The sequence below is a fragment of the Shewanella sp. UCD-KL12 genome (assembly GCF_001957125.1).
In the GTDB taxonomy this organism is placed as follows: Bacteria; Pseudomonadota; Gammaproteobacteria; order Enterobacterales; family Shewanellaceae; genus Shewanella.
Genome location: NZ_MPHJ01000021.1, coordinates 1 through 57,671 on the forward strand (window position 1 = coordinate 1; position 57,671 = coordinate 57,671).

Here is a 57,671-nt window from a genome sequence, read left to right on the forward strand (position 1 = left end):
ACAAACCTCTTTGATGGACTGGTTACGTATTAACCCCATCCAAAGCACGAGCCAGACTGCCTGCTGTGCAGGCAAACGGCGATTACGGATACTTGCCTTGTTGGCTGTGAGTAATGACTGCTCTATCCACTCTGAATCAATAGCCTCCATTACAGAACCATAAGACCCACTTTCTTCAACAGACTCATGAACTAGCTCAAGCTCTTGCGCAAACATAAAAAAATCCCCACCAGAATACTGGTAGGGATTATCTTTCATCTGCAGGATCGTTCAAGTCCTCTTAAACGATCGGCATTAACCTTAATAGGTGGTTTTTTGTTTAACGCTTATGAGCCGTAACTCGTTACTTATTTGAGAAGTCATTCTCGACGAGCTGCTGCTTGTTCTCTGCTTGTGGTGCATGGCATTGAGTACAAGAGTAGTATTGGCCGTTAAGGGTACCTTTATCATCTTTCACGTGAGAGATATCAATGGGAGTCGCCTTACGCTTTTTAGCTTTATCCCAGCTATGGCAAGACATACAACCATTTCTTTTCATGGTGATACTGTAGTCAGCCTTGTGTGGGATCATAGGAGGCTGGTGGACAAAGTCACGCTCGATTGATTTACCACGCTTAGGGTAAGTAGGCATAGCATCAGCGGCTCTAATATCGCTGATCTCTGACTTTCCTAGTGAACTGATATTGACCGGCTCAGCACTTGTGTTTGCTTGCTGGCCAGAGCAAGCACTAAGCGCCATAACGAGCGCGGCTAAAGTGAGTACATTTTTCATTGGGTGTTCTCCGCCTTTAGGGCAATTCGATTTTTATACTGGAAAACGCGTTGGGCGCAAACATCGATACAGCGGCCACATTGAGTGCAATCACTGCTGGTTATCATAGGTTGCTTACCTTTAAGTGCAGGCTTTAACACCTGTCTCTCAGGGCAAACAACGAAACAGTCCATGCAGTTATCGCAGGCCTTAGCGTTGACGGCCGATACTTTTATAGGGCTTAATTTACCAAGTAAGGCAAATAGTGCACCTGTTGGGCAAAGGTGCCCACACCATCCTCGCTCGCTGATAAAAAGATCGAGCAGGAAGATAGCGACAAGAAGCCACAGTCCGCTTCCAGCGCTAAACAGCGCGGCGCGGTACAAAACGGGAACAGGGTTAACCCACTCCCAAACCGTGAGTCCTGTCAATATCGGTAGTAACAAAACAAGGGCAAGTAGGTAGTAACGTAAGCTCCTTGGCATCTCGCTAATGCGAGGCAGGTTTAACTTACGTCTTAACCAACTTGCACTGTCTGTGACCATATTGACTGGACAGACCCAGCTGCAAAATACGCGGCCACCAGCTAAAGCATAAAAAATTGCAATAATTAGTGCGCCAAGTATTAAGGTGAACTCAGGCATATGGCCAGTCAGTACTACCTGCAGTGTTGCAAGTGGATCTGACAATGGCACAGTGCCTAAAAGTTCGCTGCTTGAAAGGTTTCCTTTTAGGAGCCATAGGCCAAAGATAGGGCCGATAGCAAACAGGAGAAATACGCTAATCTGGCTGACACGTCTTAGAAATAGGAACTTGTGAGCTTGCCACCATCCCAGTTCATCGATTGCAGCCTGTGCAAATCTATCCTCTTTCTTCGATAGTTTGCTCATAGCGGAAGACCTCTGTTTAACATCTCAAGTGTGGTCTCTTCAGTATTTATATAAGTATCGTGTGCAGCTGTTTTTCCAAGAGCAATATGAGTAGGCAGTACTTTTATCGCAGCTTCTTCAAGCACGCAGACATGTTCACATTTACCACAGCCAGTACAGCTATCGCTGTTGACTTTAGGTAGGAACATAGCATGGTGCCCGCTGCGTATGTTTTGCTGCATTTCAAGGGTGATAGCATCGTCGATTAACGGGCAGACCCGATAACAAACATCACACCTTAAGCCTTTAAAGTTTAGACAGTTCTTTTCATCTATTAATACCGCAATGCCCATTTTTGACTTATCAATTTCAGTCAAATCATGATCCAGCGAGCCCGATGGACAAGCCTTAACACAAGGAATATCTTCGCACATCTCACAGGGGATAGTGCGAGCGGTAAAATAGGGTGTCCCCGTTGCGGCGTCATCAAACCAGCGCGCGAGTTTTAGTGTGTCATAAGGGCAAGCCTCAACACATAAACCGCAGCGGACACAAGCCGAAAGAAAATCATCTTCACTCAAGGCCCCAGGAGGTCGAACAGCTAATGGGTCTAGCTGTGATGACTGTTTAGCCACCGCAGCTATCCCCATGCCAAGCAGTCCCATAGCACAGCCAGCTTTAGCCGAATGGGCTAAAAACTGACGGCGATTTACGCCTGTGACTGAGGTTTTGCTTGGTTCGACCTTACTCATTTTTCTCTCTTCGTATCTCTGTTTTTGCTCAAGCGATTAAAGTTAAGTAGTTTGTTAAAAGTCTTAAGCTTTCATCACTTTGACTGGGCACTTCTTGAAATCTGTCTCTTTAGAGAGAGGATCTGTGGCGTCCAGTAACAACTTGTTGACCAGCTGGCGTGCGTCGAAGAATGGCATAAATGCCACGCCTCTTGGCGGCTTGTTGCGGCCTTTGGTCTCAACACGCGTCTTCACTTCACCGCGAGGTGAGGCAACAACCACTTCATCACCACGTTTAAGGCCACGAGCCTTAGCATCTTCAGGGTGAAGGAAGATCTGTGCATCTGGATAAGCGCGATATAGCTCAGGTACGCGAGCTGTCATCGAGCCTGTGTGCCAATGCTCAAGTACACGACCTGTAGATAGCCAGAGGTCGAACTCTTGATCTGGCTCTTCTGCTGCAGGCTCGTATGGCAGAGCAAAAATAACGGCTTTACCATCTGGCTTACCGTAGAAGTTGAACTCTTCACCGGCTTTCAGGTATGGATCGCCTTTTGAGAAGCGGCGCAGTGTCTCTTTACCGTCAACCACAGGCCAGCGTAAACCGCGAGTCTCATGGTAGGTATCGAAATCTGCAAGATCGTGGGCATGACCGCGACCAAATTGAGCGTATTCTTCAAATAGCCCTTTTTGCAGGTAGAAACCGAAGTGCTCGGCCTCATCATTCATCGCACCTTTACAATCAGAAGATGGGAACTTGTTAACTTCGCCGTTTGCATAAAGCACATCATAAAGCGTCTTATCAGCTAGCTCTGGTTGCTTGGCAATTAACTCTGCAGGCCACACTTCAGAAATCTTAAAGCGTTTAGAGAACTCTACTAGCTGCCAAAGATCTGATTTAGCGCCTTCAGGGGCTTTAACCTGCTGATGCCACATATGTGTACGACGCTCAGCATTACCATAAGCACCCTCTTTTTCCACCCACATAGCAGTAGGTAGGATAAGGTCGGCTGCCATTGCAGATACTGTTGGGTATGGATCTGATACGACGATGAAGTTTTCTGGGTTACGGAAGCCCGGTAAGATCTCTTCATTGATGTTAGGACCAGCCTGGACATTGTTAGTACACATGGTCCAGTAGCAGTTCAGTTTGCCATCTTTAAGCATACGGCTCTGAAGCACTGCATGGTAGCCAGGCTTAGGTGGGATAGTACCTTCTGGCACTTGCCATAGCTTTTCAGAGATTGCTCTGTGCTTAGGATTCTTAACGACCATATCAGCAGGTAGACGGTGAGCAAATGTGCCCACTTCACGTGCAGTACCACAAGCTGAAGGCTGGCCAGTAAGCGAGAATGGGCTGTTACCTGGAGTGGCAATTTTACCGGTCAGCAAGTGGATGTTATAGAGCATGTTGTTTGCCCAAACACCACGTGTATGTTGGTTAATCCCCATGGTCCAAAGACTCATCACCTTGATTGATGGATCGGCGTAAGCTTTAGCCATCTCTTCGAGTTTCTCTGGCTCTACACCACTCATCTCAGAAGCATACTCAAGCGTATAAGTGCTTACAAACTTCGCGTACTCATCGAAACTGATAGGTGTAGACTTACCGTTTCCTGGATTCTTGGCCTTTTGCTCAAGTGGATGCTCAGGGCGAAGACCGTAACCGATATCAGTTGTACCTAGTACAAATTTGGTGTGCTTGTTAACGAACTCTTTGTTCACTGCATTGTTTTGAATAATGTAGTTAGCAATGTAGTTAAGCAGTACTAGATCTGTCTGTGGACGGAATACCATCGCGTTGTCGGCTAAGTCGAAGCTACGGTTTTCGAATGTCGATAGTACGTGTACGCGACTTGTCGGGCTACTTAGGCGGCGATCAGATAGGCGAGCCCATAGGATTGGGTGCATCTCAGCCATGTTGGCGCCCCAAAGTACAAAGTGGTCGGCCGCTTCTAAGTCGTCATAACAACCCATAGGCTCATCGATACCGAAGGTACGCATAAAGCCACCTACAGCTGAGGCCATACAGTGACGAGCATTTGGATCAATATTGTTGGTGAGGAAACCGGCTTTATGCAGTTTAGAGGCTGCGTAGCCTTCCCAAACTGTCCACTGACCAGAACCGAACATACCGACAGCAGTTGGCCCTTTGGTCTTTAAAGTGTTTTTCCACTTGTCGGCCATAGTATCGAGCGCAGTATCCCAGCTCACAGGGGTAAACTCACCCTCTTTATCGTACTTACCATCTTTCATACGTAGCAGTGGCGTCGTTAGACGATCTTTTCCGTACATGATTTTAGATAGGAAGTAGCCTTTGATACAGTTAAGGCCTTTGTTGACAGGGCTTTCTGGGTCACCTTTTGTGGCAACGACTTTGCCATTGTTGGTACCCACCAACACACTACAACCTACACCGCAAAAACGGCAAGGTGCTTTGTCCCACTTGATGTTGTCAGTTTGCTCAGCAGCTTCAACTATTCTCACTGGCAAAGTGACACCAACAGTGGTTGCAGCGGCTACTGCAGCGTTGGCTTTTAGAAACTCGCGACGGCTAATGCTCATGGTGTTCCTCACTCTTTTCTCTATTGTTTAACTTAGGTATAAATCTTTTAATGGATTAAATGTTTTGCTTTTTTATTACATCTTGCTGAAAACTAATGAATATCAGCAGCCTGTTCGGCTTCATCGACCTGATGATAGATAAGGCTACTGTTTAATACCCCTTCTATGGCGTTAATTGCCTCGACATTATCAAGAATGGATTTCTGTGTTTCACCCTCTAAGGTAATAACGAATTTACCTGCATCGGTGACAGCATGGATTTCGGCGCCAGTTAAGGCGCGAACTTGGGTTTCAACCTGAGAGATAGCTTTTGGTGCGGCATGAATAACTAAGCTAGTGACGTGGTATTCCTGACTCATCTCTTGTTTCACCTTTTTCAAAGGGGGGGCAGGTAACATAAGGGGGAATCTTAGGAGAGTTACCTGCCAATAGTAATTATTGAGTCTAGACCTCATAAAAATTGTGGGTATACCTAACAAGAGGTATTGGCATCATTTATAGAGCAAGATCATACTTTTCAATGTGATCTTGCTCCCAGTTTAATAAATAGACATTTGCTTGGATAAAGTCTTAATTAGCTGAGGCTAAAGTGAATATGCTGAAGCTCAAAATATCAATAAAACAACAGGTTAATTATTGATAATCATTCTTGTTTAGGCCTAGGTTTGTTGTATGGGGAAATGTAGATGCAAGTTGGAAATAGGTGGTTTTTAAGTATTTACTAATTAAAGAGGAGAAAGCTTTTTGTTCAACAAGCAAGATTGAAAACAGCTTCTATACTTGTTTAAGTTTTATCATGAATTGTCAATTTAACAGGGAGGTTCGCCCTTATGGGGATAAATAAGAGTGTGTTAGTGGTCGATGACAGCCGATTGTCGAGAATAATGATCACCTCAATTGTACAGGGCTCTTTTCCTGAGTGGACGGTTCATGAAGCCGCTAACGGACAAGAAGCGATAGATGTCGCGAAAACTAATCAAATAGACTTTGTCACCTTAGATCTCAACATGCCAGTCATGAGTGGATTAGAAGCCGCCCCTGAGCTCCTTGATCTCAACCCTGATATTAAGATTGCCCTCCTAACTGCCAATATTCAAAGCTCTACTCAAGAGCAGATGAAAATCTTAGGTATTGATTTTATTCCTAAGCCAATCTCTGGGGACAAGGTATTGGCCTTTTTAGGCTGGGAAAAAATACGAAGTGCTATATGAGCCCATATTTTCATTGGGAAAGTTGACTCGTTATTGATACTGCCTAAAAAACTATGACAGGGACGGTTATTTTCTCAACTAAATATAATATTTTGAACCGAGTTGCCGTGTAAATCGTTGTGGATTAATAGCCCGTAAGCTCCATATATCCTTGGCCTTTATGACTACCTGAAATAGAGATAGGCCCCTCCCAGTAACTAATACTCAGCGGGACTTTGGCGTTTGAATTTAGCGCTTGTGTACGGATCTCTATATGCTCTGAGGGAATGGCAATACGCCAGGCGATGGGATAACGTTGGGATTCAATCTTATGCCAATCAACGGCTTCAAGTTGGATCTCTGAAGATGCGATATTTCGTCCACTACCATCGGCATACATTCTACGGCCGCTATAGAAACTTGCTTCATCCTCAGTTTGACCTCTGAGTTGAAACAGCATTAAGGTTGAGCCATCATCTAGCCTAATAGCAAACCAGTCCCAACCGGCTTGGCTCTTATTTAGAAACTGCGAGCTCCACTCTCTATCCAGCCAGGCGTTACCCTCTACCTCGTGCTCAATACCTGCTAGATGGATCGTGCCCGATACGTTAATGAATGGTTGACTGTAGTAATGGGATGCCACTGAGCCATCGGCACTTTTTATGCTGTAGCCCCTCTGACCTTGAAGCTGATAGGGGGCATTGGTTTGCAAAGCTAACCGGTAGCTGAACTTCTCGCTATTGACGTTTAGCGTTGCAGGGAACAGCTCATTGTCAGTACCAGTCCATTGCCAATCATCTATTTTTATTGTCAGTGGCTTAGGCGTAACACCAGCGAGTTTGGGGTGCGATCTCGACCATCTCTCCTCGGCAAAGTGCAAGGTTTTGCTCGTGATAGCAGCATGGGTCATATAAATTTGATTGCTGCTCCAATTTGACTCGCTAAGCAGACTGGTTACATCCGGTGTGTCAGGCGATAAAGCAATACGAAATTGAGTCCACTGCAGTCCAATCTGTTCGCCCTGTTTGGTGGTTAAGTTCGCGGTGAGGTACCACCACTCTTGTCTAAAGTCATCATGAGCTTGATGGTCTTGCGGAAAAGTTATTGCTCTACTGTTACTCACCTCGGTATAGCCGTCGACACTGTCGCCTAAAAGCTCCCCCATAGAGGGAGTGGTTGAAGGTTTAGAGCAAGCTGTAAGCGATAAAGTAGCCCATACTCCAAGGCTTACTATCATCTTAGTCGACATTAAATAACCTCCCTTTGTAAGCTTGATACCAGTGGGCGTTTGGTTTGCATATACAGAGGGAAAGCAATAGCCAAAAGGCTAGAAACTAAAGCGAGTAAAACGACTTGTCCATAGGCGAGCCAATCCCACTCCATAGCAATACTCCAGCCAAAGGCTTGTAGGGTTATCTTATTGATAAGTAAGTAACCTAGAATGGCGCCTGTCGGCAGGGCGACTAAACAGGTAAACAGCACAATTATCAGCATCTGCCCGAAGACTAAGCTTGTAAGTTGGCGTCGGTTTACCCCCATAGTGTATAGCCTAGCCATTGGTGCCAAGCGAGCTTGGGTCAGCATAAAGCAGGCGCTGAATAGTCCAATAGCCGCAACAAGCAGAGTCAGTGTATTGAGCACTTGAGTGATAGAAAAGGTTTGTTTGAACACAATGATCGCTTGCTGCTTAATTTTCTGCTGACTGAAGATCATGGCATCAGGTATAGAAAATCTTTGCTGTAATTCATTTTGCAGTTTTTGCTGCAGTTTAAGCTTTGATTGGACAGACTCACCTTTAACGTCAATGGCTAAGCTCACTGGTGTGCTTGGCAAACCGTTCGCATTCCAGGTCTCAGGAGAGATGATGACTTCGCCATAGGGGTTACCATAATCGAAGAATATTCCACCGACGATAAAGTGATTATCTGTGATTTGTTGGAGCTCAATGCTATCACCGAGTTTGAGTCTTAATTTGATTGCTAAAGGCTCACTGATCAATACCTGCTTATTGGCAAAAAAGTCTGGCCACATATTATCAAGGGTCTCTTTAAATACAGTGGTTTCATGCAATGATCTTTGATCTCGAGTCACGATATTGATCGGTAACTGCTCGAGCTTACTGCTTAAATTCCACTGTTTGTAGACTGCATCGACATCGTGATTTTGAGATAGGTAGTCAACGACTTCATCAATTTTAGTCGAGGCAGGCTTGATATACAGCTCTGCATGAAGCCTAGCATCGAGCCACTGTTTTAAAGTGCTTTCGAAGCTGCCCACTAGCGTGTTCATCGATATATTAGCTGTTAGGGCTAAGAGCATCGCCATCATGGCAAGAGAGAGTGGCGCGATAAGCTCTTTTGTCTCGGCGACCTGATAGTGCAATAAGCCTTTTGGGGTCACCTTTAATAACAAGTTAACGAAAAAGGATAAGAGCCAGGGGAGTGTCAGAGGGATAGCGATAATGATGAGGCCTAGTAATACCATGGTATAACGATAATCTTGGCTCGATGGCAGCAGTATTGTAGCGACAACGCCAAGCAGAATAGCAACGGCGACTTGATACTTATATATCTTGTTGGCGCTTCTCTGAACCGTCATCTGCCCAGAGTTACCTGCAAGGGGCTGCTTGATGAGTTGAACTAAGAGTGAACCGCAGGCAGCGATAGCAGCAATAAAGGTCAAAGCAATCGCCTGTAGTAACCAGCTCCAATGCCAGTTTCCAGGTAATATTTTTGCCCCATAGAGCTGCTCAAGCGTGACAGATACCATAGGCTGTAGCCAGTGGCTAAGCTGTAATCCCAATATAAAACCTATGATAGAGCCAAGGATCACCAGTAGAAGTAACTCAATAGACAGGGCGAGCAATAATGATGCTTTTGCAATACCTTGTTGTTGAAGTTGTGTCAGTAGTCTTTGTCTTTTGAGTAAGCTGTATCTTACGCCGTTATAAGCGATAAAAAGACCAACAATGAAAGCTAATAGACTCATGGCTGTAAGGTTCAGGTGGAAGCTGGCTGTTAGAGCGGTAAGTCCATCGCCATTGTCACTTTTGATGAGGGTGCCATCTGACTCAATGAGCTGGTTCAAAAGTGGCTCTTTATCGGCGATATCGTCAAACAGAGCGATATAACTTAGCTGATGTTGACGCTTGAGTATGCGCTGGGCTAAAGATATGTCCATCAAGATATCAGAACCTAAGTTACTACTATCATCTAAGGCTATAACACGTACCTTAACCCCTTCGAGGATTAACGCTCCATTTTGACTTAATCGTTCAGCCTGAGCGTGACTGGCTAAAACGATAGGGGCACCAGCTAATATATCGGCAAGAGGAATTGGCGCTGAAAACAGTCCAGGTTTTGATCTGCTTTCATTTTCGGGACTTGGCGAATATGCGGTTAGGGCTGCAATCAGATCGCTGCCCTGGATGCGCCAGCGCTTACCATCCTGACTGGAAGCAACGCCCTGAAGCACGGGTAAACTGTGGCTAAAACCTGCTGCGCGTAGCGTAAAGTAAAGCGATTCATTAAGGTGTTTACTCCCCATTGGCGGCGTGACCACCCACTTGGCTTGTTGGCTGAGCAGTTCAGTGGCAGAGCTATAGCTTTGAATTGCATTTTCATTGGTGGCGCGTACGCCTGTGAGCAAAGTTACAGCAAGAATAATACCTATGCCTATGGCACCTGCTTGTAGTGGAGCTTGACGGTAATGAGCCCAAAAAACCTGCAGGCACAGCCCACACATTCGGGTTAGCTTAGTGTTATTCATGCACCTTACCATTATCTAAATGCCAACGCCTTTGCATAAAATCGGCACATTCTAAGCTATGGGTCACCATTAAAATGCTGGTGTCATGTTCTGCTGCCAGTTCACACAAGAGTTGCATCACCTCTAGGCTGGCTGCCTGATCTAAGTTTCCTGTTGGCTCATCGGCAAGTAATAGTTGAGGCTTATGCGCTAAGGCTCTGGCTATAGCCACTCGTTGCTGTTGGCCGCCCGATAGGGAGTCGACATGACGATTAAGCAGAGGCTGAAGGCCAAGAGATAGCACTAAGTGATCGCACCAACTATTCCAGTCTAGGCCATTTAATCTGAGTCCAAATGCGATGTTGTCTGCAACATTGAGGGGAGTGAGCAGGTTAAACTGTTGAAAGACAACACCCAAAGATGTTTGTCTGAACCGGCTCCAATCTCGATCACGCCAAGCTGTAGTCTCTTTGCTCAGTAATTTAAGGGAGCCTGCATTGGGCGACTCAAAGCCAGCAATCAAATTAAGTAGCGTACTTTTACCGCTGCCACTTGCTCCGGTTAATGCAATCGTGTCACCTTGTCGGAGCGTGAGATCGAGTTGATCTAGTACTCTGTGACAAACGCCGCCATCAATAAACTCTTTAGTGATCCCTGCTAGCGCTACAGTCTGGTTTGTCATAAGGCTCCTTGTACTTATTTACCGTTAAGTTATGGCATTCGTTAACATGAATACAGTAAATATTTGATGACGTACCTAGCATACAGAATATTGCGATTTGATTAACTAACTTTACCTTGCAACAAAGTACATTAAGCGTAACTGCTTATGTCACAAAGTATAATTTGAATTGCTGATATTAATCGGTAAGCTGTGAGGACATTTTATTCAACAGATATCGTTAAAGGGAGTGGCTGCTGCGTGGATATCACTTTAACTCACGGCATTCTGTTACTGCTGACAGGTTTTTTTGCTGGCATCATTAACACCTTAGCTGGTGGAGGATCAAATTTAACATTGCCTGCACTAATGGTTATGGGAATGCCAGCCGAAGTGGCCAATGCGACGAATAGAGTCGGTGTCCTGATGCAATCAATTGTTGCTGTGTTTGGTTTTAAGAGGCACGGCAAGTTAGAGACTGACGATACAGTCCCCATTCTTATCCCAACCCTTGCTGGTGGCTTACTGGGCGCAGCAGGCGCTGCTTATGCCCCTAGCGAATGGATTAAACCATTACTGTTAGGCACTATGCTGTTGATGGCATTAATTATCTTGATTAAGCCCTCTATGGTGGCCCCTGAGCTTGGGACACCCGTTAATAAAGTCTCTCAGACGCCGAGCTCGTGGTGGTGGTTAGGTGTCGCCGGTTTTTACGGTGGCTTTGTTCAAGCTGGAGTCGGTTTTGTGCTGTTGGCGGCACTTGCGGGCTCACTGAGGTACGATCTAGTACGCGCCAATGCCCTCAAGATGCTCTGTACCTTAGTTTTCACCTCCGTTTCTCTGGTGCTTTTTATGATTGAAGGGCTCATTCAATGGTTGCCAGGATTAATACTCGCCTTTGGCACCATGTTTGGGGCTCACTTGGCCGTAAAAATGGCCATTAAGGCGAGACCTGAAACACTGAAGTGGTTTTTGTTTGTCATGACGCTGGTGGGGTGTATCGCAGCGTATTTTAGTTAGCTTGCGTGCTAATCCTTTCCGCTTATGTGTTACCTATTCACTTACTCGTCTTTCTAGCGACGTTGTAAGCTGGAATCCAGCAGTTTAATTTTTTGAAGTTTGTTTACTGCAAATGAAGATAAGCGCTACAACTTATCCCCGTTGGAAGTTGCTGGAGTGAGTTATAGAAAATACTGTGAGGTTCACATGGATGTGAGGCTAGATTTTGAGGCCTTGGATACCCCATCGGAATCGTTAAGTATTTTCAAAACAAACGTAGGGTAACAACTTCACTGGGGGGCATGGCACTTTGGTTTACAGGGAATCAAGGAGGATAAGGACGAGCAGCCCACCTTGCCCTGGTGTGGAATGGGATTTGGAATCTATACCTGCTTGTAACGTTCAAAGCTACCGATCAGCCATCCAGTATCAGAGAAGTTAAAGGTAGAGATAAAAGAGAACTACCTATGAGTTCTCTGCCTCACTTTGGCAGCAGATACATAACTCTGCAATAGGGTGTATTGTAAGCCTACCGATACCAATACTTTCGCCACATTCAAGACAAAGTCCATACTCATCCGTATCGAGAAATATCTGCTTAATACGCAAAATATGCCGTTGCATCTGCACCTCTGAGGCGTGTGCCATCTCTTGCTGCTGAATAGCGTCAATTCTAGATACTCGACCAACCGCTTGTTGGTCTAGCTTAACTGGAGCACTGCACTCATGGATGCGAGTAAGTTGTTGTTCAAACTCGGTCAGCTCTGTTTTTAGCTTGGTGAGTAGCGTGTGCTTTTGTGCTGATGTGAGGTTTGCTTGTTTCAAGACCTGCTGCCTGAAAGGTGAGGAGGAGTCATTAAATTATCTAACTCTCTCATTTAAAACAAGGGGAAAAAGTGCTGGTGTAGGTTCTCGTGTTAGTAGTAAGGGAGAACAAGATAAAGGCAATAAAAAAGGCGCACTCAGCTCATGAAATAAGCTGTAATGTGCGCCTTGGTTTAAGCTTTACGAAACTCGAAACTTATCGTTTAGCTTTCATCTGCTAGTGAATAAGGCAGAGCTTGAATTTCAAGCACTGAGCTCTCATCGCCAGAGACTCTTAATTTAGCAGTGTTTTCAGTATCATTTGGCAATACCGCAGTGATCAGAACTTGCTCACTTGATTGAACTAATTCGATGATAGTGCCAACTTTCTTAAAGCTATCTTCAAGTGCTAACTCAAGTGATGAGTCTACGCTGAGTGTTTGGGTGCTCGTGCCTGATAGGATATAAAGGGCGCGTTTATTGCCGCCACGGTACTTCATGCGAGCAACTGTTTCTTGGCCCATGTAACAGCCTTTTTCAAAACTGATCCCATTGACAGCCTGCAGGTTACACATCTGTGGGACAAACTGAGCTTGATGTGAAGCAGCTAAGTTTGGGTAGCCTGCTTGTATTTCAAGGGCTTTCCATGCAGTAGCATCATAAATGGTTTGGTTAATCGATGTGAGGAAAGCTTTAGCTGTTTCTTTGTCCATGATAATGATGAAACGCTCACCATCTTTTAGCAGTACGCCACCGGGAATGTCAGTGACCTCTTGCTCGATATTGGTATTTGATTCTGTCGCGAAATGATCATTAACCCAGGTTTGTGCTTGTTCACCTGCAACACCTAAGATCAGGTAGTTATCGCTAACATCGGTAAGTTCTGCTTTAGAGAAAACGGCATATTTAGCCAGTTGAGGCAGATCCAGAGCCAAGGTATCAGTAGGCATCATCATAAACAATGCATCTTCAACCGCAAAGGTACGGAAGCTAGCTAGCATCTTACCTTTAGGGTCACAGTGTGCTCCCCAGCGCCACTGATCAGCATTAAGTGAGCTGATGTCTGTGGTGACTTGGCCGTGAATAAAACTACGGCCTTGCTCTCCCGTTACACTCATTAGTCCCATATGAGACAGGTTAGAGAAAATTAGCGATGGAATTGGGTCATTCATGTTCCAACTGGGCTGAGAAACTGAAAGCGTCATATCATGATCCTAAGGAGTAAGCGTGCCACAAAGAGCTGATTGTAACCCTAATTTGCATAGCCGGAAATAAAGCACGCGCACAATTTTGCAATTGTGCGCGTGCTTGTAAGAATTAATGGTACTTAGTTAGTGCTGTAAGCGAGTTTTAATGGTGCCTTCAATGGCTTTCATCTACTCATACTCTTATATAGTTTCTTTGATTTAGTTGAAGCTACATAAATGAAATAGCCCGCATAACGGCTAACGTAATGCGGGCTATTATTGCTTAGTCACCGACCAAGTACTAATATTCGTTCTAGTGCACTAGTGCAGTAGGCGAGTTCTGATAGTGCCTTCAATGGCTTTCATCTGCTCTAAAGCTTCTTCAGCTTGGTCTGAATCAACTTCCATAACAACATAGCCAATTTCTGCAGTCGTTTGCAGGTACTGGGCCGCAATGTTAATGCCTTTCTCTGCAAAAGCTTGGTTAATCTTGATTAGGATACCCGGCTTATTATGGTGTATGTGTAATAAACGCGATGCATCTTTATGTTGAGCAAGAGATACTTCAGGGAAGTTGACTGCCGTCATGGTTGAGCCATTATCTGAGTATTTCGCTAGCTTGCCAGCGACTTCAATGCCGATGTTCTCTTGAGCTTCTTGTGTACTGCCACCCACATGTGGAGTCAAGATAACATTGTCTAGTCCACGTAGCGGACTGAAGAACTCATCACTATTTGATTTAGGTTCAACAGGGAATACGTCAATTGCGGCACCTGCTAGTTTTTCGCTGCTTATTACTGAAGCAAGCGCTTCAATATCAACAACGGTACCGCGAGAGGCGTTAATTAAAATGCTGCCCTGTTTCATATAGGATAGTTCTACTTCACCTATCATCTCTTTGGTCTGTGGTGTTTCAGGTACATGCAAACTGACAACATCTGCCAGAGACATTAGCTCTTGCAGTGAGTGAACCTGTTGCGCGTTACCTAGTGGTAATTTATCTTCAATATCGAAGAAAATCACGCGCATACCGAGCGTTTCGGCTAAGATCCCAAGCTGAGTACCGATATGGCCATAACCGATGACACCGAGAGTTTTCCCTCGTGCTTCGTAGCTGCCAGAAGCACTTTTTAACCATCCACCTCTATGGGCCATAGCGTTTCGCTGCGGAATACCACGAAACAGCATAATGATCTCACCAAGCACGAGTTCAGCAACACTTCGAGTGTTTGAAAACGGCGCATTGAAAACAGGAACACCAAGCTTTTCTGCAAAGCTGAGATCTACCTGATTCGTGCCAATACAGAAGCAACCTATACCAACCAGTTTTTCGGCTTGGCTTAGCACGGCTTCATTAAGTTGAGTACGAGAACGAAGACCAACAAAATGTGCATCTTTAATCGAAGCGGCTAGGGCTTCTTCCCCGAGAGATGCTTTGTGGTACTCAATATTGCTGTAGCCTGCACGCTTAAACACATCAACCGCAGATTGGTGGACGCCTTCCAACAGCAGGATCTTGATCTTATCCTTGTCCAGCGAATGTTTCGCCATGATTTTGTTACCTTCTTCGGTTATTGATATTTTGTTAACTAATGTTGTTATGTTAGATCTTTAGTATTCTTCTGATACTTGTCCGACCAAAGTAGCACTTTTTTTGTTCACTGTGGAGGGCTAGATGGCTAAAGTTATTATTCTTATATCAAAACAATAGAGTTAATTCCTATATGAGGTTCTAATTTTGAATAAACAACTTATTTGGATGCTGGTTTTTAGTACTGTTTTGCTTTGGTCTGCAATAGATCCAAAAGATCAATTTACTTGGTTTTTAGAGGTGTTGCCTGCATTGGTCGCAGTCCCTTTGCTATTTTTTACCCGTCATAAATTTCCTCTGACATCACTTGCTTACCTACTGATATTAATACATTGCGTGATACTCATGATTGGCGGGCATTACACCTATGCCGAAGTGCCCCTGTTTGATTGGCTGGCAGAGTTGACTGGCACAGAAAGAAATAATTATGACAAGTTAGGCCACTTTGCTCAGGGCTTTGTTCCAACATTACTTGCCAGAGAGCTGTTTATAAGACTAGAGATAGTTAAGAAAGGCAGTTGGTGTAACTTTTTGGCTGTTTGTTTCTCATTAGCCTTCTCTGCTTTTTATGAGTTAATTGAGTGGTGGGTAGCGCTGCTGACTGGTGAAGATGCAGAAGCGTTCTTAGGCACTCAAGGTTACATTTGGGATACACAGTCCGATATGGGGATGGCGTTGGTGGGGGCGATAACCTATTTGATAGTGGCTTCACGTTTTCATAATAAACAGTTGCAGGCTAAATTAACTGGTTAGCCAGTTTGTTGATGGTATGTGTAGGCAGTTGAATGGTTTTTTATATGCATAAAAGTCTCATATAGCAGCGGTTTTAATAACAAAAACCAATAAAAATAGTACTTTTGTCGATATTTACATTCTATTAATACTTTTTTACTATGGTATTACAAATGAAACTATTCAAATCTACTAAAACAATTCAAAATAGTAATCATTCTGGTTGATAGGGAAGAAAGTTGTGCCCTTAGCAGAGCGCAATAACAACTTTTCAGGGAGAGAAATGAATGAGTAAAATTGATGAACTGGTGTTTCTACATCAAGTCGCCGCACCTTGCCACTTGGCAATATTAGCTGAGTCTATTGGCCTAAAAACCCGTATTGTTAAACAGGTATCAGATCTGGAGCCTGAAAGAGATAGTAATAGTTTCTATCTGATTGAGCAGGAGGGGGCAGCCTTAGACAGTAAAGGGATCCCTCTGTTAGCGTCACGTCTGGTAGCACATGTACCTGTAGCGCTTTATCAAGTCGATCGTGACAAATTAGAGCCTGAGTCAGCACTGCTTTTAGGGATTCGAGGCTTGCTCTATGCTGATCAGCGTATGGATCTTTTGCTGACAGGATTAAGAAAAATGGTAGCCGATGAGCTTTGGTACGATCGGACATTAATCAGCAAGATGTTCCGTCAGCTCGTTAGCCGTGTAGACAGTGCCAATGACTACTCTCAAGATACCGCTGCCATGTTACAGATGTTAACGAATCGAGAGCGCACGATTATTCAACTTGTATCTAGCGGTGCACGCAATAAGGAGATTGCTCATCGTCTGTGCATTAGCGAGCATACGGTAAAAGCACATATTTCATCGATCTTTCGTAAGACGCAATCAAGAAATCGTGTCGAGTTACTGATTTGGGCACAGACATACCAAAGTCACTTTGAATTATGCTCCTAATCGCTAGTTGCTACTAGAGGTTAGAAAGCTAACTGGTAAATGAAAAAACTAAAGCGGCCATCATGGCCGCTTTTTTGTATTGCGATCTTTACAAAATATAGAGTAAAGCGCTTTCAAACAAGGGATTAGCTTCAGGGGGGGAAATAAATAATCTGCTTTGTAAAGAATTGTCTCACCTTGTCAATTTTTTGCTGCTTAAATGTGTAGAACTCTGTTCTAGCTTAAGTGTATGATTTTGTGCCGCTAAATCCTCCTATCAAACCACCTGTTCTCTCCACTGTTGAATGTGTCAAATTTTCCTTTGTTTAACAAATGCTTATCCTTGTGTAAATTGATTTAAACGTCTTTTTATTGTCATCTAACTCTGCAAGAATCCCTAGGCACGTTATTAAAAAATAACGGCAAAAAATAATAATGGGGTTGAACAAATGGATAATGTTACAAAACTGTCAGTGCTTGCACTGTCGATAGCTGCTGCGTTGCCAATGAGTGCATCTGCAGATCTTTTAATTTCAGAGTATGTAGAGGGAACGGGTTATAGCAAGGCTGTAGAGATTTATAACTCGGCGAACTCAAGTTTAGATCTTGCCGGTTACTCAGTCGTTTATTACTCAAAAGGTGAAACTACACCCAACACCATCCTAGAGCTCACAGGTACGCTCCCTGCCGAATCTATCAAAGTTATTACCAATAACCATGCTGATAATGCCATTGTGTTAGATCCCGCTATTGATGCTGAATCTGCCACTATCTACTTTAATGGTGATGACAAAGTTGGCATCTTAAAAGATGGCGTGCTGGTTGATATTTTAGGAGAGGTAGGCACGACTGGTGATTGGGCTAAAGATGTCACCATGGAGCGTAAGGCAGGTATTACCACTGCAAATTCAAGCTATGTCGCCAGTGAATGGTCGACTAAAGCGACTAATGATTTTGCAGGCTTAGGCGCGCGTTCTGGGAACTTTGAAGGTGGTGAAGTACCTGAAGTACCCGCATTTAGCTGTGTCGGTGAGACCATAACACCAATATACAGCGTGCAGGGAGCTGGGCCTAGTAGTCCATTAGTTCCTGAGGGGGAATATGAGTCTGTTGAAGCCGTGACAATTAAAGGTGTTGTTACCGCTCGTGGTGAATCACTGCAAAAAGGTTTTTACCTTCAGGAAGCGGTAGGTGATGGCTCTCCTTATACCTCTGATGGCGTATTTGTTTATTTAGGTGAAAAAGCGGCTGAAGCAATACAGCCTGGTGTTGAGGTCTGTGTACAAGGGCTGGTTCAAGAGATGTATGGCCAGACTCAGATTGCAGGTGATGCAACTAAGATCGAAGTCGGTGCACAGGGCGAAGAGTTGGCAACAACCGCTTTTTATGTGGCTGATGGCGAAGACCTCGCACAAGCACTAGAGCGTTATGAAGGCATGCACATCAGCTTAGATGCTGGCAGTGATATGAAGATCACGCGTAATTTTAGCTTTGATTACTCAAGCTATAGAAACAATATGGTGTTATCTCATAAAGCACCTTTGATGAAGCCAACTCAAGTTCATGCACCTCTGTCTGAAGCTGCCGTTGCACTAGAGAATGCGAATAGAATCAATGAACTTTATATCGAGTCAGACTATAAAGCGGCAAATGGCCAGGTGCCTTACTTCCCAGATTTTAATGCTGAAACTGGCTATATGCGAATCGGCGATCAGGTGACCAATATCTCTGGTGTTGTCGGTTACAGTTATGGGAATTATCGTTTTGTAGTGACCAATGAGATCACTGCTGGTGACCTTATTCGTGACAATGACAGAACGACAGCGCCAGCTATCGCTACCCAAGGTGATATACGTGTAGCTAGCTTCAATGTACTGAATTTCTTTAACGATATGGTGGGTGGTGATGAGACGCCTAACGGAAATCGTGGTGCAGACACTGAAGAGGAGATGTTATTGCAACGCGCTAAACTCGTCAATGCTATTACAGCCATGAATGCTGATATTGTTGGTTTAATGGAGATCGCAAATAACGGCTATGGTGAGATGAGTGCCATTCAAAACTTACTTGATGCACTCAATGCTGAACTGTCAGATGAGCAGGCTTATAGCTTTATTGAGATCAGTGACGAAGATAAGTACCAAGGTAAGTACATAGGCAGTGATGCCATTGCTGTGGGTATCTTATATCGCGCTGCAAGTGTGACCCCTGAAAATGCGGCATTTGTAATTAAAACTCCAGAGCAACATGCTGCAGAAGGTGTTGCAACGCGTGGAGAAGGTGAAACAAGTCCAGCTTATGATAAGTACCAGCGTCATAGTTTAGGCCAAACGTTCTCAATCCATGATGAGAAGTTAACTATTGTTGTTAATCATCTAAAGTCTAAAGGCTCTGGTTGTTTAGAAGATTGGTTAGAGTTTTCTGAAGACAAAGATCCTGCCGATCTTCAAGGAAAGTGTAATGAGTTTCGCGTATCTGCGGCAAAAGTTATCGGTGAAGCGTTAACTGATGTAGAGGGGGATCTGCTGGTTATCGGTGATATGAACGCCTACGGCTTAGAAGATCCAATTCGAGTATTAACCGATTACGATGCTACGAATGATGAGCGTGACATAGTGACTGCTTCTTGGACAACGCTTGACGGTAAGATCTATGAGCGTGAAGGGAGCAAGATTGAGAAGGGCTACGGTCTGATTAACTTGAATACTGAAGCTCACGGTCCTGCAACATACTCATACAGCTATAATGGTGAGCTAGGTAATTTAGATCATGCACTAGGTAATGCAAGTGTCGCTGAGCGTGTTGTTGCGGTTGAAGATTGGCATATCAACGCAGTTGAATCGAACCTGTTTGAATACAGCAGTAAATACACTGGGGATCTGGAGAAGTCTGAAAATGCTTTCTCAGCTTCTGACCATGATCCTGTGATCTTAGCCTTGAGCTACCCTGAGCCTACTCCAGAACCTGAGCCAACACCTAAGCCTGATGATGGTGGTTCTTTAGGTTATTTAGCACTAAGTTTACTGTCTTTATTAGGATTGCGTCGACGTGCAAGTTTAAAGCGTTCTGATAGCTAGTGCTTAGAGTATGAGACTTAATATTAAGGCTCATATCAATGACAGCGCTTATTAAATCATTGCAATAAGCATTGTATTAGCCCAAAAGCCGCTTTATTCAAAGCGGCTTTTCAGTTTTATTTAAGCCCAATAGCTGATTATGTCAGCTTCAGTCTAAATATCTAACATAACCCCTATAATTACTGTAATTCTCTTTCATTTATGTTGCTTGTGGATCTAAATTAGCTGCCTGCTTGCAGTTTAAACTCAACCGTTTTCAACAAATGCTCTGTGTCATTTCTTGCTTGTATATTACGTTATTGTTGAGGGTGTGGCTTTATCCTGTACGCTATGTTGTAACTTGGTTTTATTATTTTTATGGTTTTGAGCGTTTTGGATGATTGTTCGGTACAAGGGCTCTAAATTGATATTTATCTCTCGTAAAGTGCGCCAGATCCCTTGCAGACAACATAAGCCTGTATACACTGCCAACATCTCATGATTTCATTGGTAAAAAATGTATGGAAGTTTTCATCAGTTTATTGGGCATGCTGTGTCTGGTTGGCTTAGCGGTAGCCTTATCGGAAAATAGACGGGCAATAAACCCGCGAACCGTTATCGGGGCGCTTGTTTTTCAGATCGCGTTTGGCGCTTTTGTTATGTACGTCCCTATGGGTCAGTCTATGTTAGACAGTGCTTCTAATGGCGTCATGCATGTCATTAACTACGCTAATGAAGGCCTGAAGTTTCTGTTTGGCGGCCTAGCTGATTTTAGTCTCGGCTTTATCTTTGTTATCAATGTGCTTTTTGTCGTGGTGTTTATCAGTGCCTTGATTGCTGTGCTCTATTACTTGGGCATTATGCAGCTAATCATTGGCGTTATCGGTGGAGGCTTAGCGAAAGTCTTAGGTACCAGCCGCGCAGAATCGCTATCAGCGACGGCCAATATCTTTGTGGGCCCAATTGAAGCTCCCTCTATGGTTCGTCCGTTTGTAAAACATATGACTCGTTCGGAGTTGTTTGCAGTGATGACGGGAGGATTAGCATCGGTCGCAGGTGGAACCATGATTGGTTACATCCAGATGGGGGTCGATGTTAAGTATGTGCTTACCGCTGCGTTTATGACCGCACCTGCAGGGTTACTGTTTGCTAAGTTGATGTGGCCAGAAACCGAAACGCCACGTAACGATATCAAAGAGATTATTGCTGAGCATGATGATAAACCTGCAAATGTACTCGATGCAGCCGCAGGCGGTGCAGCAATGGGCATGCAGCAGGTGTTGGCTGTATCTGCACTCCTTCTCGCATTTGTGAGCTTAATCGCCATGGTTAATGGCATGTTTGGTGGCGTCGGTAACCTGATAGGTATCGAAGGGCTAACCCTACAGATGATCTTAGGTTATCTGCTAGCGCCATTAGCTTGGGTGATGGGCGTACCTTGGAATGAAGCGGTACAAGCGGCATCATTTATTGGCCAGAAGATGGTGATTAATGAATTTATCGCTTACATCGACTTCCTTAAGGTCGCAGATGATCTTTCTGAGAAAACACAGATCATTATCAGTTTTGCCCTGTGTGGATTTGCCAACATAGGTTCACTGGCTATGGTGATGGGTGGTCTTTCAGCCCTGTGTCCTGAGCGTCGTAAAGACTTAAGTGCATTAGGCTTTAAGGCCTTGATAGCAGCTGCGCTGGCTAACCTGATGAGCGGTACAATTGCTGGTCTGCTATTTAGCCTAGCTGGATAAATTTAACGTATTGAATCTGGTTTAGCTGAGAGATTGCTAAGCCTGCGATTAACTAGGAAAAATTATGACACCACACATTAATGCCGAAGCTGGCGCATTTGCAAAAACCGTATTGATGCCAGGCGATCCACTTCGTGCCAAGTACATTGCCGAGAACTTTCTTGATAACCCTAAATTAGTTACCGATGTACGAAACATGTTGGGCTATACCGGTGAATATCAAGGTAAGCCGATCTCTGTGATGGGCTCTGGAATGGGGATTCCGTCGATCTCTATCTATGCTAAAGAGCTGATCACCGAATACGGTGTTGAAAAGATCATTCGCATCGGATCATGTGGCGCAGTAAGCGACAAGATTAAACTGATGGATGTTGTTATGGCGATGGGCGCGAGTACAGATTCAGCTGTGAACCGCACTCGTTTTGCTGATACTGACTTTGCTATGATTGCTGATTTTGAACTCCTTAGAAAAGCCGCTGACGCAGCACAAAAGCAAGGCGTTAACTATCACGTTGGTAACTTATACTCCTCAGATCTGTTCTACAGCGCTGATGAGAACCGTTACGACTTAATGGAAAAATACGGCATTTTAGGCGTTGAGATGGAAGCTGCTGGTCTTTATGGCGTAGCCACAGAATATGGGGCTCAGGCATTAGCGATGATGACTGTGACTGACCACCTAAGACAAGGATTACACCTGACTGCAGAAGAGCGACAGCAGACACTTAATGAGATGATTAAACTGACACTGGAAGCAGTAAGTGCGGATCTTTAATTGTTAAAGTAACCTTTTACCCTACGGCTCTCGAACATTTACTAATAGCTGTGATATCAATAGGTATACGCAGTACAATAATATGAAATGTTCGAGAGCCATCCACAATAAAACAGTACTAAGTAAAAGTGTTAAGTAACAGTGTTTAGTCCCAGCGATACGTCCTGCAGATTATCATTTTGTTTTAAGCTCACACTGACCAACTATCGCTTCCCCTCATAAGAAGTTTATATTCCGTAAGCTGCTTTTCCTGATTAGAACTCAAACACTTGTTTAAATTTATAAAGCTTCGCAGTAGACTGTAGCCATTAATTTGAACTGAAAATAGAACTGTGGATGCTGTTATGAGTATTTGGTTTAGACCTGTTTCCCTTGAAGACTGTGCCAAAATGGATGCTGGAATGCATGGTAAAGGCACCTTAATGAAAACCATGGGGATAAGGATCACTGAAATTGGTGATGACTATATGGTTGCGACTATGCCCGCTTCACCTGAGGTGCATAATCCTTTAGGTATCGTTCATGGTGGGGCTAATGTTGCCCTTGCTGAGACCGTCGCCAGTTATGCGGCGAATTTTGCCGTCGATTTTGAGAACTACTACTGTGTCGGGCAAGAGATCAATGCCAACCACCTTAAAGCCTCACGTAACGGCACACTGACAGCTACTGCTAAGCCTGTTCATCTAGGTAAGAGAAGTTCAGTATGGGAGATACTCATCCATAATAGTGGTGGTGATCTCTGCTGTATTTCACGTATGACAGCAGCTGTTGTAAAGCGCTAATTTTCCCCTTTGTTAATATGCATGGCGGGGAGGTTGAATACTATCAATGGTATAAGCCCCAGCGTTACCCCGTCTTAGCAATATCTAGGCACTTAATATCGATTTGATGGGTGCCTACATATACCTGTTTTTAAAAATATATAAGCGACTCATCTCGATTTAGTCATTGTCATTGCTAACGTAAATAAGCTTTCAAGCTATATAAGCCATTGCTCTCCACTTAGTCAGTGCTAACGTAAACAAGCTTTTAGCCTATATAAGCCATTGCTCTCCACTTAGCCAGTGCTAACGTAAACAAGTTTTCAAGCTATATAAGCCATTCATCTCTACTTAGTCAGTGCTAACGTAAACACGCTTTCAAGCTATGTAAGCCATTCATCTCTACTTAGTGAGTGCTAACGTAAATAAGCTTTCAAGATATATGAGCAGTTAATCTCCACTTAGGGAGTGCTAACGTAAACAAGCTTTCAAGCTATGTAAGCCATTCATCTCTACTTAGTTGGTGCTAACGTAAATAAGCTTTCAAGATATATGAGCAGTTAATCTCCACTTAGGGAGTGCTTGCGTAAACTCGCTATAGAAATATAAGCATGTGGTACATAATAACTCCCTTGATTATTGACGAGTGAAAGCCTTAATGAACTAGACTTATTCTAAGGTTATTTAGCTTGTCGCTGTGGGGATGAAGTAAATGGAAAGTGCAACAATTTGGGAGTGGGTGGGCTATTTAGCCTCTGTGGTGGTCGCCATCTCACTGATGATGTCAAATATTAAGAAGTTACGTTGGTGGAACCTGATTGGTGCAGCGCTTTTTGTGGCCTACGGTTTAGCTATCGATGCTTTACCTGTAGCGCTAGTGAACTTCTTTATTGTTTTGATTGACCTATATTATCTGGTTAAAATCTATAAAGCAGAAAAAGAGTTTAATCAGAATTCCAGTGCTGAATAATGCCTGGGTTCAATTTTTAGTTTCACCTAAGTGAAGTAGCGTCTGATTATGCAGTTAACAGGTCCTACTTCAATTGTACTTATTAGTCTTTCAAATTTACACTTTACTGTTTTTAATCATAGCTTTACTTTTTACCTCCATATTTAGTTCCTCATTCAACCCCCTTGTTTAGCATAATGCTCTACGGTTACGTCAATAGATTGGTTTTTTATATTTCCTTGCTATTTAATTGATTTATATCAATATTTACAATGCGTAACCTCAATAATCTCCATTAGCCCTCTTAAGTACTACTTTCTAGGTATCTGTGAGAATGTTCACACTATCTTAATCTGCAAAATGGATTGATATAATCTATCTTAATCGTTTTATCTTATTTTGTGGGTGAACTATTATTTGTTCATCGACAGGGTTTATGTGAAGGCTTGTAAAGGTGACCTTGACTAGGTGACTAGATAAGCGAAACGGAGCAATGACTATGGCCACAATATTTGATGTTATCGAAGACTGGTTGAGTTAGGCGACTATATTAACGTTTAAAAATTAATGTTTTAAAAAATTGATGAATAACAAAGCATTGGAGAATAAGATTATGAGCACGCAAGCAAACTATTTGACTAGCCAAAACGGTGCACCAGTTGCCGACGACCAAAACTCTCTAAGCGCAGGCGAGCGTGGCCCAGTGCTATTACAGGACTTTCATTTGTTAGAGAAGTTGGCTCACTTTAACCGTGAGCGTATTCCTGAGCGTGTTGTTCATGCAAAAGGAACTGGTGTGTATGGCACATTTACGCTGACTAAAGATATGAGTGAGTACACCATTGCCGATCATTTCAATGAAGTTGGTAAGCAGACAGAGACCTTCCTGCGTTTCTCTACTGTTGGTGGCGAAATGGGCTCAGCGGATGCGGAGCGTGATCCTCGTGGCTTTGGTTTGCGCTTTTATACAGCGCGCGGCAATCACGATATTGTTGGCAATAATACACCGACTTTCTTCCTGCGTGATGGCATCAAGTTCCCAGACTTTATTCATACTCAAAAGCGTAACCCGCAGACTAATTTAAAAGATCCACAAGCTATGTGGGACTTCTGGGCACTTAATCCTGAAGCTTTGCATCAAGTGACTGTATTAATGTCAGATCGTGGCATCCCAGCTAACTATCGTCAGATGAATGGCTATGGATCGCACACCTACTCGCTTTGGAATGATAAAGGTGAGCGTTTCTGGGTTAAGTTCCACTTTAAGACTAAGCAGGGCATTGCTAACTTAACACCTGAGCAGGCTGATATTCTTAAAGGTATCGATCCTGACTCATCTCAGCGTGACATGGTTGCTGCGATTGCCGACGGTAACTTCCCTCGCTGGGCTGTCAAAGTACAGATAATGCCAGAAGCCGATGCTAACACTTATCATATCAATCCGTTTGACCTGACAAAGGTATGGCCACATGCTGATTATCCTCTGATTGAGATTGGTGAGCTTGAGCTAAATCGTATGCCTGAGAACTACTTTGCTGAAGTTGAGCAAGTCGCGTTAGCGCCGAGCAATCTAGTGCCAGGTGTAGGTGCATCTCCAGATAAGATGTTGCAGGCTCGCTTGTTTGCTTATGCCGATGCACAGAGATACAGAATAGGTGCCAACTATAACCAGCTACCCGTTAACTGTCCTCATGCAACCAAAGCTAATCACCATCAACGTGCAGGTGCTATGGCCGGAACGCAGTGCCCATACAGTGGCAGTCAGACGGGCGGTGATGCTTCTGCAAACTATGGACCTAATTCTCGTGAAGAGGGTTTAGTCGATGTATCAAAATTTGCAGAGCCACCACTACGTTTAGATGGTGAAGCCGATAGATACAGCCGTTATAACCAAGATGATTTTTCTCAGGCCGGAAACCTTTACCGTATTCTGCCAGAAGATGAGAAGGCGAGGCTTATTACTACAATATGTGGCAGCTTGAGCGAGACGACTATGGATGTGCAGCAGACTATGGTGGAGCATTTCACTAAAGCCGATGCAGATTATGGTCAGCGCATTAAGCAGACATTGGGCCTGTAAAAAACCAATAGATAAAAAGGCGCTAGTTTCGAGGAGCTAGCGCCTTTTTTATGGCTAGAACAGCAATGTTGCTACGCCGAGCAATGCAAATAGCAGCGCACAACCACGATGGATTAATTTCATAGGTAGCTTTTCAGCGCTAAAGTTTCCAGCAAACACGACGGGGACATTGGCTAGCATCATCCCTAAGGTTGTCCCCATCACAACCATGAATAAAGCATCATATTTGGCTGCTAATACCACGGTGGCAACTTGCGTCTTATCACCCATCTCTGCAATAAAAAATAGAATGAATGTTGCGATGAAGGGGCCCATCTTATAAAAGCGACTCTCTTCGCAATCGACTTTATCAGGGACTAATACCCACAAGGCAATGGCAAAAAATGAACCGGCTACTAAGTATCGGGCTAAGTCAGGACTTAATAATCCCACGGCCCAATTACCAATCCAGGCGGCAGCAAAATGATTAATTAAGGTCGACAGGAAAATACCGAGAATGATGGCGGTTTTACTGCCTTTGATATGACTAAATCGAGCAGCGAGGATTAGAGCGAGCAGTTGAGTTTTATCACCAATTTCGGCGATGGCAACCGTAAAGGTTGAGGCGAATAGTGCTTCTAGTGCGTCCAAGAGACATCCTTTAAGGGGGGCAATAGTTCCGAGTACAGAAAACCGGCCCCCCATTTATATTGGTCGGTGACTGCACTCAGGTCTTGCCGGGTAAGGTGAATCATCAATTCATCTTACTGTGAGCACCATGGCGATATGGCCAAGTATGTTGATACTCACCCAGCCTCGGATCTCGTTAATCATGATTATTTGAATAAAAATTCATGATTGATTCGACGCTGTTAGCTACTCCCCTGAAAGTAGTAGCCGAGCATTATACATTTTGCTTGTTATCCCGCAACTACTCAGATCTCAAAATTGCAGCTAATTGGCATAATTATTGAGCGTGTTTGGTTATTGTGTATGGCTTGTTGGAAACTTATTGAGCCAGTGTTCAAACTTGTTTACGCGGGCTATAGATGGCTTGCTCACTGGGTTTGTAGCTGTTAATGTCTCCCTTCCATTATATAAAAGTCATTTAGAGAAAGAGTAGCAATGAAATATTCGTATCTGTTTTTAACTCGATTTATTAAGCCTCAGTGGCTCTGTCGATAGGGTAAAAAACTTATTAACTGAACCATTGAGGCCAATTGAAATTTAAGGTCAATTGACCAGATTCGATTGGAGGCAGTTAATAAAGATTCAAAATTGCTAAATCTCTCCTTCAAAGTCGTTCTAAATCTGACCTACCAAAAACGTAGAATAAAAATATATCTAACAGGACAATTTTGTGAATTTAAAAATGCTCGGCTCAATCGCTATCGTTGCAGGTACTGCAATCGGTGGTGGCATGTTAGCTCTTCCCTTAGCCACGGCTTCTCTGGGAACCATTCCGGCGTTTCTGCTGCTGATCACCATTTGGGGGATATCAATCTATACCTCTCTACTCATGCTTGAGATTAACTTACGTACTGGTGTTGGCGACAATGTGCATGCCATTACAGGTAAGTTGCTCGGTAAGGGAGGGCAGTTAATTCAGGGTGCCTCATTTATGAGTCTGCTGTTTGCATTAACTATGGTCTATCTTATGGGTGGCTCATCTTTGCTTGAGTCTCGCTTTGAGCCTTTAGGCATCACGCTTAACAACCAAGTTGCGGTATTGCTATTTACTGTGCTGTTTGGTGGCATGATTGCTATTGGTGTCAGCTGGATAGATAAGGTATCGCGAGTCCTTTTCTCCTCTATGGTGGTATTGCTTGTTATCGTTGTGGCCTTCTTGCTTCCTGATGTTGATGTGTCAGTCATGTTAGCGATGAGCTCCAATGAGGCGATATCGAGTAGTGAGCTAAATAACTTATGGCTCGCTGCGGTACCTATTGTATTTACCTCTTTTGGTTTTCATGTCTGTATTGCGACAATCGTACGCTACTTAGATGGCGATGCTGTCTCACTGCGTAAGGTGTTGATTATTGGCTCAACGATTCCACTTGTCTGCTACATCCTTTGGTTAATGGTGACATTAGGAACCTTAGGTGGCGAGACGGTACACGGATTTGAAGGCTCTTTACCACTGCTTGTTACTGCACTGCAGGGGCTGGCTGATTCTGAGCTATTAAAGCAGTGTATTGACCTGTTTGCTAACCTTGCGCTGATCACCTCATTCTTAGGGGTGACCATGAGCCTGTTTGATTACATTGCTGAGTTAACGCGTGCTAAAAATGATGTGGCTGGTCGTGCTAAAACCTGGCTAATCACCTTTATTCCGCCTCTGCTTTGTGCACTGTTTTATCCTGATGGGTTCTTCCAGGTACTTGGCTTCGCGGCAATTCCATTAGTGGTGATGATCATCTTCTTGCCGATTGCTATGGCCCTAAAGCAGCGTAAAGAGTCTCTTGGTGGATACCAAGTCTCAGGTGGAACTCCTGCACTGGCTGTTGCTGCGGTATTAGGCTGTGTAATTATTGCGTCACAGTTGTGGGTTGCGCTATAGAAGGCCTTGATTGATTAGGGACTATTCACCTTTACACCCTCTTTTGTAAGGGAAAGCGTCTAAGACTGTTGTAGTGATGGTTTCATATGATAAAGTCGAGCCGAATATTTATATTTGGCTCGGCTTTTTTACGTCTGGGCTTTAAAACATAAGCACTAGGCGAACCTTACGATCTAGTGCAAATAAAACGGATTTAGCAAATGAAGAGACTATTATTGACAGCAGCGCTAGCGGCGACCTTTTCCGCTCAAGCTGATGAAGGAATGTGGCAGCCATACCAGCTTCCAGCGATGGCTGATGAGCTAAAGGCTAAAGGGTTAGAGATTGATGCAAAATCTATCTCTAAGTTAACGGAATTTCCAATGAATGCGGTTATAAGCCTAGGTGGCTGTACAGCATCATTTGTGTCTCCAAAAGGGTTAGCGGTCACTAATCATCATTGCGCCTATGGCTCGATTCAATATAACTCAACCCCAGAGAAAAACCTGCTTAAAGATGGTTTCTTAGCCAAGTCTTATGCCGACGAATTGCAGGCGACACCTGGCTCACGTATCTATGTCACCGAAGCTGTGACCGATGTGACAGACAAGGTGAAGTCAGGCCAAATGAGTAAAGTTGGCAACGATTTCTATAAAGGCATAGAGCAACAAGAAAAAGCGCTAGTAGCCGAATGTGAAGCTGAAGATGGTTATCGTTGTCAGGTTTATAGCTTCCATGGTGGTCTTGAATATTACTTGGTTAAGCAACTAGAGATCCGCGATGTACGTTTAGTCTATAACCCAGCAGCAAGCGTGGGTAAGTATGGCGGAGATATCGATAACTGGATGTGGCCACGTCACACGGGTGATTTCTCTTTCTACCGTGGTTATGTGTCAAAAGATGGCAAGCCTGCAGACTTTAGTAAAGATAACGTACCTTACGAGCCTAAGAGCTTCTTAAAAGTGTCGGCAAAAGGTGTGAGTGATGGCGATTTTGTCATGGTGGCAGGCTACCCTGGTCGCACTAACCGCTACCGTACAGCCAATGAAGTTGAGAACCAGTTCGAGTGGGCATACCCAGAAGGTAAGATGCTACGCGAGCGCTTTATTGATCTGATTAAAGAGACTGCGCCAGAAGGCAGTGATGAGCGCATCAAGTATGAAAGCTTGATCGCAGGCTTAGCAAACTATGCCAAGAACTTCACCTCTATGATTGAGTTCTACGGTAAGTCGACCATGCTTGCCGATCGTCAAGGGCGAGAGTCAGAGCTTGCTAGCTGGATCAATAAAGACAGTAAGCGTAAAGCAAAGTACGGCAAGACGCTTGCTGAACTGGATAAGTTGATTGCTGAAGGTCAAGAGCATCAAGCTCGCGATATTATCTTAGGCTATATCCGTTATACCACTATGTTGCCAACCGCACGTAAGCTGTACCGCTTAGCCAATGAAAAGCAACTTGATGATATGGCGCGTGAGCCTGGGTATCAGGAACGTGACATGATCCGCTTTAAGTCGAGCATGGAGCGTATCGATCGTCGTTATGCTGCCAGTGTCGATAAGGCCATTTTGTTCGATATGCTAAAACGTTACGCCGCACTGCCAGCGAGCGAGCGCATTGCTGCGTTGGACGAGGTATTCGGTATTGGTAAGAAGTTAGATGAGAAGAAGCTAAGCAAGACACTCGATAAGATGTATGCCAAAACTAAACTGGGTGATATGGATACTCGTCTAGCTTGGTTGGATAAGTCTGTGGGTGACTTTAAGTCGTCTAATGACCCTTTCATCAAGTTCGCCGTTGCCATGTATGACACAGATATGAAGGCTGAGAAGAAAGATAAAGAGCTTGCGGGTAAACTTATGAAAGTGCGCCCTCAGTATATGGATGCCATCATTGCTTATAACAATGAGAAAGGTAACCCTGTCTATGCTGATGCTAACTCAAGCCTACGTGTTACAGTTGGCCATGTGAAAGGCTATTCACCACAAGATGGTCTAAAGGCTGTGCCATTTACTCGTCTTGAAGGTATTTTAGCGAAAGACACTGGCGCCGATCCTTTCGATGCACCGTCTAAGCAGCTAGAACTTATCAAAGCCAAGCAGTATGGTGACTTCTACATGAAGTCAATCGACTCTGTGCCGGTTAACTTCCTATCGACGCTTGATACCACTGGTGGTAACTCAGGTTCACCGACCCTAAATGGCCGCGCTGAGTTAGTAGGCCTGTTATTTGATGGTGTTTACGAGAGTATTATCGGTGATTGGGGTTACGATCCTGACAGCAACCGTTCTATTCAAGTCGATAGCCGTTACATGCTTTGGGTAATGAAGTATCTGGATAATGCAGATAACTTGTTAGCTGAGATGGAAATTGTTCACTAATCATTAGTGGCGAGACTCGAGGTGCTAGTGTCTAGGCGTTGAACCTAGATGCTTACTTCGAACTGAAGGCTAAAAGTTAAAGTTAAACTAAGCGGGCACTGAGTTGCCTGCTTTTTTATTGCCCTTAAATAAGGAGTTGGCCACTTGTCGGGTAACAAGTTTCAAATATCTTTTTAAAGTTGGTTTATTGGGCTGGTTTGGGCTTTCCAACTAGCAAGTTCCAAGTAGCTCTTTTGGAAACCCTAGACTGAAATGATACTTGGCAGCATATAGGGCACCAATATTTCATTGTTATCTACCGCCTGTCCGGCGAGGATAGTGTCAACACTTCTGTGACACGCTGTAGACCCATCCATGGGCGCTCTGCCATGACATCCATGTCACGGAAGGTCACAGCCGCGTTCACACCTGCATATTTATCTTTTCGATTTAAGCTCACTGGTCGTAATTAGACCTTGGATCAAGGCGACAGCTCGAGTCTTTGTATATCTTTATTTTTATTTTTATCTTGGTGAGCTCGGTGTAAGCGGAGCGCTTCGACTTAGAGGCTTGCAGCTAGTATTAAACTGTTATTTTGAACTAGGTGAGTTTACTTCAGATAAGTTGGCTGTGATTTATGGCGTTATATATCACTACACTTCACTTGAAAAATTTACTTAACATTACTCAGGCTTAGCGCTCATTTACATGTAAACGGTTAATATTTAATGACCTTCAAATGACTCACATGAAATAGATGTAGCCATGACCAATTTCCATCAACTTATGGTGTTAACTTTATGCGTGCTACTTGTGGGTGGCTGCACTCATTGCGAGCACGCTAAAGGTAGTAAGTCACGGCATACATTTGATTTTGAAAAACTAGATATAGACGCTGATGGAAAAATATCTAAGCAAGAGTTTTTAGATTCAATAACCTACTCAAGCCCCCCAGAGCAACTATTTAACCAACTCGATAGTGATTCAGATGGCTATTTAAGCAAGAGTGAACTCAACTCAATCAAGCGGAGAAGACGTCATGGATAATCATGCCGCACCTGCCAGCTAGCCAGTTTCAAGTAGCTCTTTTAGAGGCCACTGGGCAGGCTTAGTATTTGGCTGTATTCTGCATGCCAGTGTTTCATTGTAATTTTACGCCTGTGCGGCATGGATTGCGCTCCTATTACGAGAAGGTTCTGTGACACGCAGTAGCTCTTGATTTCATAAGAAGTAACCCTATATACGCTCTGCGGCATCCAACTATTTCCATATTCAAGAGCCAGTTCGATATCCCAATCTCTCGTTCAAAGAGTTTCACGCAGTGAAACTTCGCCCTAATGTCGAAGGTCACGTTTACACGGATGTGAATGAGTAAGTTCATATCTAGGTGGTTCTTAGGGTTAGGAAATGTATGGCAGCCTTATACAGTTTACTTTGCCGCCAAATACCCCCGCATTAACACGTGATGCACACTTGCCGTACAGTGAGCGAAGCGAAACCGGCAAGTGTAAGGAGTCACTCTTAAGTGCTTTGTTATGTGTCCATACTCATAGCGTACTCAGCACAACCAGTATGTTCACATACGTGCTCATTATCTACCTTAAAACCTTGAGATAGATAGAACTTGTAGGTTGCTACATTGTCTTTGTATACGTTTAAAGTCAATTCCGAACATTGTTCTTTAGCGTGTGCAATTAACTGCTTACCAATGCCTTGACCTTGATGTTCAGGTGAAACAAAAATTGCTGCTAGCAGGTTTTCATATAACGAGTAGAAGCCAATGACGTTTCCGTTATTTTCGAACACATAAGTCTTCGATGCTGGTATATAGATTTCACGCATATTTGAGACTTGGGATTCCCAAAATTCCGCTGCGACAAAATCATGAGCTTGTATTGATGCTTTAAGCCAAATATCGAGAACTTGCTCGATATCCTCTGATTTATACAGTCTGAACATTTTCCATTCAACTGAAAGTAAGTTGTAAAATAAGGGTTGTATTATGCCGGTTTTGGCGAGCAAATAATTGAAGATTTGCGATAACTTAGGACTCATTTAGTCGCAAACACATAATGTCAAATGAAGGTGTTTTAGGAATCATTGGGCTGGCTTGGTACTTGGCAGTATGCTGCATGCCAATTTTGCATAGTTATCTATCGCCTGCTGCGGGTGCTGTAAATGGATTTATGAATGCCACGATTACAAGGACAGAGAAGCTCCCGGCATCTGAAGACATTTCCCATATCCCTATGGGTCAGATGTGAATGAGTGACCTTAAGTGCAAGTAATCTCTCGGTACGCTAGCTATTTCTTCATAGACCTCATCCCAGGGGCTCTGCGGTTTCACAGCAGTGAATGGATTCACAAATGCCGTGGGGACATGGATGTCATAGAGCGGCCTTGAAACCGAAGTCCTCGTGCCCATGTGCACCTCATTACTTATCTCTTCGATTGAAGTTTACAGGCTTTATCTAAATCACTTTTTGACAAAAACGTGTTTTAAGTTGGCCTAGTGAATGTCCGTAAATGGCATATAATTACCGCCTTTACCAACTAAATATCTACTACGTTCTCCCCTGATAGTGATAAAATCTCCGCATCAGAAATACAGAGAAACTCTATGTTTATCCATCATGTTAACGGCATCGATTGGCTGGTTATTACAGCTTTTGAAGAACTGAAAACTATGTTTATCGAAGAAGCCGGTGCGATCCCCCTTTGCTTCTCTACCGCCAGTGAATTGAACCTGATTAATCAAGCCAAGCGCACTTATGGATATTTGCCTACACTCAGCGGCGTAATCACCGATACCGGGACGTTTCAAAGCCTGGATAATGAAGAAGATTTGAACCCACAACTTGCCTGCCTAGTTGAGGATCGTGGTCGGGTGTTTATCTATCACGGCGGTTTTGTGGCTTTTGTGGATGACGAGCAAACCTTTATTACCCGAATGGACTGAAAATTATTAAGTAAGTTGAAATCGGACAATTGCATACCTGGTCGTTCATCCGCAAGCGGTTCGTGTATTAACAGGGGGCGAATTGAATGGAGCCGGATCCTAGCTTCAATAAGAAAAGCAGGCCAAAACACAAAGCTAGACTCCGGCTAAAAAGCATTGCCGGAGCGACGATGAGTCTAGCCTCAACCAAATCAAGTAAGAGAAAATGTCATCAGCCTTCATTCCAAGGCTGACTTAAGGAGCGAAAGCTCTGAGTCAAACAGCTGTCTCATCTCGCCTTCTGCAAGTTTTCCTAGCGCTAAGCTCTGAATGCTTACCCGCTTAAGATCTATCACCTTATAACCCAAAGCCTGGCTCATGCGGCGGATCTGCCGATTAAGTCCTTGGGTGAGTATTATTTCAAACTTGTCGCTCGCTAGTCGGCTCATTTTACAGGGGAGGGTGGTAACATCTCGGTAGCAGACGCCTTTAGCCATACTGGTTAAGAAAGTGCTATCGAAGTCGCGTTCGACCTGTACGTGATAGCATTTGCTATGACCAAAATCTGGATGCATCAGCTTTTGGGTGAGCTGACCATCGTTCGTCAAGAGCATGAGCCCGCGGGAGTCTTTATCTAAGCGGCCTACGGGGTAGAGCCTTGGTGCGGTGGGCAGCAGGTGAATAAGCGAGTCAGGATCATCTGGTAGCAGCCTTGAGTCTGTCCCCACAGCTTTATTGAACATCCAATACTGCTTTTGCTCTATACCGGTAATCAACTCCCCATCAAACGCTAAGATCTCTTGGCTGGTTAGCGCTGGAAGGGCGTGACGACTATTGTTTTCAAGATCGTTTTCAAGATCGTTTTCAAGATCGTTTTCAAGATTGTTTTCACTACTATTTTTACTATCGTGTTCATGAGCGCTTTCACTCGTGGCTAGGGTGCTCGTTAGCGTGATGGTATCTATATGGTTAGCGATACGGCCATCTATGGTAATTCTTGCATCACGAATATGGCGAGTCGCTGCTCGACGGGAGCATAAGCCTGTCATGGCGAGGTATTTAGCTAAGCGAATTTTAGTTTCTGACATCTCTAATTCTATGTGATGAAGGGGGCATAATGAGCGCTGTGGGGCATGCACTTAGTGGAGCGCTTTGTTTATCTGAACATGCATAGAGTACCACTTTCGGCATCATGGCAGAGATAAAATTGATATCTGTTTAGGCTGCCTATGAAAAGCTTAGCGCTAGCCTTGTTAACGGTTAAAAACCTATAAGTGAGTTTTCTACTGCCAGCTACCAGCTACCAGCTAGTTGCTTGGTTAGTTTTTTGTGCATGGTACTGCTCAATGGCTAATTTTCTGATATTCAGTGCCAGTAGCACACACCATAACATGGTGATATTTGTCTGTGCCCACATATTCAGTGCAACCCAGCAAACCTCACCTTTATCATGTAAGCAAGGTGAGAAGTCGAGTGTGTGCCAATCTAATTGATAGATAAGCCCTGATGCACTAATAAAGCCGAAAATGGCTAAGATGAACAGAGGGAAAGAGCAGATCTCTTTGTGGTTAAAGCGGCTGGTGATCGTGAATAGGTGCAGTACAAAGGTTCCAAGCAGAAAACTGGTTGAGACCAGTCTATGTTCATCGAGGTAATTGATAGGGAAAACGCCGATAAGTATGATGGATATGCCGACCCAAGATCCAGCTATAGAGAGGTAATGACTGAAGTCACCGAGTTTTAGCAAATAGAGTCCATACATAGCAAGCAAGATGCAGGATCCAGCCACAATCAGTGACATATTAAAGACATAGGCGAGCGGTGAGTGCATATAATCGCCAAGAAAATCGGAGCGTCTAAAAAACACCTGCATACCAATGTTTTGATATTCGGCCCACACAGATATTGAGATACCAATGGATGTCACGCAGGCGCCGACTAAGATCATGATGACAACGAGTCTATGCAGGTCGTAATGAGTCGAATGGGTATTTAGTTCACGTTGCATCACAATATCAGTTTTTCTCAGCTAGTTAGTTTTGCTCCCATAACAAAAAAGGAGTGCAGCAAGCTGCACTCCTTTTCTTATATCGATGAGCATTTTCTCTGTCGATATTCAATGTCCTTATCAATTGAGCTACAGTAACCTGCCATTTTCAGAGGTACTAATAAGTGTAGCTTAAGTAGATAGTAATTTGCCCTATTTAAGCTGTATCTGCAATACCACAATAGTTGTAGCCATTTTTAAACACTCAAGAATGAGTTAGCTGACTCGCTTACGCATGATGACGATTGAAACAGCAACAACAGCCAATATCATACAGTACCAAGCGTGTGTCACGGCTTCTAGCGGTGAGATACTGAAGGTTGATGCGATAAGCAGAGCTTGAGCACCATATGGAATCAATCCCTGAATAATACAGGAGAAGATATCTAAGATACTTGCTGCGCGCTTTGGGCTAACTTCATGCTTCTGAGCCAGTTCTTTAGCGATGTCACCTGTGACAACAATCGATACGGTATTGTTAGCCACACAGGTGTTGGTTGCTGCAACAATACCCGCCATACCCAGTTCTGAAGCGCGAGTCGATGCACCGCCCTTAGCTTTAGAGAACTTAGCAATTAGCTTCTCTATCTGCTTACTTACAAAGGCCAGTCCACCCTGCTGTTGCATGAGCGCTGCTAATCCGCCAACCAGCATAGAGAGAATGAAGATCTCCTGCATGTTACCAAATCCGGTATAGATATCCTGGCCAAATTGAATAACGCCATAATCCATGGTGAGTAGACCTGTGATACCCGCAAGCAAGATACCGATAGTCAATACGACAAATACGTTAAGTCCAGATACCGCTAATACTAAAATCGTCAGGTAAGGGATGACTTTGACAAAGTCTATCTCTTGAGCCGCGACTTCAGCTTGGCCTTGGCCTGCAAAGGTAAAGGCTATTAATGTGATGATTGATGCTGGAATGGCAAAGATAAGGTTTTCTTTGAACTTATCTTTCATCTCACACCCTTGGGTACGCGTTGCAGCAATAGTGGTGTCTGAGATAATGGATAAGTTATCACCAAACAGTGCGCCTGAGATAACGGCACCAGCCATAAGTGCAAGTTCAATTTGAGCTTCGTTAGCAACGCCGAGTGCGATAGGAGCAACCGCGGCAATTGTTCCCATAGAGGTACCCATTGCTGTGGCAATGAAAGCGGCAATCACAAAGAAGCCTGGGAGAAGCAGGTTAGATGGTACTAAAGATAGACCAAGTGCTACGGTTGCATCAACACCACCTGTCGCTTTAGCGACCGCTGCAAATGCCCCTGCTAAAAGATAGATCAGACACATGGCAATGATATTGGCATGGCCAATACCTGCGATAAAGGTCTCTATACTCTGGTTGAGCCTTTGCTTTGAGATGATCAAGGCAAAGATAATAGCAGGTAAAATAGCGACTACACTTGGCAGTTGGTAAAAGGCAAAGTCTACGCCTTGGCTTTGAAAGTAAACGCCTGCACCGATAAATAGTGCAAGGAATAGAAATAGTGGCAGTAGCGCTAAAAATGAGGCTGTAGGTGCGCCATTCTCTTGTGTGCTTTTAGGGGCATCGGTCGAAGTTGTCAAAATGTTCTCTCTTATCTTGTTAATCTAAGCTTTTGCACTCAGTTTTGTAACGTAAAAAACCATAGGTTCCTATGCCTCCTAGCGGGAACTCTCCTTCAATTTCTGCATCAAGATGCTAAGCATATGAGCAACTCTTTTTATCTAGAGTTAGCGAAAAAGTAAGAATGGTAGATCTCAATAGTTGGCAGGATATGAGATAAATAGACGGCTGTCAATTTAGACGTCTAGATGTTTTTACTTCCATCGTGATCTTTTGTGCTTTTGCACTAAGACTTATGGTTATCCCATTGTTAATTAGGAATATTTAAAAAGTTGCCAGAAGAAAATATTTACTTAACGCCTATTGTTAGCAGGATGTAAAACTTGAGGCAAGTGTTAATTTTGTTGACGGTTGGCGTAACAAAACCCCTAGTGAAACCTTAGTGGGGTTAAGTTTCACAAATATATCCACAGAACCTGGCTTGAGATATTTGAAGTTACAAGAGACAATCTATTTAGGTTAATGAAGCAACTGCCGCTTGTTACGCCAGTTGCATTTGCCGCGTAGCCATTTTTATCTGCTACCAGCGCCTGTATCTAACCTACTACATAATGGTGAGCTTAGTATTCAGGCTTACAAGACTCATGAGATTAAGGGTGATAAATGAAGCTACAAGAGATCAATAAAGTTGTGTATCGCAAGAATCTCAACGTCGTCACAATTGCGCTAGTTGCCAGCTTGATTATGTTATCACTGCTATTTGGTAGCGGTCTGATTGCACTGTTTGGTGAGGCAAGTACAGTGAGTGGTGAGTCTACAGGTAACTTTCAATGGAACCTGCTTGGTGTTGTTCTGGCTGTTATTGTCTCTGTTGGCACGCTGATGAAATTTAAAGACTCAGCTTTTTTGGCTGAAGTTTATTATGTGTGGAAGCTAAAAGCGTTACATAATCGCATTTATCGAAAACTGAAGAAGATCAAATTGGCTGCGAAAGAGCATGATATAAATGCACTCATCATTTTAAGTTTTTACTACCACAGCTTAAAACTGGTCTATCAACTGGACAACAACACCTTGACGTTGAACACGCTAGATAAAGATCTCACTGAATTAGAGGATATGATAAACAAGCATAACCTATCAGCTTGTGCTGAGCAGTTTGATGTCAGTATGTTAGAGCAGTATTAATTTACCTCTGAAGTTTGTCTCTTTAATATCGATGCCTTCTATCTGACTCACTGCATATCAATAGTGAGTCAGTCGTTAACCTAAGGATTTAAGCTAAACTTGTAGGTACGTTTGGCTTATCTCGTTGTGGCTCGTGCCACTTCGAGTTTGGGTATCATCATGAAAATTATTGCGGTAATGCTCCTCTGTGTAGTGAGTATTACCTCTTTGGCTATCTCTTTAAATACCTCAGCTCACAGTGCATTGCCACACGGCAGTGCAATGATTGCTATGAGTCAGCATGACAGTGAGCCAGTAATTGATGCTCGTGCTAAAAGTACGAGTAATAACCCCTCCTCTTCGAAGCTACATATCGCGATTGTTGAATACCCTCCTTATGAGTTCTCTTATATTGATCAAGATGGCAAACTGCAGTTTGATGGCGTATCGGTAACCTTAGTTAAAGAGGTATTTAGACGGCTTAATCAAACATTCGAGTTACAGACTTTGCCTTGGTCTCGGGCGTTGAAGCTGTTAAAAGAGGGTAAAATTGATGGACTATTTGAGGTGCTTAGCAGACCAGAGCGGCTAGCTTATGCCGACTTTACCCAAGAGGTGTTGATGCAGGAAGTGGTGATGTTATTTGTCACTGAAGACTCAGAGATAACGTTTACTGGTGAGCTGTCTAGTTTGGCGGACTATCAGTTTGGCATGAGAAAAGATTTTAGTTACGGTCCCTACTTTGATACAGCAGTTGAGCAAAAAGTGATTAAGCATGTCACTGCTGACGTAGAATCTACACCTTTACTGCTGAAGCTCTGCACCGGAGATATTGACATTCTAGTCGCCGAGAAAGACACCATCCATTATGTCGAGAAAGAGGTGAAGGCATTACAAAGCAGCTCGCTAAGGCGTTGTAAGAATATCAAGAGATTGGAGCAAGCTGTGCAATCAACCCCCACCTATATGGCTTTTTCAAAGCAAAGTGATATCAAGCATGTCAGAGATAGATTTGATCAGGTGTTACGTCAGATGAAGCAAGATGGTAGCTATCAGAAAATTATTGATGAATGGAAGCGAGCCAATTTAGATAAATGATGTTTATTAGGGCGAGTCGCAAGCTAAACGCTGAAGGGCTTATGCATTCTCTTTCGATAAGATGTGTTGTACACAGGCCGATCGCAGTAAAGAGGTGAAGTTTTTTACATCGCCGTGATGGTCAAGTGCTTCAAGGTAGAGGCTGGCAATAAATTGATTTCTCTTTACTCCTTGGCTCTCTGCAATTTGATCGAGTAGATCCCAGAACAATTTCTCCAAAGAGATGCTGGTTACATGGCCCTGAATTCTGATCGATTTCTGAATAGGCAAGTAATGGCTAGTGGGGTTGTCGAAAAACAGATTACCCATAACGTTAAGTTAAATACCTATCTGAGTTTAATTTGTTGAATTTTAACATATTATATATCTTAGTTAGTGTTAAAGCCATTAGGGGTATATACATGTGTTCGACTTTGATTTCAGTCAGACAAATGGGTTAATGGTTTGAGCTTTTGTTACTTATGCCAGCTTAGATAAAATAATGAACTCAGGTTCTTGTGCTACAAGCTCTGGCATCTCCTTTTTTAAGCGTCTGAAATGTCCAGTGTTCTGGTGTTTCTCGAATGCTGCATGATCGACAAATGATTTGATGAAAACAAATTGGCCTAGGCTCTGGTTTTCTTCGTGGAGCTCATATTTGACACAGCCCAACTCATTTCTCGTTGGTTGGACTAAGCTTTGGAGCAGTTCAAGTAGCGCCTGCTCTTTACCATTTTGTGCCTTAAAGCGCGCCAATACATTGATCATGTTTGTACTCATAGCCAAAATTCACCGTCAATGAAAGGGGGCTAATGTAAGTGACTTGACTGATAAAGGGGTAGCAAATGAATACTACATTTTAGATATTTAGATGCAATTATTTGTTCTTTAACAATTCTTTGAGAGCAATAGATTTGTAAATTTTTAAATTATCGACTTGCGGGCTAATACCTAGAAATAGGCATTAGTATTTGTGTATATCGTTTTTTGAACTGTTATCTATTGCTAGTCTTTAATTGTCTTGATTAAAGACTTCATCGAACATTGCTTTAAGCAACTCAACTTTGCTGGTCTCACGGGGATTGTGCTTAGACACCATAGAGAGATTAAACTGATAGCATGCGGTGTCACGGTGAATGATTTTAAGCTGTTGAGCTTTGAGTTCCTGTTGAATATAACTCAGTGGTAGATAGCCAATATAGCAGCCAGAGAGTATCAAGGTTTTACGGGTATCAAACTGATACGCCTTTGCGGATAAATTTAACCGCTTTAACTGCTCTCGACCATCGGTGTCGATATCTATTCCTGGGTGAACTGCTGGAGTCTGACTCAGCATCTCTGGGCTAATCTCATTATCCTGTAGTTGAAAAAAGGGATGAGAGTGACCACAGCATAGAAAGATAGGCTCGTTATAAATCGTCTGATAGTCCAAACCCTCTACCTGCTGGTAGCTAGGAAGCAGCCCGATATGCGCCTTCTCTTTAAGTAGGCATTTCTCAATATGTTTAAGGGCTTCATTATCGAGTACAAGATGAAGTTGTGGCTGCGTGCTGTGTATTTTCTTTACGACTTCAGCCAGCTTAAGTTGCATACGAGTGTCGAGTTGGTCGGCGCAAAGTATGATCAGTTCGCCGCTGAGCTCTTCGCCTAAGTTATTAATCAATCTAGAAAAATCATTGAGCGAATCGAACAGCTCGATACAGGCATGATAGACAGCTTGGCCATCTTCGGTAAGCGCAAATCCTGCGCGCCCGCGGCTACACAGCTTAAGCTTCATGCGGCTTTCTAGATTAGACATATGTACGCTAATGGTTGAGCGAGTTACCCCGAGCTCGGCCTCTGATGCAGAGAAGCCGCCATTTTCAACCACTGTGCGAAATATGCGAAGTAAACGTAGATCGTACTCAGTGACGGCTTTAGGGATGATAGAGCTCTTGTTACCGGTTTTATTACTGATATTGACCAAAATCATCACCTATGAAATGAGAATAAGTTTTATAGCTGTCAAACATAGTGTTTGTTGTTTTGTATTTAACCTGAGTTAGTTTTGCTATTCAATAGCTATATGAGTTTATGAATGTAGGTCTCGCCTTTGTGCTAGAGACAACTGGGATCATCAGATAGGTTCGCTGGAGTAGTTATGCAACAAGTTAATGATACAAGGTTAGTGAAGCTCGGCTCTTACATTGACGGGCAGTGGCATGATGGGGAAGAGCATTTTGATGTTGTTAACCCGGCTAATGAGCAAGTGATTGCCCAAGTTTGTAATGCGGGTATTGCTGAAACTGAAGCGGCTGTCATTGCTGCTAAGCGTGCACTGCCAGCTTGGTCAAAAAGGTCAGCCAATGATCGCGCTACTATTATGCGTCGCTGGTTTAACTTGATGATGGAAAGCCAGGATGACTTAGGGCGTATTTTGACGCTAGAGCAAGGCAAGCCTTTAGCTGAAGCCAAAGGGGAAATTGCTTATGGGGCCGCTTTTATCGACTGGTTCGCTGAAGAGGGTAAGCGTGTTTATGGCGATACCATCCCAGCGCCTGCTGGCGATAAACGCATCATAGTGATCAAACAACCAGTGGGTGTCGTTGCCTCTATCACCCCATGGAACTTCCCTAATGCCATGATTGCCCGTAAAGCGGCAGCAGCCCTCGCAGCAGGATGTACTTTTGTTGTGAGGCCATCACCAATTACACCACTTTCGGCACTGGCCATGGCAGAGCTTGCAGAGCGCGCTGGTGTGCCAGCTGGCGTATTGAACGTGGTCGTTGGTGAAGATGCCGTCGGTATGGGCAAGGTGTTGACCCAGCATCCGGATGTGGCCAAGTTTACGTTCACGGGCTCAACTGCTGTTGGCAAGATTTTGATGACTCAGGCGGCTAGTACAGTAAAGAAAGTGTCTATGGAGCTAGGGGGCAACGCGCCTTTCATTGTGTTTGATGATGCAGATATCGATGCGGCGGTTCAAGGTGCACTTATCTCTAAATATCGCAACGCTGGCCAGACTTGCGTTTGTACTAATCGCATCTTGGTTCAGCAGGGCGTAGCTAAAGCGTTCACGGATAAGTTTGCCAGCGCAGTGGCTGGGTTGAAGATCGGCGATGGATTAGCTGATGGTGTCAATCTAGGGCCAATGATCACATCCCAAGCGGTTGATGGAGTACATAAGCTGGTGGAGGAAACGCTGGCTGCTGGTGCGAGTGTTATTGCCGGTGGCAAGCGCAGTGATGCAGGTAATAATTTCTATGAGCCAACGATTTTGACCGGGGTCACTAATGATATGCCGTTGGCCAATAATGAAATCTTTGGGCCGGTGACACCTATTATCACCTTTGAAACCGAACAGGAGGCTATTGCAATAGCCAATGATACTGAATATGGGTTAGCTGCGTACTTTTACTCCCGTGATATTGGCCGTGTGTGGCGTGTTGGAGAAGGCCTTGAATACGGCATGGTAGGCGTTAACGAAGGGATAATCTCAAATGCAGCAGCGCCATTTGGCGGTGTTAAGCAATCGGGCAATGGTCGAGAAGGCTCTAAATATGGCCTCGATGATTATATGGAAATTAAGTATCTGTGCATGGGTGGGATAGATAAGTAAATGCTGAGATGACACTTCGCTGATGGGCTTAGAAGGTGCTGCGCTGGTGGAGCTAGGACGAAGTCCGTCGAGCAGGCTAAGCCGTCCGCGAAGCGATAGGCTAAAGGCCGTCATCTTAGCTTTTCAGGATTAGGATTGAATAAAACAGGATATTGCAATGACAAATAGCAGCTTACAAGAGAGAAAGGTTAAGGTTATTGCCCGCGGTCAAGGCAATGTCTATCCAGTGTATGTGGACAGAGCCGAGAACGCTGAGCTTTGGGATGTCGATGGCAATCGTTATATCGATTTTGGTACTGGCATAGCCGTGTGTAATACCGGACATAGCCACCCTAAAGTGGTCACAGCGGTGAAAGAGCAGCTGGATAAATTTAGTCACACCTGCGTGATGATAAACCCCTATGAGTCTGCGGTTGAATTAGCTGAAAAACTGACTGAGCTTGCACCGGGCAATAGCGAGAAAAAAGCCATCTTTGTCACAACCGGGGCTGAAGCGGTTGAAAACTGTATCAAGATAGCGAGAGCGCATACTGGGCGACGTGGGGTGATAGCGTTTAATGGTGGCTTTCATGGTCGGACTAATTTGACCATGGCGTTGACCGGAAAAATTACTCCCTATAAACACCAGTTTGGTCCATTTCCTGCTGATGTCTATCATGCTCCATTTCCAACATCGCTTCATAATGTGTCGGTAACTGATTCGCTCAAGGCTGTCGAAAATCTCTTTAAAGTGGATATTGCTCCTAGTGATGTAGCCGCAATTATCATTGAGCCCGTTCAAGGAGAAGGCGGGTTTTATGCTGCGCCCGCCGAGTTTTTACAAGCTCTACGAACAATGTGCGATCTTCATGGCATAGTGCTGATAGCCGATGAGATACAAACCGGTTTTGGTCGTACCGGTAAGATGTTCAGCATTGAACATGCTGATGTTGAACCTGATTTGATCACTATGGCCAAAGGCATTGCTGGTGGTTTTCCTATTGCGGCTGTAGTGGGGAAATCTGAAATTATGGACGCGCCTCTGCCAGGTGGTCTTGGGGGAACCTATGGTGGTTCTCCAGTGGGTTGCGTGGCGGCATTGGCGGTACTTGAGGTGATTGAGGAGGATAATTTAGTTAAGCGCTCCTCTCAGATAGGTCAGATTTTTAATGAACACTTGAGTCAGTTGCAATCGCGTTTCCCAAAGGTGATTGCCCAGGTGCGTAACCAAGGGGCTATGATCGCCATTGAATTGGTGGAAGAGGGGGAGAATGAACAGCCAAATACCGAGCTTACACAAGCTATTATTGCTAAGGCGACGCAGCATGGGCTCATTTTGCTTGCGTGTGGTTTTCACGGCAATGTGATCCGTTTCTTACCTGCTTTAACCATATCAGATGAGTTAATTTACGAAGGTTTAGCTAAGTTTAATACCCTGTTTAATGAGCTGGTCAGCTAACTATTTATCTTTTCGGTGTTTATAACTGTTGAAGTAACAAGCTTGCTAGGATTGCTCTAGCAAGCTTTTTTTCTTTTTGATGCTGCCTCATCTTGGTGAGTATTGATCAAAATAGTGCAGTACTTAACGGTTAAGTGCCCATATCAGGCATTCAAAGCACATACTCATAACGCATCGTATCTTATAGCCACATCCTATAGTCATATAGCCTAGTCACATCCTATAGTCATAAGGTCAGCTATCTTAGTTATTAGTAACGGCTTTGACTTGAATCACTTCATTATAAGCAGCTAATACCACATCCTCACAATCATGCTACCACTGGCTTAGTTTTTGCTGACACATAGGCAAGAAATCAGTGTGATGAAATTAACCGGAGGCGTTATGGGAAAAGGTAATGAGGCTCTTCATTTTGAAGCTCCAGTAAAAGGGATCCAGCTAGTTACTTATAGTCACCAAATAGATGAAGTTCATATTAAGCAGCTAATACCTCACCCACACCCTCACTATCATGTTAGTACTGGCTTAGTTTTTGCTGACACATTGGCAATGAATCAGTGTGATGAAATTAACCGGAGGCGTTATGGGAAAAGGTAATGAGGCTCTTCAGTTTGAAGCTCCAGTAAAAGGGATCCAGCTAGTTACTTATAGTCGCCAAATAAATGAAGTTAATATTAAGCAGGGCTTACTCTCTTTGCTCTGTGATTGTGTCGATAGTGGTGCATCTGTTGGGTTTATTCGCCCGTTTACGCTGCAGCAAGCTGAACAATATTGGCGTGAGGTTCAAATGGCGCTCAATGATGGGAACAAGTATCTATTAATTGCTGCATCAGAAGCGAATGTATTGGGTTGTGTGCAACTGTCGCTCTGTCACAAGGCGAATGGTTTGCATAGAGCAGAGGTTGAAAAGTTGATGGTGCACACTCAAGCGAGAGGGCAAGGAGTCGCAAAGCGTTTGATGATTGAGGTAGAAGCGTTAGCGACTAACCTTTGTCGAAGCTTATTGGTACTTGATACCAAGAAGGGGGATATTGCAGAAAACATGTACGCTAACCTAGGGTATGTAAGAGGCGGAGAAATACCTGGTTTCGCACTGAGTTCGACGGGGGAGCTCGATGCTACAGTGTTATTTTATAAGAGGTTAATGATTAAAGCGCCGTTTACAGAAACCACTTTTGAGCTAGCAGATAATCAAGGACTCAATCGATGACGACAATTAGAGCCTTTGTTGAAAGTGACTTTGAGCAAGTTCAAGCCATCTATCTGCAGGGCATTAATACAGGTAATGCGACGTTTGAAAGGCAAGTGAAAACTTGGCCAGAGTGGGATAAGGCGATGGTGAATGAGTGCCGATTAGTTGCCGTTAGAGGCGGTAAACTTATAGGTTGGGCTGCACTCTCTCGAGTCTCTAACCGCGCTGTTTATGCAGGGGTCGCCGAGGTAAGCGTTTATATTTGTAGTGCTGCTAAAGGTGTTGGAGTAGGCACGAGTCTACTACTTGAATTAATCGCACAATCTGAGTTAGCAGGTTTTTGGTCTTTGCAGTCTGGGATATTTCCCGAGAATCAAGCGAGTCTACGTATACATAAAAAATGTGGCTTTAGCGTACTTGGTACTAGAGAAAGGTTAGGTCAGATGAATGGCATTTGGCGAGATGTGATCTTACTTGAGCGAAGAAGCTTAGTGGAAGGTATTGAACTGTAACTGAGCTTTGTCTGAGGTTAAGCGATTACTGAACGAGTACCTGTCGCTAAATAGATACCGCTATATTGTAAGCAAGGCTTGCCAACTTACTAAGTTCAGCGTAAAACTCCCTCACAGAACCTAATTATTCCTGTCTTGGGAAAAGATAAACTGGAAGGCTGAGTTTGGATCATTTTATTTGGAATATAGACCCCGTATTGATCTCCTTTATGGGACTTAAAGTACATTGGTATGGCGCCCTTTTTGCTACGGCAATCGCTTGTGGTTTTCAGGTGATGAAGCGTATTTATATCAAGGAAAAGTTACCGGTTGAGTCATTAGATAATCTGCTTATGTACTGTGTTATCGGCATCATTGTTGGTGCTAGGTTGGCGCACTGCCTCTTCTATGACCCTGCGTATTACCTAAGTAATCCGCTAAAAATCTTTGCGATTTGGGAAGGTGGGCTTGCCAGCCACGGTGGTGGTTTAGGCGCTATTCTTGCTCTGTATTACTACCGTCGCAAGATGGATATGCCTTTCTTATTCCTGTTGGATAGGCTCGCCATTGCTACAGCTATTTTCGGCTTCTTTGTTCGTATGGCTAACTTCATGAACTCTGAAATATTAGGGCTTCCTAGCAGTGTGCCTTGGGCTATTGTCTTTGAACGTGTGGACATGTTACCTCGCCATCCTGCGCAGCTCTATGAAGCGATTGCGTATCTGCTGATCTTTATCGGATTGTGGGCCATATACAGGTTCACAGAGATGAAGCAAAAAGAGGGGGCGATCTTTGGATTGTTTCTAGTGCTAGTGTTTAGCTCTCGCTTTGCTATCGAGTTTGTTAAGGTAAAGCAGGCAGCTTATGCAGAGGGAATGACTTTGAGCGCAGGCCAGTGGTTGAGTGTGCCATTTCTTATTGTCGGCATAGTGCTTTTACTAAAACCTTATTTGAGTAAACAAGTTAAGGCATAGATGTGAGTGATATGTGCTAAGTTAGGCGGTAGGAGCTTGCAGTTTCTACCGCCTTTTTTGTTGGGTAAACCATTGGAAGATACATTATTGTTCGTTAATCTAATGGTTAACAGATTAATAAATAATGTGAAATAGGCTATAATATTGTCTTCAGGATCCCAGCTCTGGGATCGAACTTTTATCAGATTTATTTGCTACTGTTTTGTCATTAAAGTGGGGCCCAGGTTGCTGTGTTTTGTCGGTTACCCCATTAATTAATCACCACTTGGGTGCTAACTCATCCACATCAATAGAGGACTTAACCTTACATGCCATACGAAATACTCCTGCTGGGAATCGCCGTGTTGATTGCAATTGGGATCTTGTTGCATCACCCCTCGAAAACCTTAGGTATCCCCTCTCTGCTTATTTTTATGGGGGTTGGCTTGGCGCTTGGCAATGGTGAGTTTAATTTCGTGTATGACAATCTGGCAGTTACTTCTACCGTGGGAGCTGTGGCGCTTAATATCATTGTATTCGTCGGCGGCATAAATACCTCTACCAATAGTATTAAGCTGGCTTACAAAGAGGGTGGGGTGCTTTCAACGCTTGGCGTGTTGTTTACCACCTTAATCTTAGCGGCGCTGCTTTATCCGTTAACAGAGTGGAGTATCGTTATCTGTCTGCTGTTTGCCGCGATAGTTTCATCAACTGATGCCGCTGCAGTATTTTCAATCTTAGAGTCTAAGAAACTCAAACTTAAAGAGAAGACTGATACCGTTTTGGAGTTTGAGTCTGCGACTAATGACCCTGTGGCTTTAGTCATGGTGGTGATTTTAACGGGGATTGCCTTAGCGCCAGAAAAAGCGATATCGGGGTGGGAGATAGGTCAAACCTTGCTTATTCAAATTGGCGCGGGTGTGATTATCGCGTACTTAGTGGGTAAGTTAGCGGTATACCTGCTCAATACCATACACTTAGAGGAGTATGGGTTGATCCCGGTATTTGTATTAGCAAGTTTTATCATCGCTGCTTATAGTAGTGAGCTGGCTGGTGGAAATATCTTGATCGCCTCTTATGTAGTGGGGGTGGTGATTGGCAACGGTATTAAACGTGGGCGAGAGGTTAACAAACACTTTTTCAATAGTGTTTCTTGGCTAGCGCAATCGCTGATGTTTATCATACTCGGGTTACAGATCTTCCCACAGACCCTATTTTCAGTGTTCTTCCTGTCACTTATTCCAGCTGTTTTACTTATGTTTGTTGCTCGGCCATTAGCTGTGCAGCTTTGTTATCTTCCATTTAGAAAGGCAAGCTGGCGTAAGCGTTTGTTTATCTCATCGATTGGCCTTAAGGGGGCAACCCCGATTGTTTTTGCGCTGATCCCTGCGGCCGCAGGCGTTGAAGGGGCGATTGACCTAGTACATATGGTGTTCTTTATCGTGCTCTTTTCAATATTGCTACAAGGCAGTGCGATAGAGCCTTTGGCTAATAAGCTAAAGTTGAATGACAAAGATAGTTAGTCGCTGAATCAGTTATATTTCCAGCTTTCTAAAGCACCATCTGAGCTTATTGTCACGAGTTGACCGTTAGGGGCCACGACCATATCAAGTACTGTGGTTCCTGCGGTAAATGCTGTGATGCTCCAGTGTTTTGTCTCTTTACCACTGTTGAGATCCCAAACCATTATCTTCTGTTTTGAACTGGCTGTGATGAGTGTTTTTCCTCGCTCGGCAAATAATGCTTGTCGAAAATAACGGTAACGCTCTAAGAAGGTTAACTTGCTGATGCTCTCGCCAGAAAGAGAGTCTGCGATAAGGTGATTATCTATGGCATCTGAGATAAATAATCTGCGGTTAGCTTGATCAAAGCTGACGCTAGTGAGCCTCTGAGGTAAGTTAAACTCCTTAATTATTTTGCCATTACTGCTTGCTGATATGATTAAGTGCCCATCATGAGCGGCACTTAATAGCTGCTCATTATGAGCGATAAACTCTACATGGCTCACAGGTCCCTTATGGAGTTGAAATTTAGATAGCTGGTTGCTCCTTAGGTTAATACTCAGCAGTGATCCCTCATTCATTCCGATTAACACTTGGTTACCCGTTTTGCTCAGAAATAGGCTGGAGATGCTGGCATCTTTGTCAAAGCCCTGGGCTAACCAAGAAAGGGTAAGCTGGCCTGTTGTCAGGTCAAAAATTGAGAGTCGAGACTTGCCTGCCGCAGCGAGAAAGCGTTTGTTGCCAGAGAGGGCTATAAGGTAGTTGGGCTCATCAAAGTTATGCGCTTGCCATTGATGTTGTAGCGTTTTTGAGATGTTATCCCATACCGATAATTCACGTGTTCTACTCAAAGTCACTGTTAATTGTGAATCAGTGGAGAGAGTGGCATCAATCAAGTTATCTTCGACATATCTATGAATAGATGCTGGCGCTAGACTCGCTTCAGGCTGGCTACAGCCAGTAATGGTAACGCCCATTAAGAGGAGTATTGGTGCTAAACACCAAGTGCTGAGCTTTTTAACGATATAACTGGACAAGGTTATATGGCCCACAATAAGCGTAAGATAACCGATACTAGCATAATCAATTGCTTGTATCGGTTTTAGATAAATTTATCGCTGACTTATATCGATGAGGAGGTGCTTACTTGAGTTTATAAACCACCTCGACTCTATCTCGGATAGTGACCTGCCCTTGCTGATAACTCTGGGCGACATCATGACTTGGACCTGCATTCATACGTAGCATGACAGGCTGAATAGGGCCTTGATCAAAATAACGGATTTCCCACACTCCATCGAGGGTTTCATCGAAGCCTTCAGCGAGAAATTGTGCTTTTTGTTTGGCATCATTGATTGCAGCACTGCGAGCCTTATTCATATATTCAGTTTCTTTACTGGTTTTAAGAGCAATATTGTTAACTCGGTTGATCCCCTCTTCGAGTGCTGAGTCTAAGATCTCATTAAGCCGAGATAACTCATGTACTGTGACTGTTACTCTTCGGTTTGCGCTGTAACCGATGAGCTCGGCAGGTTTGTTTTTCTCATAACGATATTGAGGTTGTAAGTTTAGATTGGCACTCTCAATATTATCTTGCGCAATGCCAGCTTTTTTAAGGCGGCTGACAAATTTGGCAACCGCAGTGTCAGAGCTACTTTTAGCGTCTTGGGCTGTTAGTGCTTTAACTGAGACCTCGACGTTGATCTCTGCCATATCGGCTTGCACAGCAAGCTCACTTACACCTACTGTCTCTACGTGGGCAAAGCTGAGTTCGTTAGCTTGAGCAAAAGGTATGCTAATCATCAGGCTTGTGGATATGAAAGCGGCAATTAGGGATCTGTTCATCGTTGAATACTCCAAAATATAAAAGGTAGAATTTGCTACTGAAGTTATTAACGTTTGAAAATAAAGAAAGGGTTAAACAATTTTTAGATTCTTTTGGCTGCCCAGTGGCTCTTTCCCTCAGTGCTTTTGTTGCTTAATCTCCTTCTCCATCTGCTCCTGTAAGCGGGGATCGAGCTGTGACTTGAGTTGTGAATTGAGTTTTTGGGGGACTAATGACTCTAACTGCGTATAGGCATTGAATCTATATGGCTTGTTGACACCGCGAAAGCATTTACTGATACCGCTAAAATCTACCTCAGAGAGTTGAGTTCGATCCAGTCTATGGGAGTTGACGGATGTAATTGCTTGCATCTGATCAGAGATAATTCCACCTAATTCATTAAAAAAATCATGTTTGTTATAGTGATCAAAGATAAGTGGAATTATCCAGCCAGCTTCAAACACATGGCCGCCATAGCTGACAGCAACGCGCTGATTTTCTAAATAGGGTTTTATCTCGTTAGTCCAATCGATACTCCCAATTGTCACCTTATCTAGCATCTCTGGTTTTGACTGTTCTATTTCATCGACGACGGCCATTGAGATCAGATCGCTTGCCGTCCAAATGATGTCTATATTTTCATACCGCGTAAGCAGTTTCTTGATCATAAATCGAGCTTTGTCATAGGACCAGTCGGCATCTACAGCTTGAAGGAGCTGAATATTATCGCTTTTATCCAGTCTTTCTAATAACCCTTGCTCACGCATCTGACCCACTTGACTGCTTTTTCTCCCGCTGATCGCTATTAAATTAAACTCTGTCTGTTGGAGGTTGTTTGCTTCATGGCTGAGGCGAATTAAGTGATCGGCCAAGGCGAAACCTGCATTTACTTCGTCGGGTGAGATATGTCCTATCCAGTAGGGGAAGTATTCTCTCGGAGTGCCGGTACGCCTGATTATTTCTGGTGTGAGCGGAGCATTAAATGAAAATAGAAAAATCTTTTCCTGAGAGATTCGGCTGATGATATCTTGTTCTAAGCCGTTGGTTAGAAAAGTGATTAAATAATCAGGCTTTGGATTGCTAGCAAGTATTTCATTGATACTCTTAGCGTGTTTAAAGCGGTTCCTTTGATCTTCTTCCAAGTAATGTACATCTAATGTGATCTGTAATTGTTCACTCGCTAAAGTGATATAGCTAACCACATCTTGCCAAAAGACACTATTTTTATCGGCAGGCACTAAAAACATGACGCTTGGAGAGGCTAATGGCTTCCGACACTCTAATGGAGTGCCATCTTGAGCCATTGAACTTAACGAACAGCAGAGGGCACAGCAACAAGCTGACAAGATAAAGCGTCTATATAACATTGACTATATCCGTAGTAATTAGCTTTGGACGAATTTACATAGCCGAGCGATTAATAACACTTAGCTCATATGAACAGTATAGAAGGCGTTGAGATTTTAGCTGAGAGCAAATGAGTTGCTCCATAGCTGTACTGAATGCCTGCCGACGCTATATTGCTGCATCAAATTGTAACTTCACAGTCAAATAGATTGTCTTTCGAATAACAAGATATCAAGATGTTATTAAATGGTTCCGTAATTGTTTCATCTTGATTTACCTTGACTATACTCATGCTATTGGCCAATTCAAGTTGCTAGCTCTCTGCTTGAAGACAATCGTAAGTGCTAAGGAGTTGGTATGTATTCGATAAAAAGAAATCTGTTGCTAGGCATAGTTGTCGTTAGCTGCTTTGTTATGGTCAACATATATAGTAGTAAACTCGCCAGCATATCGAGTTCAGAGCAAGCTCACCTTTATGGTACAGAGCAAGCCTACGGCCGACATTTTGAGGAGAGTACGCGGGTTTCCTTTTCTAAGCTGAGAAAGCAGGGGCAAGTTAGCGAGGAGCAGAGAGCTAACAGGCAAGTCACTTCGGCTAAGTCATCTGCACTTGAGCTTAATCACGCCAATGAATTTTCCAGCGTTAGCGGTATTTCACAGTATTCAGCGGCCAGCAGGACGACATATCAAGCTGCATATCAGAAAAATGAACAGCTGAATAATACAGGTAACTCGGAAGGAAAAAGCTTAAGAGTTGAAAAGTTAAGAGTTTCTAGTGTATTGAATACGTTCACCTTCCTCTTTGGTATTAGTATTATTTCCCTAGTGCTTGTCGGTGATAACCAAAAAGCTGAGTTTGATGAGAAAATGTTGTTTTTGTCTACCTTGATCCTTATTGATTTTATGTTTATTGGTGGGAAATTTACTATGCTCCTGCCCTTAATTGGTTTGGCAATACTCCATGCTCGGCGTTATTTAGGGAGCCATTTTACGCCTCATCAGGAGTAACTCTAGTATCTGCTACAAGGTTATTAGACTTATAAAAGGTAGGGCATAACCTTGCCCCACCTTGCTTTCAGTTTATCTTTCAGTAATTACTGCTTCAGTTTGTATTTCAGTTTCTTTTGTTTTTAAAGTATCCAAAGCCCAGATACTGTTGCGCTCGCCAAAGTAGGCGCGGTGCTTAGTTTTCTTCGCGGTAAAATAAAAGGCTGCAGCAAAGAGTAGTGCCATCAGCTCTATGGTCACCCCACTTAGCGATGAAGCTGGCCATAACCCAGGGAGCACAAAGCTCATTAATGACGTTAGAGGGATCAGCAAACAACTCAAGGTTAGCAAGTAGAGTAAGTGAATTGCTGACAGTGCTGCACCGCGAATAAAGCTATAACCGATGGCCAACAAGAAACTCGTGTAATAGATGAACAGGTAATGGTTATTGACTTCAAAGTTAAACAGATAAAGCCACTTACTTGAAAGCATCGCTAAGCTAACACCTAACATTGAACCAAGTGCAACACCTATTGTTAACGCTGACATTACCTTACTAGCCTTGGTTTGCTCTTGCTGTTTCTGTCGACGCTTCTCTAGCCAAAGCAAGTTGCCGCTGTAAAAAAGAAAAGCGCCTAACAATCCCATTGCAAAGTAGAGCCAACGACCAAAATTACCCGCATAATTACCGAAGTGTAGACTGAAGAAGCTATTGACTATAGGCCCATATGCTCCGTCTTTGCTGTTTGGAATCGTACTGTACTGAACCTCAAAGGTATAAGGGTTCATGTAGATGAAGTCACTGAAGCCCCCGCGCATCATCTGAGTATCTGACACAAGCTTAATGGCAACAGCAGGGCTAGTGGAGGATAGTTTTGAAAAGTCCATGCTGCTAATGGTATAGCCATCAACTTGCTGATAAACCGTGTCCATATAATGGTTTATAGAGGGCAGATCAGCCACTGAGTATTCAATCGTTGATTTCTCTCTAGGCTCAAACAAAGGTTTATCACCATATATAATGCTTAAACCGCCATAAAAGAGATCATGAAAGGCGAATACCACTACTGTCCAAGCGATGATCAGATGGAAGGGTAAGCTTAAAACGCCGACTAAGTTGTGACTGTCGAGCCAAAAGCGATTAGCCCCCTTGTTTTTACGCAGAGCAAACAGACTTTTTGTTAGCGTCGGTAGCAAAAAGATCACCCCCGACACTAAGGCAAGAAAATAGAGCAGTGCCGCAACGCCTAATATAAGTACCCCCAGATCTTCATGGCCGACTTTTCCCATGATCCCAGCAGTGCGATGCAGTTGATCGATTAGGTTACCCAGTTCGTTAGTGCCACTAGTCTGAGTTATCAGCGAACCTGAGTCTGAGAGGCTGGCATGCATCAAGCTGTCATCGAGTCTGATACCACGTCCGCCGCCACTTTCATACCAGCTCATCGGCGACTTGTGTTCATCAAAGTTGATGATAAAATCCTGCTGAGCATTATTGTATTGGCTTAATGATTTTTCGACTAATTGATCTAAGTGTTCCGTTGGAACTTGTGGTAAATGCTGGGCTGGAGGTGAAGCCCATTGTTCTATCTGCGGCTTAAACATAGTCAATGAGCCTGCATAGAAACCAATAAATAACACGAGTCCTGCAATGATCCCAGTCCAAGTATGGATTGACTGGTAGGTTCTTAGGATATCACTGCGAATCTTCATTTTTTTCCTCTTGAGTAAATAGCATTGGTCTAGCCTGAAATAACAATGGTTTACAGAGAGCCTTCATAGTGAAAACCACTTCAATACTCCGTATAGAAGGTAAGCTGAAACATTGGCAGAGAGTAAGTAAATAAATGTCTTAGCCCCAGTTTTAAACATAAAACTGAAAGCTAATATTGGCATCCACAACAGGCTGACGAGCCACATATTAAATTGCACTTTCATCTCGGCATCTATTCCACCGGGACCGAACCAGGCAAAAATAGCCACCAATGCATAGGCCAGAGTTAGCCCTAGCACTGAGGCTGTTAAGCTTTTTTGCCACCAGTGGGGTTGGATTTTTTCATCTTGACGTAATCGAGTCATTAGGATTGCTTTCCCTTAATTATCAAGGAGAAAAATGGCATGAGGGTTAACAGGGTGATACAGGTAAATAGCCAAGTAAAAACGGCAGCAGCGGTGGTGAGAACTTGTAACCAAGATAATAGCGCCATAACAAACAGGCTGTAGCCAACCTGACGCACAGGCTTAGGTAACTCACTGTTTATAAGCATCTGATGCCGGTTAGTGAGGTAAATAAGTATGGCGCCAAATAGGGTTAATAGAACTGCCGAAAAGTAAAACATAAGCGGGTATTTTCTCCTATTTCTAGATCGAGTTAACAGTTATAAATATCGATACAGATGTTAATGTAAATGCTATTGATTCGCAATTGCGTTAAGTCAAGGTTTAAAGTAAATTGTTCGACTTTACAAAGTCATGATGAAGTTTACTTATTTGAAGTCTGAGGTATTCATGGAAAACAGGAAGTTTAATAAGCGTCTTATCGCCACCGCTTTGCTATGCAGTCCAATGCTATCGACAGCCTACGCTGATGATAATATTGAGCAGGTAAAATCCATCGAGGTGATCACTGTTCATGGTGAAAAAGTGGAACGAAGTTTAAAAGACACCACCTCCTCGGTGTCAGTTATTGATAAAGAAACGCTAGATAGTGGTCAGTATCTGTCAGTCAATAGTGCACTTTCTGAAATCCCTAACGTTGTTGCGCTTTCAGGTTCAGTGCCTGATATTCGCGGTGTGACAGGTAATGGCGCCGCAGGCGGTTTCAACTCCTTTACAGGTGGAGCAAAAGCCAGGGTTTCAACCTTAGTCGATGGTGTCGCTGAGCCATTTGTGGCGGATTTAACGGGTGATACAGGCCTTTGGGATATTCAGCAGATAGAAGTTTTTCGTGGACCGCAATCAACCATTAATGGACGTAACAGCATAGGCGGCACTGTTTTTATCAAGACACTCGATCCTACTTTTGATTGGAGTGGCGCTGCGCGTATTGGCTATCGCGATCAAGATAACTATATCGATAGTGCTGTGATGTTATCAGGCCCAATAATGGATGATCAGTTGGCATTTAGGCTGACGGGTCAGAATGTGACTGGAGAGAACTTCAGCCAACCGCTGAACTTTGACACTAACCCAGCGACTAAAGATACCAACGAGCTTAAAACTAACCGTTGGCGGGCTAAGCTACTGTGGGAACCAACAGCTTTAGAGGCATTGAAAGTGCTTTACAGTTACTCCTACAATAATGAGAAGGGTAACACAGGCAGACAGTTCTATACTGCGGATGACCCTTGGGCATTTAAGCCTATCTCTAGTCGCTATATGGATACTAAGTCTAATACCCATTCACTCAAGTTTGATTACCAATTAAGTGAAGGCCAATCGCTCGACTTACTCGTTGCATATATGGATTATCAGTGGGGTTTCGAGTCGTATGAAGCGGTAAAAGAGCGCCAGCAAAATGTTGTTATGGATGATAAAAGCTACACCGTAGACGGCAAATATAGCTTTGGTTTAAACGATGCTGTATTGAATGGTTTTGTAGGGCTTGCTTACTATGAAAGGACGCAAGACTTTAACAGTGTCGGTGGCTTTACCTATGGTGGAGATGACTCAAGTACTTCGCAATCAGTCTATGGCGAGATCACCTATGCGATGACTCCGGTACTGAAGCTGACAGTTGGCGGCCGGGTGATGCACGATGAGCAGACACGTAATTTTGCCATGCAGATGCAAGGTGAAGATATCGATGAAAAGCTTGATACAAGCAATACTGTCACCTTACCAAAGTTAGTATTGCAATATGCTGTGAGTGACAATACGACTCTGGCTGCGAGTGCCCGCAAGGGTTACAACGCAGGTGGCGGGGCGCTCTCATTTGATAACCTTTATTACTATTATGATGAGGAGTCTGTTGATACCTATGAGTTGAGTTCTCGCAGTAGCTTTAATGGCGGTAACATCAACTTGAGTGCCAACCTGTTTTATAACAACTTCGATGGTTACCAAGCGTCAAACAGTGAACGCCGGATCACTAATATCGATGAGGCAGTGACATCGGGACTAGAGGTGGAGCTTAACGCTATGTTAAGTGACAACTGGCAGCTTCTATCGGGTCTTGGTTTACTGCAGAGCGAGATTAAATCTGCAGATCCCAGTTATGGTGACATTATCGGTAATGAACTTAACTCTACACCAGGTTTGACGGCCAATTTAGGGGTGAAATACTGGTTCAGTGATGAGCTGACTTTTGGCATGTCTGGTAACTATGTGGGTGAATACTATAGTGATATCAATAACTCTGAGGAAAGGATTGCTGGCGATTATGTTATTAGCCGCATTAATATCGATTACCAGAATGACGCGTGGCGGATCAGTGGATTTGTGAATAACCTATTCGACGAGCAAGCCATTACGGTAACAGAACCGGCAGGTCGACGTTACCCAGACGGATATGCAGCCATTGTTGATCCGAGAAATATAGGCGTTAATGTAACT

At 43.7% G+C, this 57,671-nt stretch carries 52 protein-coding genes (1 of these 52 running past the window's edge); 25 read left to right on the top strand and 27 right to left on the bottom strand.

Going from position 1 to position 57,671, the window contains the following annotated elements; translation table 11 throughout:
• The 6 genes from BM736_RS22505 to BM736_RS22530 form a co-directional block, all read right to left on the bottom strand.
• On the bottom strand, positions 1–216 hold a 216-nt coding region (locus BM736_RS22505), incomplete at its 3' end, for a transposase domain-containing protein (RefSeq protein ID WP_179079089.1).
• A 127-nt stretch (positions 217–343) separates the two neighbouring features.
• Positions 344–772 (bottom strand): nitrate reductase cytochrome c-type subunit, encoded by a 429-nt coding sequence (locus BM736_RS22510; RefSeq protein ID WP_076416527.1) that lies wholly within the window; start codon positions 770–772, stop codon positions 344–346.
• Entirely contained in the window at positions 769–1,641 is an 873-nt protein-coding gene (gene napH / locus BM736_RS22515; protein ID WP_076416528.1) for a quinol dehydrogenase ferredoxin subunit NapH, read from the bottom strand. Before napH ends, BM736_RS22510 begins: the two co-directional genes overlap by 4 nt.
• Positions 1,638–2,372, bottom strand: coding sequence for a ferredoxin-type protein NapG (napG, locus tag BM736_RS22520; protein WP_076416529.1), 735 nt, complete (start codon positions 2,370–2,372; stop codon positions 1,638–1,640). Before napG ends, napH begins: the two co-directional genes overlap by 4 nt.
• A 63-nt stretch (positions 2,373–2,435) precedes the next feature.
• Positions 2,436–4,916 carry a nitrate reductase catalytic subunit NapA gene (gene napA / locus BM736_RS22525; RefSeq protein WP_076416530.1) on the bottom strand — a complete coding sequence of 827 codons (2,481 nt, stop codon included), beginning with the start codon at positions 4,914–4,916 and terminating at the stop codon, positions 2,436–2,438.
• Between the two features lie 92 nt (positions 4,917–5,008).
• Positions 5,009–5,275 (bottom strand): chaperone NapD, encoded by a 267-nt coding sequence (locus BM736_RS22530; protein WP_076416597.1) that lies wholly within the window; start codon positions 5,273–5,275, stop codon positions 5,009–5,011.
• 471 nt (positions 5,276–5,746) lie between these two features.
• Here BM736_RS22530 and BM736_RS22535 point away from each other — a divergent pair, with 471 nt between their 5' ends.
• On the top strand, positions 5,747–6,127 hold the full coding sequence (locus BM736_RS22535; RefSeq protein ID WP_076416531.1) for a response regulator transcription factor: 381 nt from the start codon (positions 5,747–5,749) through the stop codon (positions 6,125–6,127).
• Positions 6,128–6,251: 124 nt separating this feature from the next.
• Here the strand turns inward: BM736_RS22535 and BM736_RS22540 are convergent, their stop codons facing one another.
• Genes BM736_RS22540 through BM736_RS22550 form a run of 3 tightly spaced genes read right to left on the bottom strand, consistent with a single transcriptional unit; the run spans position 6,252 to position 10,535 of the window.
• A complete protein-coding gene (locus BM736_RS22540; RefSeq protein WP_076416532.1) occupies positions 6,252–7,355 on the bottom strand; it encodes a lipocalin-like domain-containing protein in 1,104 nt (367 codons plus the stop codon).
• Positions 7,355–9,874 (bottom strand): ABC transporter permease, encoded by a 2,520-nt coding sequence (locus tag BM736_RS22545; RefSeq protein WP_083700469.1) that lies wholly within the window; start codon positions 9,872–9,874, stop codon positions 7,355–7,357. Before BM736_RS22545 ends, BM736_RS22540 begins: the two co-directional genes overlap by 1 nt.
• Positions 9,867–10,535, bottom strand: coding sequence for an ABC transporter ATP-binding protein (locus tag BM736_RS22550; RefSeq protein WP_076416534.1), 669 nt, complete (start codon positions 10,533–10,535; stop codon positions 9,867–9,869). Before BM736_RS22550 ends, BM736_RS22545 begins: the two co-directional genes overlap by 8 nt.
• Before the next feature lie 240 nt (positions 10,536–10,775).
• Here BM736_RS22550 and BM736_RS22555 point away from each other — a divergent pair, with 240 nt between their 5' ends.
• Positions 10,776–11,534: a sulfite exporter TauE/SafE family protein gene (locus tag BM736_RS22555; RefSeq protein ID WP_076416535.1), complete on the top strand. Its 759-nt coding sequence runs from the start codon at positions 10,776–10,778 to the stop codon at positions 11,532–11,534.
• Positions 11,535–11,978: 444 nt separating this feature from the next.
• Here BM736_RS22555 and BM736_RS22560 read toward each other — a convergent pair whose 3' ends face one another.
• The 3 genes from BM736_RS22560 to serA form a co-directional block, all read right to left on the bottom strand.
• Positions 11,979–12,338 carry a TraR/DksA C4-type zinc finger protein gene (locus BM736_RS22560; protein ID WP_076416536.1) on the bottom strand — a complete coding sequence of 120 codons (360 nt, stop codon included), beginning with the start codon at positions 12,336–12,338 and terminating at the stop codon, positions 11,979–11,981.
• A gap of 203 nt (positions 12,339–12,541) precedes the next feature.
• Positions 12,542–13,522, bottom strand: coding sequence for a tRNA-modifying protein YgfZ (gene ygfZ / locus BM736_RS22565; protein WP_076416537.1), 981 nt, complete (start codon positions 13,520–13,522; stop codon positions 12,542–12,544).
• Between the two features lie 303 nt (positions 13,523–13,825).
• Positions 13,826–15,055 (bottom strand): phosphoglycerate dehydrogenase, encoded by a 1,230-nt coding sequence (gene serA, locus BM736_RS22570; RefSeq protein ID WP_076416538.1) that lies wholly within the window; start codon positions 15,053–15,055, stop codon positions 13,826–13,828.
• 208 nt (positions 15,056–15,263) lie between these two features.
• On the opposite strand from serA, the gene BM736_RS22575 reads away from it, so the two are divergent.
• The 8 genes from BM736_RS22575 to katB all read left to right on the top strand — a co-directional run bounded on the left by BM736_RS22575 (position 15,264) and on the right by katB (position 26,128).
• Positions 15,264–15,848: a DUF2238 domain-containing protein gene (locus BM736_RS22575; RefSeq protein WP_372828712.1), complete on the top strand. Its 585-nt coding sequence runs from the start codon at positions 15,264–15,266 to the stop codon at positions 15,846–15,848.
• A 266-nt stretch (positions 15,849–16,114) separates the two neighbouring features.
• On the top strand, positions 16,115–16,780 hold the full coding sequence (locus tag BM736_RS22580) for a response regulator transcription factor (RefSeq protein ID WP_076416540.1): 666 nt from the start codon (positions 16,115–16,117) through the stop codon (positions 16,778–16,780).
• Positions 16,781–17,208: 428 nt separating this feature from the next.
• Positions 17,209–19,836, top strand: coding sequence for an extracellular exonuclease ExeM (gene exeM / locus BM736_RS22585; protein WP_076416541.1), 2,628 nt, complete (start codon positions 17,209–17,211; stop codon positions 19,834–19,836).
• A 500-nt stretch (positions 19,837–20,336) separates the two neighbouring features.
• On the top strand, positions 20,337–21,563 hold the full coding sequence (locus tag BM736_RS22590) for a NupC/NupG family nucleoside CNT transporter (protein ID WP_076416542.1): 1,227 nt from the start codon (positions 20,337–20,339) through the stop codon (positions 21,561–21,563).
• A 61-nt stretch (positions 21,564–21,624) separates the two neighbouring features.
• A complete protein-coding gene (gene deoD, locus BM736_RS22595) occupies positions 21,625–22,338 on the top strand; it encodes a purine-nucleoside phosphorylase (protein ID WP_218638780.1) in 714 nt (237 codons plus the stop codon).
• Between the two features lie 344 nt (positions 22,339–22,682).
• Positions 22,683–23,120, top strand: coding sequence for a PaaI family thioesterase (locus BM736_RS22600; RefSeq protein WP_076416544.1), 438 nt, complete (start codon positions 22,683–22,685; stop codon positions 23,118–23,120).
• A gap of 691 nt (positions 23,121–23,811) precedes the next feature.
• On the top strand, positions 23,812–24,069 hold the full coding sequence (locus BM736_RS22605; RefSeq protein WP_076416545.1) for a YgjV family protein: 258 nt from the start codon (positions 23,812–23,814) through the stop codon (positions 24,067–24,069).
• Between the two features lie 592 nt (positions 24,070–24,661).
• Positions 24,662–26,128 (top strand): catalase KatB, encoded by a 1,467-nt coding sequence (gene katB / locus BM736_RS22610; RefSeq protein ID WP_076416546.1) that lies wholly within the window; start codon positions 24,662–24,664, stop codon positions 26,126–26,128.
• A gap of 54 nt (positions 26,129–26,182) precedes the next feature.
• Here katB and BM736_RS22615 read toward each other — a convergent pair whose 3' ends face one another.
• On the bottom strand, positions 26,183–26,812 hold the full coding sequence (locus BM736_RS22615) for a TMEM165/GDT1 family protein (protein ID WP_083700472.1): 630 nt from the start codon (positions 26,810–26,812) through the stop codon (positions 26,183–26,185).
• A gap of 655 nt (positions 26,813–27,467) precedes the next feature.
• On the opposite strand from BM736_RS22615, the gene BM736_RS22620 reads away from it, so the two are divergent.
• Positions 27,468–28,667, top strand: a complete 1,200-nt coding sequence (locus BM736_RS22620; RefSeq protein ID WP_076416548.1) for an aromatic amino acid transport family protein — start codon at positions 27,468–27,470, stop codon at positions 28,665–28,667.
• A 200-nt stretch (positions 28,668–28,867) separates the two neighbouring features.
• Positions 28,868–31,024, top strand: coding sequence for a S46 family peptidase (locus BM736_RS22625; protein ID WP_076416549.1), 2,157 nt, complete (start codon positions 28,868–28,870; stop codon positions 31,022–31,024).
• 295 nt (positions 31,025–31,319) lie between these two features.
• On the opposite strand, the gene BM736_RS25270 is transcribed toward BM736_RS22625, so the two are convergent.
• Positions 31,320–31,463, bottom strand: a complete 144-nt coding sequence (locus BM736_RS25270; RefSeq protein ID WP_179079101.1) for a hypothetical protein — start codon at positions 31,461–31,463, stop codon at positions 31,320–31,322.
• A gap of 305 nt (positions 31,464–31,768) precedes the next feature.
• On the opposite strand from BM736_RS25270, the gene BM736_RS22630 reads away from it, so the two are divergent.
• Complete coding sequence (locus BM736_RS22630; RefSeq protein ID WP_076416550.1) at positions 31,769–32,050, top strand: EF-hand domain-containing protein; 282 nt, start codon at positions 31,769–31,771, stop codon at positions 32,048–32,050.
• Positions 32,051–32,536: 486 nt separating this feature from the next.
• On the opposite strand, the gene BM736_RS22635 is transcribed toward BM736_RS22630, so the two are convergent.
• Positions 32,537–32,962 carry an N-acetyltransferase gene (locus BM736_RS22635; RefSeq protein WP_076416598.1) on the bottom strand — a complete coding sequence of 142 codons (426 nt, stop codon included), beginning with the start codon at positions 32,960–32,962 and terminating at the stop codon, positions 32,537–32,539.
• 661 nt (positions 32,963–33,623) lie between these two features.
• On the opposite strand from BM736_RS22635, the gene BM736_RS22645 reads away from it, so the two are divergent.
• Complete coding sequence (locus BM736_RS22645; RefSeq protein WP_076416552.1) at positions 33,624–33,962, top strand: cytosolic protein; 339 nt, start codon at positions 33,624–33,626, stop codon at positions 33,960–33,962.
• 218 nt (positions 33,963–34,180) lie between these two features.
• On the opposite strand, the gene BM736_RS22650 is transcribed toward BM736_RS22645, so the two are convergent.
• The 3 genes from BM736_RS22650 to BM736_RS22660 form a co-directional block, all read right to left on the bottom strand.
• The gene (locus tag BM736_RS22650; protein WP_256717989.1) at positions 34,181–35,029 is read right to left on the bottom strand and encodes a pseudouridine synthase; all 849 of its coding nucleotides are present in this window, start codon (positions 35,027–35,029) and stop codon (positions 34,181–34,183) included.
• A gap of 212 nt (positions 35,030–35,241) precedes the next feature.
• Positions 35,242–35,949, bottom strand: coding sequence for a DUF998 domain-containing protein (locus tag BM736_RS22655; protein ID WP_076416553.1), 708 nt, complete (start codon positions 35,947–35,949; stop codon positions 35,242–35,244).
• Between the two features lie 255 nt (positions 35,950–36,204).
• Entirely contained in the window at positions 36,205–37,560 is a 1,356-nt protein-coding gene (locus BM736_RS22660; protein WP_076416554.1) for a Na+/H+ antiporter NhaC family protein, read from the bottom strand.
• 643 nt (positions 37,561–38,203) lie between these two features.
• Between BM736_RS22660 and BM736_RS22665 the strand changes: the two genes are divergently transcribed.
• Positions 38,204–38,728 (top strand): DUF3087 family protein, encoded by a 525-nt coding sequence (locus BM736_RS22665; RefSeq protein ID WP_076416555.1) that lies wholly within the window; start codon positions 38,204–38,206, stop codon positions 38,726–38,728.
• Positions 38,729–38,887: 159 nt separating this feature from the next.
• On the top strand, positions 38,888–39,805 hold the full coding sequence (locus BM736_RS22670; RefSeq protein ID WP_256717990.1) for an ABC transporter substrate-binding protein: 918 nt from the start codon (positions 38,888–38,890) through the stop codon (positions 39,803–39,805).
• Between the two features lie 39 nt (positions 39,806–39,844).
• On the opposite strand, the gene BM736_RS22675 is transcribed toward BM736_RS22670, so the two are convergent.
• The 3 genes from BM736_RS22675 to BM736_RS22685 form a co-directional block, all read right to left on the bottom strand.
• Positions 39,845–40,114 carry a ribbon-helix-helix domain-containing protein gene (locus BM736_RS22675; protein WP_076416556.1) on the bottom strand — a complete coding sequence of 90 codons (270 nt, stop codon included), beginning with the start codon at positions 40,112–40,114 and terminating at the stop codon, positions 39,845–39,847.
• Positions 40,115–40,264: 150 nt separating this feature from the next.
• Positions 40,265–40,564 carry a putative quinol monooxygenase gene (locus tag BM736_RS22680; protein ID WP_256717991.1) on the bottom strand — a complete coding sequence of 100 codons (300 nt, stop codon included), beginning with the start codon at positions 40,562–40,564 and terminating at the stop codon, positions 40,265–40,267.
• Positions 40,565–40,796: 232 nt separating this feature from the next.
• On the bottom strand, positions 40,797–41,750 hold the full coding sequence (locus BM736_RS22685; RefSeq protein ID WP_256717992.1) for a LysR family transcriptional regulator: 954 nt from the start codon (positions 41,748–41,750) through the stop codon (positions 40,797–40,799).
• Between the two features lie 174 nt (positions 41,751–41,924).
• Here BM736_RS22685 and BM736_RS22690 point away from each other — a divergent pair, with 174 nt between their 5' ends.
• The 7 genes from BM736_RS22690 (at position 41,925) to BM736_RS22720 (ending at position 48,979) form a co-directional block, all read left to right on the top strand.
• Positions 41,925–43,382: an NAD-dependent succinate-semialdehyde dehydrogenase gene (locus tag BM736_RS22690; protein ID WP_076416559.1), complete on the top strand. Its 1,458-nt coding sequence runs from the start codon at positions 41,925–41,927 to the stop codon at positions 43,380–43,382.
• 157 nt (positions 43,383–43,539) lie between these two features.
• Positions 43,540–44,820 carry a 4-aminobutyrate--2-oxoglutarate transaminase gene (gene gabT, locus BM736_RS22695; protein WP_076416560.1) on the top strand — a complete coding sequence of 427 codons (1,281 nt, stop codon included), beginning with the start codon at positions 43,540–43,542 and terminating at the stop codon, positions 44,818–44,820.
• A 363-nt stretch (positions 44,821–45,183) separates the two neighbouring features.
• Entirely contained in the window at positions 45,184–45,417 is a 234-nt protein-coding gene (locus BM736_RS22700) for a hypothetical protein (protein WP_076416561.1), read from the top strand.
• Positions 45,383–46,030: a GNAT family N-acetyltransferase gene (locus tag BM736_RS22705; RefSeq protein WP_256717993.1), complete on the top strand. Its 648-nt coding sequence runs from the start codon at positions 45,383–45,385 to the stop codon at positions 46,028–46,030. Before BM736_RS22700 ends, BM736_RS22705 begins: the two co-directional genes overlap by 35 nt.
• Positions 46,027–46,524 carry a GNAT family N-acetyltransferase gene (locus BM736_RS22710; protein WP_076416563.1) on the top strand — a complete coding sequence of 166 codons (498 nt, stop codon included), beginning with the start codon at positions 46,027–46,029 and terminating at the stop codon, positions 46,522–46,524. The genes BM736_RS22705 and BM736_RS22710 overlap by 4 nt, the downstream gene beginning before the upstream one ends.
• A gap of 164 nt (positions 46,525–46,688) precedes the next feature.
• Complete coding sequence (gene lgt, locus BM736_RS22715; RefSeq protein WP_076416564.1) at positions 46,689–47,477, top strand: prolipoprotein diacylglyceryl transferase; 789 nt, start codon at positions 46,689–46,691, stop codon at positions 47,475–47,477.
• A 308-nt stretch (positions 47,478–47,785) separates the two neighbouring features.
• A complete protein-coding gene (locus BM736_RS22720) occupies positions 47,786–48,979 on the top strand; it encodes a potassium/proton antiporter (RefSeq protein ID WP_076416565.1) in 1,194 nt (397 codons plus the stop codon).
• An 8-nt stretch (positions 48,980–48,987) separates the two neighbouring features.
• Here BM736_RS22720 and BM736_RS22725 read toward each other — a convergent pair whose 3' ends face one another.
• The 3 genes from BM736_RS22725 to BM736_RS22735 form a co-directional block, all read right to left on the bottom strand.
• A complete protein-coding gene (locus tag BM736_RS22725; protein ID WP_256717994.1) occupies positions 48,988–49,995 on the bottom strand; it encodes a WD40 repeat domain-containing protein in 1,008 nt (335 codons plus the stop codon).
• A 106-nt stretch (positions 49,996–50,101) separates the two neighbouring features.
• Positions 50,102–50,803, bottom strand: coding sequence for an oxidative stress defense protein (locus BM736_RS22730; protein WP_076416567.1), 702 nt, complete (start codon positions 50,801–50,803; stop codon positions 50,102–50,104).
• 117 nt (positions 50,804–50,920) lie between these two features.
• A complete protein-coding gene (locus tag BM736_RS22735) occupies positions 50,921–52,150 on the bottom strand; it encodes an ABC transporter substrate-binding protein (RefSeq protein ID WP_083700475.1) in 1,230 nt (409 codons plus the stop codon).
• A 337-nt stretch (positions 52,151–52,487) separates the two neighbouring features.
• On the opposite strand from BM736_RS22735, the gene BM736_RS22740 reads away from it, so the two are divergent.
• Entirely contained in the window at positions 52,488–53,138 is a 651-nt protein-coding gene (locus tag BM736_RS22740) for a hypothetical protein (RefSeq protein WP_076416569.1), read from the top strand.
• Between the two features lie 72 nt (positions 53,139–53,210).
• On the opposite strand, the gene BM736_RS22745 is transcribed toward BM736_RS22740, so the two are convergent.
• From BM736_RS22745 to BM736_RS22755, 3 genes are all read right to left on the bottom strand, one after another.
• On the bottom strand, positions 53,211–54,830 hold the full coding sequence (locus tag BM736_RS22745; RefSeq protein WP_076416570.1) for a PepSY domain-containing protein: 1,620 nt from the start codon (positions 54,828–54,830) through the stop codon (positions 53,211–53,213).
• A gap of 63 nt (positions 54,831–54,893) precedes the next feature.
• Positions 54,894–55,196, bottom strand: coding sequence for a hypothetical protein (locus BM736_RS22750; protein ID WP_076416571.1), 303 nt, complete (start codon positions 55,194–55,196; stop codon positions 54,894–54,896).
• A complete protein-coding gene (locus BM736_RS22755; RefSeq protein WP_076416572.1) occupies positions 55,196–55,456 on the bottom strand; it encodes a hypothetical protein in 261 nt (86 codons plus the stop codon). The genes BM736_RS22750 and BM736_RS22755 overlap by 1 nt, the downstream gene beginning before the upstream one ends.
• A 169-nt stretch (positions 55,457–55,625) precedes the next feature.
• Here BM736_RS22755 and BM736_RS22760 point away from each other — a divergent pair, with 169 nt between their 5' ends.
• Positions 55,626–57,671, top strand: the 5' portion of a protein-coding gene (locus tag BM736_RS22760) for a TonB-dependent receptor (protein WP_076416573.1). It continues 12 nt past the right edge of the window; 2,046 of the gene's 2,058 nt are visible here — the first part of the coding sequence; it begins with the start codon at positions 55,626–55,628; its stop codon lies off the right edge, out of view.

Excerpts from the sequence above, each read along its gene's own strand:
- BM736_RS22510 (WP_076416527.1), bottom strand. The coding sequence starts at position 772 with ATGAAAAATGTACTCACTTTAGCCGCGCTCGTTATGGCGCTTAGTGCT.
- napH (WP_076416528.1), bottom strand. The coding sequence starts at position 1,641 with ATGAGCAAACTATCGAAGAAAGAGGATAGATTTGCACAGGCTGCAATC.
- napG (WP_076416529.1), bottom strand. The coding sequence starts at position 2,372 with ATGAGTAAGGTCGAACCAAGCAAAACCTCAGTCACAGGCGTAAATCGC.
- napA (WP_076416530.1), bottom strand. The coding sequence starts at position 4,916 with ATGAGCATTAGCCGTCGCGAGTTTCTAAAAGCCAACGCTGCAGTAGCC.
- BM736_RS22530 (WP_076416597.1), bottom strand. The coding sequence starts at position 5,275 with ATGAGTCAGGAATACCACGTCACTAGCTTAGTTATTCATGCCGCACCA.
- BM736_RS22535 (WP_076416531.1), top strand. The coding sequence starts at position 5,747 with ATGGGGATAAATAAGAGTGTGTTAGTGGTCGATGACAGCCGATTGTCG.
- BM736_RS22540 (WP_076416532.1), bottom strand. The coding sequence starts at position 7,355 with ATGTCGACTAAGATGATAGTAAGCCTTGGAGTATGGGCTACTTTATCG.
- BM736_RS22545 (WP_083700469.1), bottom strand. The coding sequence starts at position 9,874 with ATGAATAACACTAAGCTAACCCGAATGTGTGGGCTGTGCCTGCAGGTT.
- BM736_RS22550 (WP_076416534.1), bottom strand. The coding sequence starts at position 10,535 with ATGACAAACCAGACTGTAGCGCTAGCAGGGATCACTAAAGAGTTTATT.
- ygfZ (WP_076416537.1), bottom strand. The coding sequence starts at position 13,522 with ATGACGCTTTCAGTTTCTCAGCCCAGTTGGAACATGAATGACCCAATT.
- serA (WP_076416538.1), bottom strand. The coding sequence starts at position 15,055 with ATGGCGAAACATTCGCTGGACAAGGATAAGATCAAGATCCTGCTGTTG.
- BM736_RS22575 (WP_372828712.1), top strand. The coding sequence starts at position 15,264 with ATGCTGGTTTTTAGTACTGTTTTGCTTTGGTCTGCAATAGATCCAAAA.
- BM736_RS22580 (WP_076416540.1), top strand. The coding sequence starts at position 16,115 with ATGAGTAAAATTGATGAACTGGTGTTTCTACATCAAGTCGCCGCACCT.
- exeM (WP_076416541.1), top strand. The coding sequence starts at position 17,209 with ATGGATAATGTTACAAAACTGTCAGTGCTTGCACTGTCGATAGCTGCT.
- BM736_RS22590 (WP_076416542.1), top strand. The coding sequence starts at position 20,337 with ATGGAAGTTTTCATCAGTTTATTGGGCATGCTGTGTCTGGTTGGCTTA.
- BM736_RS22600 (WP_076416544.1), top strand. The coding sequence starts at position 22,683 with ATGAGTATTTGGTTTAGACCTGTTTCCCTTGAAGACTGTGCCAAAATG.
- BM736_RS22605 (WP_076416545.1), top strand. The coding sequence starts at position 23,812 with ATGGAAAGTGCAACAATTTGGGAGTGGGTGGGCTATTTAGCCTCTGTG.
- katB (WP_076416546.1), top strand. The coding sequence starts at position 24,662 with ATGAGCACGCAAGCAAACTATTTGACTAGCCAAAACGGTGCACCAGTT.
- BM736_RS22615 (WP_083700472.1), bottom strand. The coding sequence starts at position 26,812 with ATGGGGGGCCGGTTTTCTGTACTCGGAACTATTGCCCCCCTTAAAGGA.
- BM736_RS22625 (WP_076416549.1), top strand. The coding sequence starts at position 28,868 with ATGAAGAGACTATTATTGACAGCAGCGCTAGCGGCGACCTTTTCCGCT.
- BM736_RS22630 (WP_076416550.1), top strand. The coding sequence starts at position 31,769 with ATGACCAATTTCCATCAACTTATGGTGTTAACTTTATGCGTGCTACTT.
- BM736_RS22635 (WP_076416598.1), bottom strand. The coding sequence starts at position 32,962 with ATGTTCAGACTGTATAAATCAGAGGATATCGAGCAAGTTCTCGATATT.
- BM736_RS22645 (WP_076416552.1), top strand. The coding sequence starts at position 33,624 with ATGTTTATCCATCATGTTAACGGCATCGATTGGCTGGTTATTACAGCT.
- BM736_RS22650 (WP_256717989.1), bottom strand. The coding sequence starts at position 35,029 with ATGTCAGAAACTAAAATTCGCTTAGCTAAATACCTCGCCATGACAGGC.
- BM736_RS22655 (WP_076416553.1), bottom strand. The coding sequence starts at position 35,949 with ATGCAACGTGAACTAAATACCCATTCGACTCATTACGACCTGCATAGA.
- BM736_RS22665 (WP_076416555.1), top strand. The coding sequence starts at position 38,204 with ATGAAGCTACAAGAGATCAATAAAGTTGTGTATCGCAAGAATCTCAAC.
- BM736_RS22670 (WP_256717990.1), top strand. The coding sequence starts at position 38,888 with ATGAAAATTATTGCGGTAATGCTCCTCTGTGTAGTGAGTATTACCTCT.
- BM736_RS22675 (WP_076416556.1), bottom strand. The coding sequence starts at position 40,114 with ATGGGTAATCTGTTTTTCGACAACCCCACTAGCCATTACTTGCCTATT.
- BM736_RS22680 (WP_256717991.1), bottom strand. The coding sequence starts at position 40,564 with ATGAGTACAAACATGATCAATGTATTGGCGCGCTTTAAGGCACAAAAT.
- BM736_RS22690 (WP_076416559.1), top strand. The coding sequence starts at position 41,925 with ATGCAACAAGTTAATGATACAAGGTTAGTGAAGCTCGGCTCTTACATT.
- gabT (WP_076416560.1), top strand. The coding sequence starts at position 43,540 with ATGACAAATAGCAGCTTACAAGAGAGAAAGGTTAAGGTTATTGCCCGC.
- BM736_RS22700 (WP_076416561.1), top strand. The coding sequence starts at position 45,184 with ATGAAATTAACCGGAGGCGTTATGGGAAAAGGTAATGAGGCTCTTCAT.
- BM736_RS22705 (WP_256717993.1), top strand. The coding sequence starts at position 45,383 with ATGAAATTAACCGGAGGCGTTATGGGAAAAGGTAATGAGGCTCTTCAG.
- BM736_RS22710 (WP_076416563.1), top strand. The coding sequence starts at position 46,027 with ATGACGACAATTAGAGCCTTTGTTGAAAGTGACTTTGAGCAAGTTCAA.
- BM736_RS22720 (WP_076416565.1), top strand. The coding sequence starts at position 47,786 with ATGCCATACGAAATACTCCTGCTGGGAATCGCCGTGTTGATTGCAATT.
- BM736_RS22730 (WP_076416567.1), bottom strand. The coding sequence starts at position 50,803 with ATGAACAGATCCCTAATTGCCGCTTTCATATCCACAAGCCTGATGATT.
- BM736_RS22735 (WP_083700475.1), bottom strand. The coding sequence starts at position 52,150 with ATGTTATATAGACGCTTTATCTTGTCAGCTTGTTGCTGTGCCCTCTGC.
- BM736_RS22740 (WP_076416569.1), top strand. The coding sequence starts at position 52,488 with ATGTATTCGATAAAAAGAAATCTGTTGCTAGGCATAGTTGTCGTTAGC.
- BM736_RS22745 (WP_076416570.1), bottom strand. The coding sequence starts at position 54,830 with ATGAAGATTCGCAGTGATATCCTAAGAACCTACCAGTCAATCCATACT.
- BM736_RS22750 (WP_076416571.1), bottom strand. The coding sequence starts at position 55,196 with ATGACTCGATTACGTCAAGATGAAAAAATCCAACCCCACTGGTGGCAA.
- BM736_RS22755 (WP_076416572.1), bottom strand. The coding sequence starts at position 55,456 with ATGTTTTACTTTTCGGCAGTTCTATTAACCCTATTTGGCGCCATACTT.